The 57,671-nt window shown below is 60.8% G+C and carries 43 protein-coding genes, 1 tRNA gene and 1 pseudogene (1 of these 45 running past the window's edge); 28 read left to right on the forward strand and 17 right to left on the reverse strand.

Annotated elements, in window-relative coordinates:
* The 3 genes and pseudogenes from G6034_RS19905 to G6034_RS14640 form a co-directional block, all read left to right on the forward strand.
* Nucleotides 1-271, forward strand: a pseudogene (locus G6034_RS19905) (hypothetical protein); the annotation flags it as partial.
* Nucleotides 272-429: 158 nt separating this feature from the next.
* Nucleotides 430-1,821, forward strand: a complete 1,392-nt coding sequence (locus G6034_RS14635; RefSeq protein ID WP_176635847.1) for an FAD-binding oxidoreductase — start codon at nucleotides 430-432, stop codon at nucleotides 1,819-1,821.
* Between the two features lie 93 nt (nucleotides 1,822-1,914).
* Nucleotides 1,915-2,664 carry a hypothetical protein gene (locus G6034_RS14640; protein ID WP_176635848.1) on the forward strand — a complete coding sequence of 250 codons (750 nt, stop codon included), beginning with the start codon at nucleotides 1,915-1,917 and terminating at the stop codon, nucleotides 2,662-2,664.
* 81 nt (nucleotides 2,665-2,745) lie between these two features.
* On the opposite strand, the gene G6034_RS14645 is transcribed toward G6034_RS14640, so the two are convergent.
* The 4 genes from G6034_RS14645 to G6034_RS14660 all read right to left on the reverse strand — a co-directional run bounded on the left by G6034_RS14645 (nucleotide 2,746) and on the right by G6034_RS14660 (nucleotide 7,781).
* The gene (locus tag G6034_RS14645) at nucleotides 2,746-4,113 is read right to left on the reverse strand and encodes a DUF4032 domain-containing protein (protein ID WP_176635849.1); all 1,368 of its coding nucleotides are present in this window, start codon (nucleotides 4,111-4,113) and stop codon (nucleotides 2,746-2,748) included.
* A 105-nt stretch (nucleotides 4,114-4,218) separates the two neighbouring features.
* Entirely contained in the window at nucleotides 4,219-5,319 is a 1,101-nt protein-coding gene (locus G6034_RS14650; protein WP_176635850.1) for a sn-glycerol-3-phosphate ABC transporter ATP-binding protein UgpC, read from the reverse strand.
* A gap of 199 nt (nucleotides 5,320-5,518) precedes the next feature.
* Nucleotides 5,519-6,292: a trehalose-phosphatase gene (otsB, locus tag G6034_RS14655; RefSeq protein WP_343038078.1), complete on the reverse strand. Its 774-nt coding sequence runs from the start codon at nucleotides 6,290-6,292 to the stop codon at nucleotides 5,519-5,521.
* Nucleotides 6,279-7,781: an alpha,alpha-trehalose-phosphate synthase (UDP-forming) gene (locus tag G6034_RS14660; RefSeq protein ID WP_176635851.1), complete on the reverse strand. Its 1,503-nt coding sequence runs from the start codon at nucleotides 7,779-7,781 to the stop codon at nucleotides 6,279-6,281. The genes otsB and G6034_RS14660 overlap by 14 nt, the downstream gene beginning before the upstream one ends.
* Before the next feature lie 165 nt (nucleotides 7,782-7,946).
* Between G6034_RS14660 and G6034_RS14665 the strand changes: the two genes are divergently transcribed.
* Together G6034_RS14665 and G6034_RS14670 are read left to right on the forward strand one after the other, a co-directional pair.
* Nucleotides 7,947-8,828, forward strand: coding sequence for a DsbA family protein (locus G6034_RS14665; protein ID WP_246296000.1), 882 nt, complete (start codon nucleotides 7,947-7,949; stop codon nucleotides 8,826-8,828).
* 107 nt (nucleotides 8,829-8,935) lie between these two features.
* A tRNA-Thr gene (locus G6034_RS14670) sits at nucleotides 8,936-9,009 on the forward strand.
* Between the two features lie 181 nt (nucleotides 9,010-9,190).
* On the opposite strand, the gene G6034_RS14675 is transcribed toward G6034_RS14670, so the two are convergent.
* The 7 genes from G6034_RS14675 to G6034_RS14705 all read right to left on the reverse strand — a co-directional run bounded on the left by G6034_RS14675 (nucleotide 9,191) and on the right by G6034_RS14705 (nucleotide 14,703).
* Entirely contained in the window at nucleotides 9,191-10,378 is a 1,188-nt protein-coding gene (locus G6034_RS14675) for a site-specific integrase (RefSeq protein ID WP_218063944.1), read from the reverse strand.
* Between the two features lie 79 nt (nucleotides 10,379-10,457).
* Nucleotides 10,458-10,670: a helix-turn-helix domain-containing protein gene (locus tag G6034_RS14680; RefSeq protein ID WP_176635854.1), complete on the reverse strand. Its 213-nt coding sequence runs from the start codon at nucleotides 10,668-10,670 to the stop codon at nucleotides 10,458-10,460.
* An 87-nt stretch (nucleotides 10,671-10,757) separates the two neighbouring features.
* Nucleotides 10,758-11,816 carry a DUF4192 family protein gene (locus tag G6034_RS14685; RefSeq protein WP_176635855.1) on the reverse strand — a complete coding sequence of 353 codons (1,059 nt, stop codon included), beginning with the start codon at nucleotides 11,814-11,816 and terminating at the stop codon, nucleotides 10,758-10,760.
* A gap of 123 nt (nucleotides 11,817-11,939) precedes the next feature.
* Nucleotides 11,940-12,920, reverse strand: a complete 981-nt coding sequence (locus tag G6034_RS14690; protein ID WP_176635856.1) for an MAB_1171c family putative transporter — start codon at nucleotides 12,918-12,920, stop codon at nucleotides 11,940-11,942.
* A complete protein-coding gene (locus G6034_RS14695; protein ID WP_218063945.1) occupies nucleotides 12,920-13,405 on the reverse strand; it encodes a hypothetical protein in 486 nt (161 codons plus the stop codon). Before G6034_RS14695 ends, G6034_RS14690 begins: the two co-directional genes overlap by 1 nt.
* Entirely contained in the window at nucleotides 13,405-14,265 is an 861-nt protein-coding gene (locus tag G6034_RS14700) for an oxygenase MpaB family protein (RefSeq protein ID WP_218063946.1), read from the reverse strand. Before G6034_RS14700 ends, G6034_RS14695 begins: the two co-directional genes overlap by 1 nt.
* Before the next feature lie 213 nt (nucleotides 14,266-14,478).
* Entirely contained in the window at nucleotides 14,479-14,703 is a 225-nt protein-coding gene (locus tag G6034_RS14705) for an ArsR family transcriptional regulator (RefSeq protein ID WP_176635859.1), read from the reverse strand.
* A gap of 220 nt (nucleotides 14,704-14,923) precedes the next feature.
* Between G6034_RS14705 and G6034_RS14710 the strand changes: the two genes are divergently transcribed.
* A complete protein-coding gene (locus G6034_RS14710; RefSeq protein WP_176635860.1) occupies nucleotides 14,924-15,241 on the forward strand; it encodes a hypothetical protein in 318 nt (105 codons plus the stop codon).
* A gap of 51 nt (nucleotides 15,242-15,292) precedes the next feature.
* Nucleotides 15,293-15,799 carry a helix-turn-helix domain-containing protein gene (locus tag G6034_RS14715; RefSeq protein WP_176635861.1) on the forward strand — a complete coding sequence of 169 codons (507 nt, stop codon included), beginning with the start codon at nucleotides 15,293-15,295 and terminating at the stop codon, nucleotides 15,797-15,799.
* Here G6034_RS14715 and G6034_RS14720 read toward each other — a convergent pair.
* Nucleotides 15,753-16,076 (reverse strand): ArsR/SmtB family transcription factor, encoded by a 324-nt coding sequence (locus G6034_RS14720; RefSeq protein WP_176635862.1) that lies wholly within the window; start codon nucleotides 16,074-16,076, stop codon nucleotides 15,753-15,755. The genes G6034_RS14715 and G6034_RS14720 overlap by 47 nt on opposite strands.
* Nucleotides 16,077-16,310: 234 nt before the next feature.
* On the opposite strand from G6034_RS14720, the gene G6034_RS14725 reads away from it, so the two are divergent.
* The 5 genes from G6034_RS14725 (at nucleotide 16,311) to G6034_RS14745 (ending at nucleotide 21,222) form a co-directional block, all read left to right on the forward strand.
* Nucleotides 16,311-17,249, forward strand: a complete 939-nt coding sequence (locus G6034_RS14725) for an RNA polymerase sigma factor (RefSeq protein ID WP_176635863.1) — start codon at nucleotides 16,311-16,313, stop codon at nucleotides 17,247-17,249.
* Nucleotides 17,250-17,289: 40 nt separating this feature from the next.
* Nucleotides 17,290-18,003 carry a hypothetical protein gene (locus G6034_RS14730; protein WP_176635864.1) on the forward strand — a complete coding sequence of 238 codons (714 nt, stop codon included), beginning with the start codon at nucleotides 17,290-17,292 and terminating at the stop codon, nucleotides 18,001-18,003.
* Entirely contained in the window at nucleotides 18,003-19,130 is a 1,128-nt protein-coding gene (locus G6034_RS19910; protein WP_246296002.1) for a C40 family peptidase, read from the forward strand. Before G6034_RS14730 ends, G6034_RS19910 begins: the two co-directional genes overlap by 1 nt.
* Before the next feature lie 263 nt (nucleotides 19,131-19,393).
* Entirely contained in the window at nucleotides 19,394-20,488 is a 1,095-nt protein-coding gene (locus G6034_RS14740) for a hypothetical protein (protein ID WP_176635865.1), read from the forward strand.
* Nucleotides 20,489-20,931: 443 nt separating this feature from the next.
* Nucleotides 20,932-21,222, forward strand: a complete 291-nt coding sequence (locus tag G6034_RS14745) for a hypothetical protein (RefSeq protein ID WP_110502186.1) — start codon at nucleotides 20,932-20,934, stop codon at nucleotides 21,220-21,222.
* Here the strand turns inward: G6034_RS14745 and G6034_RS14750 are convergent.
* The gene (locus G6034_RS14750) at nucleotides 21,219-21,488 is read right to left on the reverse strand and encodes a hypothetical protein (protein WP_176635866.1); all 270 of its coding nucleotides are present in this window, start codon (nucleotides 21,486-21,488) and stop codon (nucleotides 21,219-21,221) included. The genes G6034_RS14745 and G6034_RS14750 overlap by 4 nt on opposite strands.
* Between G6034_RS14750 and G6034_RS14755 the strand changes: the two genes are divergently transcribed.
* The 8 genes from G6034_RS14755 (at nucleotide 21,463) to G6034_RS14790 (ending at nucleotide 30,936) form a co-directional block, all read left to right on the forward strand.
* Nucleotides 21,463-22,668, forward strand: coding sequence for a type IV secretion system protein (locus G6034_RS14755; RefSeq protein WP_176635867.1), 1,206 nt, complete (start codon nucleotides 21,463-21,465; stop codon nucleotides 22,666-22,668). The genes G6034_RS14750 and G6034_RS14755 overlap by 26 nt on opposite strands.
* Nucleotides 22,661-24,127 carry an SCO6880 family protein gene (locus G6034_RS14760; RefSeq protein ID WP_176635868.1) on the forward strand — a complete coding sequence of 489 codons (1,467 nt, stop codon included), beginning with the start codon at nucleotides 22,661-22,663 and terminating at the stop codon, nucleotides 24,125-24,127. Before G6034_RS14755 ends, G6034_RS14760 begins: the two co-directional genes overlap by 8 nt.
* 239 nt (nucleotides 24,128-24,366) lie before the next feature.
* Nucleotides 24,367-25,581, forward strand: a complete 1,215-nt coding sequence (locus tag G6034_RS14765) for an ATP-binding protein (protein ID WP_176635869.1) — start codon at nucleotides 24,367-24,369, stop codon at nucleotides 25,579-25,581.
* On the forward strand, nucleotides 25,581-27,389 hold the full coding sequence (locus tag G6034_RS14770) for a type IV secretory system conjugative DNA transfer family protein (protein WP_176635870.1): 1,809 nt from the start codon (nucleotides 25,581-25,583) through the stop codon (nucleotides 27,387-27,389). The genes G6034_RS14765 and G6034_RS14770 overlap by 1 nt, the downstream gene beginning before the upstream one ends.
* Before the next feature lie 12 nt (nucleotides 27,390-27,401).
* Nucleotides 27,402-27,893, forward strand: a complete 492-nt coding sequence (locus G6034_RS14775; RefSeq protein WP_176635871.1) for a hypothetical protein — start codon at nucleotides 27,402-27,404, stop codon at nucleotides 27,891-27,893.
* Nucleotides 27,894-27,979: 86 nt separating this feature from the next.
* Nucleotides 27,980-29,140, forward strand: a complete 1,161-nt coding sequence (locus tag G6034_RS14780) for an ArdC-like ssDNA-binding domain-containing protein (protein WP_176635872.1) — start codon at nucleotides 27,980-27,982, stop codon at nucleotides 29,138-29,140.
* 695 nt (nucleotides 29,141-29,835) lie between these two features.
* Complete coding sequence (locus G6034_RS14785) at nucleotides 29,836-30,471, forward strand: hypothetical protein (protein WP_176635873.1); 636 nt, start codon at nucleotides 29,836-29,838, stop codon at nucleotides 30,469-30,471.
* Nucleotides 30,472-30,507: 36 nt separating this feature from the next.
* Nucleotides 30,508-30,936: a hypothetical protein gene (locus G6034_RS14790; protein ID WP_176635874.1), complete on the forward strand. Its 429-nt coding sequence runs from the start codon at nucleotides 30,508-30,510 to the stop codon at nucleotides 30,934-30,936.
* Nucleotides 30,937-31,683: 747 nt separating this feature from the next.
* Here G6034_RS14790 and G6034_RS14795 read toward each other — a convergent pair.
* The 3 genes from G6034_RS14795 to G6034_RS14805 are packed head-to-tail and all read right to left on the reverse strand — an operon-like array spanning nucleotide 31,684 to nucleotide 36,199.
* Nucleotides 31,684-32,202, reverse strand: coding sequence for a hypothetical protein (locus tag G6034_RS14795; RefSeq protein ID WP_176635875.1), 519 nt, complete (start codon nucleotides 32,200-32,202; stop codon nucleotides 31,684-31,686).
* A gap of 32 nt (nucleotides 32,203-32,234) precedes the next feature.
* A complete protein-coding gene (mobF, locus tag G6034_RS14800; RefSeq protein WP_176635876.1) occupies nucleotides 32,235-35,783 on the reverse strand; it encodes a MobF family relaxase in 3,549 nt (1,182 codons plus the stop codon).
* Nucleotides 35,780-36,199 carry a hypothetical protein gene (locus G6034_RS14805; protein ID WP_176635877.1) on the reverse strand — a complete coding sequence of 140 codons (420 nt, stop codon included), beginning with the start codon at nucleotides 36,197-36,199 and terminating at the stop codon, nucleotides 35,780-35,782. The genes mobF and G6034_RS14805 overlap by 4 nt, the downstream gene beginning before the upstream one ends.
* Nucleotides 36,200-36,796: 597 nt before the next feature.
* Between G6034_RS14805 and G6034_RS14810 the strand changes: the two genes are divergently transcribed.
* Complete coding sequence (locus G6034_RS14810) at nucleotides 36,797-38,965, forward strand: McrB family protein (RefSeq protein WP_176635878.1); 2,169 nt, start codon at nucleotides 36,797-36,799, stop codon at nucleotides 38,963-38,965.
* Nucleotides 38,966-38,991: 26 nt separating this feature from the next.
* Nucleotides 38,992-40,077 carry a 5-methylcytosine restriction system specificity protein McrC gene (locus G6034_RS14815; RefSeq protein WP_176635879.1) on the forward strand — a complete coding sequence of 362 codons (1,086 nt, stop codon included), beginning with the start codon at nucleotides 38,992-38,994 and terminating at the stop codon, nucleotides 40,075-40,077.
* Nucleotides 40,078-40,114: 37 nt separating this feature from the next.
* Here G6034_RS14815 and G6034_RS14820 read toward each other — a convergent pair whose 3' ends face one another.
* Nucleotides 40,115-40,990, reverse strand: coding sequence for a BRCT domain-containing protein (locus G6034_RS14820; protein WP_218063947.1), 876 nt, complete (start codon nucleotides 40,988-40,990; stop codon nucleotides 40,115-40,117).
* A gap of 193 nt (nucleotides 40,991-41,183) precedes the next feature.
* Between G6034_RS14820 and pglW the strand changes: the two genes are divergently transcribed.
* The 6 genes in view from pglW to G6034_RS14850 are tightly spaced (each overlapping or abutting the next) and all read left to right on the forward strand, a layout consistent with a single transcriptional unit that may run on beyond the window.
* A complete protein-coding gene (pglW, locus tag G6034_RS14825; protein ID WP_176635881.1) occupies nucleotides 41,184-45,407 on the forward strand; it encodes a BREX system serine/threonine kinase PglW in 4,224 nt (1,407 codons plus the stop codon).
* Nucleotides 45,404-48,961, forward strand: a complete 3,558-nt coding sequence (gene pglX / locus G6034_RS14830; RefSeq protein WP_176635882.1) for a BREX-2 system adenine-specific DNA-methyltransferase PglX — start codon at nucleotides 45,404-45,406, stop codon at nucleotides 48,959-48,961. Before pglW ends, pglX begins: the two co-directional genes overlap by 4 nt.
* On the forward strand, nucleotides 48,958-52,743 hold the full coding sequence (locus tag G6034_RS14835) for a BREX-2 system ATPase PglY family protein (RefSeq protein WP_176635883.1): 3,786 nt from the start codon (nucleotides 48,958-48,960) through the stop codon (nucleotides 52,741-52,743). The genes pglX and G6034_RS14835 overlap by 4 nt, the downstream gene beginning before the upstream one ends.
* Nucleotides 52,740-55,496 (forward strand): BREX-2 system phosphatase PglZ, encoded by a 2,757-nt coding sequence (pglZ, locus tag G6034_RS14840; protein ID WP_176635884.1) that lies wholly within the window; start codon nucleotides 52,740-52,742, stop codon nucleotides 55,494-55,496. The genes G6034_RS14835 and pglZ overlap by 4 nt, the downstream gene beginning before the upstream one ends.
* Nucleotides 55,489-56,838 carry a BREX system ATP-binding protein BrxD gene (brxD, locus tag G6034_RS14845; RefSeq protein ID WP_176635885.1) on the forward strand — a complete coding sequence of 450 codons (1,350 nt, stop codon included), beginning with the start codon at nucleotides 55,489-55,491 and terminating at the stop codon, nucleotides 56,836-56,838. Before pglZ ends, brxD begins: the two co-directional genes overlap by 8 nt.
* On the forward strand, nucleotides 56,835-57,671 hold the start of the coding sequence (locus tag G6034_RS14850; protein WP_176635886.1) for a DEAD/DEAH box helicase. It continues 1,302 nt past the right edge of the window; the window shows 837 of its 2,139 coding nt (coding positions 1-837); its start codon is at nucleotides 56,835-56,837; its stop codon lies beyond the right edge, outside the window. Before brxD ends, G6034_RS14850 begins: the two co-directional genes overlap by 4 nt.

Here is a 57,671-nt window from a genome sequence, read left to right on the forward strand (position 1 = left end):
CCGTCTGCGCCGCCCCCTGCCCCCCGCAGGCCCCCCGCCCCCCCGCGTGCGCGGTCCCGTGGCCGGCAGCCGGCACGGCCTGATCATGGTCCCTCTCGGTGGAGCCTCCCACGCCGAGATCTTCCCCGGCGTCATCCTGCGCCTGGTCGCACCCATCCTCGCGGTGGTGGGGCCGTTGGCGCCAATGGGATTCTCCAGCGGGTCTTTGACCGCCCCATCTGCCATGAATGGTTCACGAAGGCCCCGGCTGAGCGTGGAGTCGCCCGGGTGATTGATGTTCCGGTGGTCGAGCTTGTCGAGGCCTGGATTTCGACGGGCTCAATCAGCGGCGACAAGCTGAATCAGCGGCGACAAGCTCAACCAGCGACGGACATGCTCATAGACTGGACTGTGTCCGCGGGAAGCGGCAAAAGAGAGGTGCACGCGACCATGGAAGACACGGCACGGCTCACGCCCCACGAATTTGAACGGGAACTGCGGGAATCGCTGGGCGAGGGCCAAGTCAGCACCGGCGGTTCGGACTTACGCCGGTTCGCCACCGACCAGGGACCCGTGACGAACTATCAGGAGCCGGACGCCGTGGTCTGGGCCGAGACCGTGGAGGATGTGCAGTCCGTCATGCGGCTGGCGTCACGCCACGGCGTGCCGGTGGTGCCGCGCGGCGCGGGGACGGGCGTGTCCGGCGGCGCGCACGCCACGACCGGTTGCCTGGTCCTGTGCCTGGACCGCATGGACAGGATCCTGGAATTAAACCCGGAGGACGAGGTGGCGCGTGTGGAGCCCGGGGTGGTCAATGCGGACCTCAACGCCGCGGCCGCCGCGCACGGGCTCATGTACGCACCGGATCCCGCCAGCTACAGGATCTCCACCATCGGCGGCAACGTCGCCACTAATGCCGGCGGCCTGCGGTGCGCCAAGTACGGGGTGACGCGCGACGCCGTCCTGGCCCTGGACGTGGTGCTGGCCGACGGGACGCTCATCCACACCGGGCACCGGACCCTCAAGGGGGTGGCCGGCTACGACCTCACGAGCCTCTTTGTGGGCTCGGAGGGGACGCTGGGGATCGTGGTCGGTGCCACCGTGCGGCTGAAGTACCTCCCCACGGACATCCGGACCCTCGCCGTCTTTTTCCCCGACATGGCCGCGGCCACGGCCGGCGTGCTGGCCCTGGGCGCGGCACGGGTGCAGCCCTCCATCCTTGAGCTCATGGACGGACCGTCGCTGGAGGAGCTGGACATGCGCAACGGCAGCAGCCTGGCCCGGCGTGGGACGGCGCTCCTGCTGGCCCAATTCGACGGCCTGGCCGCGGCACAGGAGGCGGCCGTTGCCACGACGGCGCTTGCAGCCTTGGGCGGCAACGCCACTCTGGAAGATCCCGGCGAGGCCGAACGGCTTGTAGACCTGCGCCGGCACAACCGCGGCATGGACGTTGACTCCGAAACGACCGTTGGCGAGGACGTTGCCGTGCCGCGGTCCCAGCTGGTCCACTATGTTGCGGCACTGCAGGCGATGGCTGAACGCCACGGCGTGGGTGTGCGCATCATTGCCCACGCCGGAGACGGAAACCTGCATCCCACCTTCTGGGTGGCGGACGCGGACGCGGCCAAGGTTGCCGCCCTGAACGCGGCCCTGGATGAATCGATCGACACGGCGCTGGAACTCGGGGGCACCATCACGGGCGAACACGGGATCGGCCAGTACAAGCTGAGGTGGCTGCCACTGGAGCAGGCGGAGGAGGTGCGCAGCCTGCAAAGCCGCATCAAGGACCTCTTCGACCCGCAGGGCATCCTCAATCCCGGGAAGGCCATCGTGCGTGCGTGACCCCTGACGGGCGGCCTGCCATCAGGCATCGTACTGTGGGTGGGCTGAACGGTTGGCAGGCTAGCCCGTAACACACAAATCCGGATGTACTTCATGCTGAAAAGTTCTCTGCCGTTCCTGGCGGCATTGCGCCGGAAGGCGTTCGCCACTGCCGCGGCCGGTGCCGTGGCAGGTCTCCTGGTCCTGGCTGCGCCCTTGCTCCTGGCCGGCTCCGCGCAGGCCGCCTGGAGTCCTTCCTTCCTGCTCGGTTCGGGGGCGGCGGACACCGTCCTGCCTGCCAACCTGCTGCCGGCCCCAACTGCCACGGACACCAATTCCCGGTTGCAAATCGACACCAGTCCCACGCCGTCGCCAGCGCCCGCGCCCACCAAGCCGCCCGTCGTCGTGCATCGGCCGGCACCCGCGGCTGTGCCGACCACTGCGGCGCCGACCACCAAGGCTGCCGTTCCTGCGACCGTCCGCGCACCGGCGCCGACCCGCGCGCCGGCGCCCGCGCCCGCGCCGGCGCCCGCAGCGGCCCTGCCGCCGCCCAGCACCTCCGCCGCGGGCCAGCCGACGACGGCGGCCACGATCCCCGAGTCGCCGTGGCCCACCTTCGTCAACACCGAAACAGCCTCAGCCCTTGAACCCGCCGGCGCGGGCGGCGGCACCGACGCGGGCAACCCTGGGCCGTCCGCGGAGGCCCAACTGTCGCTGGCCGGCAGCGGAGGCGTCGGCCACGGCATGGTGTGGGGGCTCCTGATGGTTCTCGGGTTGACCGTGGTCTGCGGACTGGTGGTGGGCAGCTACGCGAAGTCGAAGCTCGGCAGCCGCAGCGGAGGCGCCCACCGCCAGGCAGGGTAGCCGGACCGCGCAGGCGCCGCCACGCAGGCGCCGCCCCACAGACAGGGAGCAACCGCCTGATCCGGGCGTCAAGCTGGGGGATCAGTCGTCGTACGCGCTTTCCGGCAGGACGCCGCCCTCGAGCAGCTTGATGGTGGCCGTGTCCGTGCTGAGCATGATGGCGTCCTCGTCGCGGCGGTAGCGCAGGATGTTGTCCACATAGGACTGCACGGCCTCGGCCAGCGGCACATTGCGTTCCTCCTGCTGCGACATGTACCAGCGGTGTTCCAGGACCTCGTGCACCACCTCGGCCGGTTCAAGCTTGCCGCCCAGTTCCCGCGGGATGGAGCGGACAATCGGTTCAAAGATGGTGCTGACCCAGTTGTGGGCGCTGATTTCCTCGTCCATGCCCGGCATGGCGTCGGCCCGGAAGGAGTCCATGTCGTTGAGCAGGCGCCGCGCCTGGTTTTCCTGCGCGTCGATGCCGGTGAGGCGGAGCAGGCGGCGCTGGTGGTGGCCGGCGTCGACAACCTTGGGCTGGAGTTGGATGGTGGAGCCGTCCGGGGTGGTCTTGATGGCGTACTCCTCGACGTCGAAGCCCAGCTCGTTCAGGCGGCGGATGCGGGCACCCACGCGCCAGCGGTCCTCCAGCTCGAAGGATTCCTTGCCGGTGAGTTCGGCCCAGAGGCGCCGGTAGCTTTCCATGATCAGTTCGCTCGTGGCCACGGGGTCCACCTTGTCCTCGATGAGCCCGCCTTCGAGCAGGTCCATGAGTTCCCCGGCGATGTTGACCCGGGCAATTTCAAGGTCGTATTCGCGCTGGCCCGTGGACAGGTCCGGATAGAGCTCGCCGGTTTCGGCGTCGACCAGGTAGGCGGCGAAGGCGCCGGCGTCGCGGCGGAACAGCGTGTTGGAAAGGGAGACGTCCCCCCAGTAAAAGCCCACCAGGTGCAGGCGGACCAGCAGCAGCGCCTGCGCGTCAATCAGGCGGGTGAGGGTGTCCCGGCGCAGCTTCTGCGAGAACAGCGCGCGGTAGGGCAGGGAGAACTTCAGGTGCCGTGTGACCAGCACCGGGTCCAGCGGTGCGCCGGCCGGGGTGGTGCGGCCGGTGATGACGGCAACGGGTTCCACGCAGGGCACGTCAAGGCGCGCCAGCTTGCGCAGCATGTGGTACTCGTGGCGGGCCACGTGCTCCGAGGTTTCCTTGATGGCGATGACGGAGCCGTCAAGGTGGGCGAAGCGGACCACGTGCCGCGAGATGCCACGCGGGAGGGCGGCCAGGTTTGCGGACGGCCATTCCTCCAGCCTGGTGTGCCAGGGCAGGTCCAGCAGGCCTGGATCGGCCGTGGCTGCGGTGATGTTCAGCGAGCCCATGACCTGCGCCGGCGGGGCTGGCTGCCGCGGCAGCTTTCCGACCTGGTCAAAGTCTGTGGGTTCGTGGTTCCACTGGGCGCCGGGTGCATCTGTCATGGGCCAATTCTCTCTTAAAAGGGGAGGGCCGGCGGCCCGCGGTCCCGGTCTCGACAAGCTCGACCATCGGACCGGCAGGCCGCCGGCACCTCATTGACGTATCCGTCAGTTGCTGATGACGCTTTCGTTGCCCAAACGCAGGCCCGAGGTGGCGTCGAACAGGTGGACGTGGCCGACCTGCGGGCGGACGTGGATGGTGTCGCCCTTCAGCGGTGGGCGGCGGCCGTCGACACGGACCACCATGTCGCGCTCGGCGCCGTCGATCGTGGTGTGGCCGTAGACGTACGCGTCGGCACCCAGCTCCTCAACGACGTCGGCCTCCACGGCCAGGCCTTCGCCCGCGCCGACGATCTCGAGGTCTTCGGGACGCACACCAACGGTGACGGTCTTGCCCGCGGCCGCGCCGAGGACGTCGGAGGTGACCGGGTACACGGACCCGCCGAACTTCACGCCGCCGTCGACAACGGGCAGTTCCAGCAGGTTCATGGCGGGGGAGCCGATGAAGCCGGCAACGAACACGTTGTCCGGGTGGTCGTAGAGCTTGCGGGGGGTGTCAACCTGCATGAGCAGGCCGTCCTTGAGCACGGCGACGCGGTCGCCCATGGTCATGGCCTCGACCTGGTCGTGCGTCACGTAGACGGTGGTGACGCCCAGGCGGCGGGTCAGGGACGCGATCTGGGTGCGGGTCTGCACGCGCAGCTTGGCATCCAGGTTGGACAGCGGCTCATCCATGAGGAACACCTGCGGGTTGCGCACGATGGCACGGCCCATGGCGACGCGCTGGCGCTGGCCGCCGGAGAGTGCCTTCGGCTTGCGGTCCAGGTAGGCCTCGAGGTCGAGCAGCTTCGCGGCTTCCTTGACGCGCTTGGCGCGCTCTTCCTTGGAAACGCCGGCAATCTTCAGGGCAAAGCCCATGTTGTCCGCCACGGACATGTGCGGGTACAGCGCGTAGTTCTGGAAGACCATGGCGATGTCACGGTCCTTCGGCGGAACGTCGGTGACGTCGCGGTCGCCAATGAGGATCCGGCCCGAGTTGACGTCCTCGAGACCGGCCAGCATGCGCAGCGAGGTGGACTTTCCGCAACCGGAGGGGCCGACCAAAACGAGGAATTCGCCGTCGGCGATGTCAATGTTGAGCTTGTCAACAGCGGGCTTGGTGGTGCCCGGGTACAAACGCGTAGCGTTGTCAAAAGTTACTGTAGCCACAGTATTAAATCCCTTCATCGGCAGGTACGTGCCGAACGATCCGTTGTGAATGGTTTTAGTATTCAGTTTTGGCGGTGCTTAAAGGCAGGGCCCACTCCGCGCAAGGCGAAATCGGCTCTGATGTATGAAGTATGCCACATTCTTTGCCCTCACGGCGGCGGCCATGTCACTATGCGGTCACAAACGGCGCCGCAGGTGTTCAGGCACGCGTGGACAGGATGAGCTCCAGGACGGGGGGAACCTGTTCGGGGGAGCCGATCCGGACCGCGGCTGCGGTGTCGCCGGGGCCCACCTTGATCCCCAGGTCCCCGGGCTGCAGCGCCGCAAAGCCGTGCTCGTCCGTCACGTCATCGCCCACGAACACGACGGCGGTGGCGCCGGTTGTGCTGCGCAGCATGGCGAGGCTTTCCCCCTTGTCCGCCTTGACGACGGAAATTTCCAGCACCATCTTGCCCTCGCTGAGGAACAGGCCCGGCCGCCCGGTGAGCCCCTCGCGGACTTCCTGGACGGCAGCCTGGCCGTCCCGCTCGGACGCCAGCCGATAGTGGAGGACGACGCCGGCCGGCTTCTGCTCGGCGACCGTGCCGGGGTAGTTGTCAACTGCCGATTGGACGGCGGCCCGGGCGAGCTCAAGCGCCTGGGCCTGTGTGGGTGAGAGGGACAGGGCGGGGGAGCCCGGCCCCAGCCAGACTTCGGCGCCGTGGCTTCCCACTAGCAGGGTCCGCGCCGGGGGCGAGGCGACCGCACGCAAACTGGCCAGTGCGCGCCCGGAGACGAGTGCCGTCGTCGTGCCTTCCAGCGCCGTCAGCGCAGCGAAGGCCGCGGCCGCCGCCGGGAGGGGGCGGGCGTCCCCGGCGCGGGAAACCAGCGGCGACATGGTGCCGTCAAAGTCCATGGCGACCAGCAGCCGGGCTGTTTGGGCGACGCGGACGACGGCGTCCCTCACCTCCGCGGGCAGCTCACCTGTCGTCACGGACGGCCTCGTCCTGAAGGGTGGACAGGAAATCCTCGCTCCAGCGCTGGACGTCGTGGGAGAGGACCTGCTTGCGCATGGAACGCATCCGGCGGCTGGATTCCGCCTTGGGCAGGTTGATGGCGCGCACCATGATGGCCTTGAGCCCGTCGATGTCGTGCGGGTTGACCAGGAGCGCCTGCTTGAGCTGGTCGGCGGCGCCGGTGAATTCGCTCAGGACCAAGGCGCCGCTGTTGTCGCTGCGCGCGGCCACGTATTCCTTGGCGACCAGGTTCATGCCGTCCCGCAGCGAGGTGACGAGCATGACGTCGGAGGCCAGGTAGAGCGCCACCATCTCCTCCACGGGGTAGCTGTGGTGCAGGTAGCGGACCGCGGTGTTTTGGATGGAGTCGAACTGGCCGTTGAGCCGGCCCACCATGCCCTCCACCTCCTCGCGGAGCAGGCGGTAGGACTCGACGCGCTCGCGGCTGGGGCTGGCGACCTGGATGAGGGCTGCGTCCTCCACCTTGATGACCTGGTCCTTGAGCAGTTCCCCGTAGGCCTTGAGGCGGTGCGTGATGCCCTTCGTGTAGTCCAGCCGGTCCACCCCGAGCAGGATGGTCTTCGGGTTGCCCAGGTCCTCGCGGATCTGCTTGGACCGGGCAATGATGTCCGGCCGGGCCGCGAGCGCCTGGATTTGGGCGGCGTCGATGGAGATCGGGAAGGGCTCGGCGCGCGCAATGTGGCTGATGCCCCCGTCCGCCTCCTTGACGTGCACCTGCTGGGCCTTGACGCTGGCGCCCAGGAACCGCCGGGCCGAGCGCAGGAAGTTGGCGGTGTCATTGGGGCGCTGGAACCCGATGAGGTCCGCGCCGAGGAGGCCGTCAATGATGGGCTGGCGCCACGGAAGCTGGGCGAAGATTTCCGGCGGCGGGAACGGGATGTGGTTGAAGAAGCCGATGCGCAGGTCCGGGCGGATCTGGCGCAGGTAGCGGGGCACCATCTGGAGCTGGTAGTCCTGCACCCAGACGGTGGCGTTCCTGGCCGCGGAATTCGCCGCGGCCTCGGCGAAGCGCTTGTTGACCTTCCGGTAGGCGTCCCACCACGTGCGGTGGAACTCGGGAGGGGCAATGACGTCGTGGTAGAGGGGCCACAGCGTGGAGTTGGAGAAGCCCTCATAATACAGTTCAACTTCATCGGTGGACAAAGGGACCGGGATCAGGTCCATGTGGTCGTGGTGGAACGGCTCCAGGGTCTCGTCGGGGGCGCCGTGCCAGCCCACCCAGGCGCCGTCGCGGGTGGCCATGACGGGAGCCAGCGCGGTGACGAGGCCGCCGGGCGAACGCCGCCAGCCGTCGTCGGACTCCTCCACGGGGACGCGGTCAACGGGCAGTCGGTTGGAAACCACCACGAAGTCCGAGTGGCCGTGGAGAGGTTCGGGGGCGCGGCTCGCCTGATTCGTGGACTGTGATTTCTCCGGCAAGGGGGCTCCAATTGTTTGACGGCTCATCTGGTGCCAGCTTAGCTGTTGGGGAACGGGCCGCGAAGGTCCGGGTGGCCGGCGGGGAGGATTCTCCAAGCTTTGCCGCCTAGGATTGGTGTTTAGTTGCCGATGCGCGACCCTTTGTTGCGCCCACACACCTGAGGAATTATGAGCCCCACGAATGAACCACGGATGACCAAGGCAGAACGCACCGCGCAGGCGCGGGAAAAGGCGCGGCTTATTCGCGAGGCGCAACTGAAGAAGGAAAAGCGCAACAGCTGGCTGATCCGCGGCGGCGTGCTGGCCGCGGCGGTGGCCATTGTGGTCATCATTGCGCTGGTGGTCATCCAGACGCAGAAGGGAAACGAGCCCATCGCCTCCTCCGGGCCGGTGCCGGCCAATGCGAACGCGTACGGCGGCGTCACGGTGGGCAAGAACGGGGCGGTGGTTCCGCCCGCCACCACGGAGAAGACCGTGGACACCAGCAAAGTCCCGGCGCAGCCGACGGCGGCCGCCACGGCCGTGGCGGATCCCGCCACGATCGGCATCAAGGCGTCCGCGTCCGGCAAGCCCGCGCAGGTGGTGATGTACCTGGACTTCATGTGCCCGGCGTGCAACAACTTTGAAAAGACCTTTGGGGCGGGCCTGGACACGCTGCGCAATGAAGGCAAGATCACCGTGGAGTACCGGCCGCTGCCGTTCCTGGACAGGTTCTCCTCCGGCACCAACTACTCCTCGCGTTCGGCCGCGGCGGCCGCCTGCGTGGTGGACCAGTCCCCGGACAAGTTCAAGGCCTACCTGGACTCCCTGTACGCCAACCAGCCGGCGGAAAACAGCAAGGGGCTGGACAACGCGACGCTTGAGAAGCTGGCCACGGAGGCCGGCGCGGCCAGCATCACCAGCTGTGTTGACGCGAAGACGTACCGCCCGTTTGTGGCCTATACCGGCGCCCTCGGCGCGGCCGCTGGCATCAACGCCACGCCCACGCTGTTCGTTGACGGCAAGCAGTGGGACCCGAAAAAGGTGCAGGACTTCTCAACGTTCATCAACGGGATCCTGGCCGCCAGGAAGTAGCCGGATTTGATGGGGCCGGCCCGGCTGCTTTGAGTGTTTGGCGCCGGGGCCGGTTTTCATTTTCTTCGGCCTCCTACGGTAGCCTTGTCTAGCGCTTGAGTGCGCCTGCCTCCTTAGCTCAGCTGGCCAGAGCACCGCTCTTGTAAAGCGGGGGTCGTCGGTTCGAATCCGACAGGGGGCCCAGAAAGCCCGGAATCTAGCGGTTCATGGATGTGTGAATGGCCCCGAATCGGGGCCGTTTTCGACTTAACTCATTAAAAACTCATTAAATATGGTCCTCCTGAAGCTGTTGAGGGCCCGTCGAATGCGGCTATTTGCCATCCTTCGTTGAGGGTCTGGGGGGAAGCCGACGTCAGAAGGATTCAGCAGTCATCCTCTTCTTCGGGGGCTTCCGCCTTGTCTGGTGACGGGGGCGTTACCGCATCGCCGTCTGGCAATGTGACGAAGCCATCGAGAACCGCGCGAGTGTCTAGGGCTTCCTTGTACTCCTCGATGTAGTGCTCCTGTGTCATGGCAATTTTGGAGTGCCCGAGCTGGTACGCGGCTGCCTCGGCGCCCATCGTTCGGGCGACGACCGTTGCGTTTGACTTCCTAAGGGTCCTGAAGGTTACCCAGTTGTAGCCGATGCTGTCCGCAGCCTTGCGCCAGACCTTGCCCACGTTGTTTGCGTCGCAGATGGTGCCGGTGGATGAGGGAAAGACTAGGTTCGTTGGATTCGGCGAACTGGCAGTTTCCTGGTGTTGGCGCCTCTTGCGAAGTTCGACAACCAGGAAGGCGGGGAGCGTCAGGCGGCGGACGCCGTGTCTGGATTTCGGATGGTCCTGGATCCGCACGCCGCCGCGGGTGGTCCTGATGATGGTGGCATTGATTGACGCCGTAGGCGGCTCAGATTCCAAATCGATTTCTTTCCAGTGGAGCGCGAGGAGTTCGCCGGGACGGAGCCCCGTGCCAACGAGGAAGTCTGCGATTTCATGGAGTTCCTGGGTGCGTGGCCTGCCGAGGGTAGGTGCCTGCTCCCAAGCAATGAGCTTGGCGCGGAGATCCCGGTACTGCTCCATGTTGAGCGCCTTGGGTTTTGCTGTCGAGTTCTTGGGGATTGAAACGCCGACGACGGGATTGACGGTGACTGCATCGTGGCGGAGCGCAACCTTGAACATCCACGACAGCACGGCACCACAAGACCTGGCGGTGGAAGAGCCAACGTCCGAGACGAGGGTGCGGATGAAATGGTCAACGACTCCGGAGGTGACTTCGCTGATGCGAACCGACCCGAGGGCAGGTTTGATGTATTTCTTCACGCAGTATGAGTATTTGTCTTTCGTGCGGTCCGCCTTGTCGGAGGCTTCCATCTCAACCAGGAACACGTCAATGAGCGTGTTGATCCTGTCCTTCGCCGTCACGATCCCGTACCGGGGCGTTTGGCGTTCCTTCAACTTCACTTGGATGTTGCGCTGGGCTGCCGCCGAAGATGGGCCGCGTGCTTCGACCAGCCTCAGCACGCCGTCCATGTCGCGGTAGTAGGCGCGGGCGCGCCAAGAATGGGGTGTCATCCGTTTCGTTCGAATAACACCCCAGTTCCCCAAGGGGATGGGCGGTCTGGCCATGCTGATTCCGCCGGTTCTGAAGGATTTACGGATCCGACCGGAGCGAGAGCCAGGCCTCGAAGTCTGCGCGGCTGATGCGGAGATGCCGGCCGATTCGGTAGGCATGTGGACCGACGCCCTTGGCCCGCCACTGATAGAAGGTTTGCTCGGGAATTTGCAGCAGAGTGCAGATCTCTTTGGGTGTCAGCCACTCGTCGACGTATTCGACGTGGATGGTGGGGTTAAGCTGCTGAGTCATTGGACTCCCCTTACTTGCGCTAGGTATCAGTTCATGGTGTTCTGCGGTCGGCACAGCATGGCTGGCGGGATTCCTTTTCGATCCGGGCTACTCCATGCCTAGGCCCTCGATTCGGGGACTGCGGTTCATGGGTGGCTGGTAGGCGGCGTTGCGATCCATGGCCCACGGGGCGACGATGCCGGCGTCCAGCATTTGGTCGCTCAGTTGTGCGAGTCGATAGTCAGGGTCTGCTTCAAGAGCGCGTTGGAAGCACTCGTGAGCGCGGGATCCACGGCCTTCCCACCATTGGATGACTCCCAAACTCGTGAGAACAGGCGCGGCGTCAGTCTTGTCAGCGCGGCTGTACAGGTGCAACAGAAGGTCGGTTGCGCGGTCCACGCGGTGCCAGTGCGGCGCCCGATTGGTTTGGGCCAAGAGCAGGTCGCCCAACTTTTCGTTGAGACCTGGTATGTCCCCGATGAGCCGGTCCCGGACGGAGACGAACTTGAAGTCGGCGAGCAGTTCGGCTGCCTCGTCATCGCTGGGCAATTCGGTGCTGTCGAGAAGGCTGCCCCAAAGTGTCCGTGCCTTGACTATGGCGGCGGACGGGCTCATGGCCTCGATCCGCCCGCAATGCTTGATGATTTCCTCGTGGATGTCGCGTTGGGCGAGAACGGGGACGTGGAAGCCGGGGTCAGCCGCAATGCTGGATCCACGGAAGACGAGCTCGGCGTTGAGCTGACTGCCAGCGATTCCGTCCAGAGGATATGTCGTGACGGGGTCTGTGGTCATCCGCAGGTAGTTGGTGAAGGTGTCCTCACCTACGAGCCATCCGTCGCGCAGGATGACTTCCTGTTGGGACAGCTCGCCTGTGAGGCGTTCCATGACCGCCTCGTAGGGGCGGGGATCCCCGGGGTTCCATGGCGCGTGCGTGAAAATGCCGAAGACGACGCCGGTCGCCTCCCTGTCATTCGCTATGTAGCGGACAATGCGGTCGACATAGCGCGCGGTGTCGACCTGCTCTGAGGGGAGGTTGACCCGTAACGTCCCCCCGATTCGGCGGCCATCCAGCGCGACGCAAACCAAGCTTTCCTTGGGCCAGTATCCGAGGCTGTGCCCCATCAGACTGATGAAGTCGCCCGGCGTCTTGATTCTGAGCCGTTCCACAATTCCTCCGACCAAAACGAGTCATGAGCCGCAGCTCCTTGACTGTTCATGGTTTGAAATACGTCAAACGACGTGAGTGGATGGCAGCCCAGGCTCTTTTGTAGGTGGGGAGGGCCAGCGGCGTCAGCGCCTGCTGAGAAGTGCCTCGGCGCGGTCGAGCAGGGCGTTGTCCGTTGCCAACCCGACGGCGGACTGGCCGGAGCGCATTTCACCGTCTCTGATTTCGATGAACCTTCGGTGAAGGTGCAATCGTGCATTCGGCCTGAGTGGCGTGAGGACCTCAAACGGTGACGGGCGGAGGATGACTTCTTGGTGGGCGGCAGTGGCGCGTTTCCATGCTGGCCTGAGTTTGATGAGCAACGCCCTGGCTTCCACATTCTGGTGGAAGGCATTAACTGGGCGCCTCAATGAAGGAAAAATCAAGCCGAAGCCGATGCACAGGACTGCCAATGCCTCGAAGGTCCAGTAGATGGAATCAAGGAATCTCGTGAAGCCTGTCGCCGGGTGAAGGCCGTGGCTGATGGATCCATAAAGTACGCGGTCAGTAATGGCAAGGGTTGAGGCGGCGCACCCGACTGCGATCAGCAGAAACCCGACGCGGAAAGAGGTGGACCGCAAATGACGCAGCGATCGCAGGCAGGTGACCATGAGGTCCATGCATGCCCAGACGAGGAACGCGGACCCCGAAAGGAGAAACAACTTCATCCCAGGCTCGCCGGCATAGGCGGGCTGGAGATTGGCATTGGTCACCCCTGGATTGCTGGCCAGGAACCCCACGACTGCGGTTGCACCGGTCGTCGCCATGACCCAGCGGCCGATGGCTACCTTCCGCCGGCAACTGCGCGGATCGGTGGAGACAGCCACCAGGATCGAGGTCCGGAATTGCCAGAATCCAAGCATCACGGCGATCAGGGTGGCAAGCTTCGTTAAATTGTGGCCGCCGAGCACGGCGTCGACAGCGGAGTAGACGGCGGGGATGTACAAAGTGCAGGCCACTGCAGCAAAAAAGACGGCCCAGAAAACATGGCGGCTGTGAATGTCCTTGGCCTTCGGCAGCTTGAAGATTGCAAGGGTCCAAAGGATGACCGCCGCGAGGTACTGCATCAGCCGAAAACCTCACCGAACGCAAGGTGTTCAGGCGCCAAGGTGTGCCCGGACTTCATGATTCGTACAGCAAGTCGGTCGGCGAACAATTCGGCCGCCAGCTCCGACTCCACGGAGAAGCTCGTCCTCAGAAATACCCGGCACATTGTCGTCAGGCCCATGCCGGAGATCAACCCCGGACTGGGTTCCACGGGGATTGCCGTGAGGTCGTGTTTGAGGATCATGTGGCCGAATTCGTGGAGGACAATGTGTTCGCGGTGCAAGGGCGAACGGGTTGGGGCGTGCAGGATGACGTCCCTGTCCTCCTTCGGAAGCCACATGCCACACACGTCGGCGCCGGACAGCCCGACCAGTTCGTCGATGACGATCTCGCGGTTCCGCTCAGCGGACAGGTAGTCCCGGAGCGATTCCACGGTGAGATGTCGAGGCAGTTTGATTCCTTGTTCAGCCGCCTGGACCGCCACATAGGCTTCGCGGGTGCCCATTAGTGGCCGTGATCCGAAGGATGCATGACATTGACGGGGCCGACGTCGGCAAGGATATAGCCGTTGGGATAAATCGAGCTCACGGGCCGTCCCGGCGAGAACCGCGGCTCGTCTGCAAGTGGCTTTCCCCGGACCAGCAGGTTCCGCAAGGCCAATGCCCTGTTGAGCAGGATGCGGGACCAACGGCGCCGGCGCGGCAGGCCAAGCGCATCCGTGAGCCTGTCGTCGTCGAACATGGCGCTGAGCACTGTCCGTGTGAACGGCCGTACCGGTCGTGGCAGCGTGTCTTCGAGGACTTGCATGGTTGAGTCCATTAGCTTGAGGCCGTCCGGGCTTGGCCTGACGTGTGCTGACTCGTAATCATCCAGGATGGCGGCGGCCTCGTCGAAGGTCTCGGGAAGCTGGACAATGTGCATCCGCTGGCCGAGCTCTGCGAAAAAGCGGGTCGCGGCAGTCTCTTCGGCATGGGTTGGTGGACGCCAGCCATGGGCCCTGGCCCAGCGGATGGGGACTACCAGCAGCGTCAGTAGAACGTAGCGATAGTCCTCCGGCGTGCCTGGGACGTATCTGTGCACCCGGTTGAGGAGTGCGATCATTTCCTGCCCGCGGGGCGTGTCAAGGCCGTTGGCGATGAGCTCGTAAATGACAATTGCGGTGTCGTAGGAACGCTTCATGGGGCGCTCGACGATTTCCCCATTTCCAACCAAGGTTTCAGCGAGATGGGGTATTGCGAAGTTTCGATAGTAGGAGAGGAAGTTGCCGAGCTCCATGTCCTTTGCAAGGTCGAACATGACCATTCGCCGGAACGTAAGCTCCCAGTCCTCGAGCGATGCACTTTGCTGGGCGCGCAAACTCTCCATGCGACTCGAATGCACCGGCCACCTCCAAAATTGAGACCAATGGCCGGCCGGCGTTCGCCGCCCGGACCCTGTTTTGGGAGCTGCTTCCAATCGTAAGTCCGTTTGGAAGGCTTCATGCCTACATTTCGGGGAGTTGTTCATAAAGGTCATCAGAGTGGCTGGATCAGCGATGTCGTCGTTCGAAGTTGCCTCGGCGCCGAGTGATGGCGGACACTACTCCGGGGTCACGCCGAAGTCGACCAGTAGTTCGGACAGCCCCATGTTGACTTGGCGAGCATTAACCGCATATTTCGGTCGAGTTCCAAGCGCCGGCGTACAGGCAATGGCGACGAATCCGCCGCGGCTTAGGGCCTTGAGCTGGTGCCGAACGTGGGACGGACTGAGATTGAGGCCCTGGCAGATGGCAGGAACGTCCTGCGGCCCGTTGGCAGCCAGCATGTGAAGCAGCCTCGCACTGGCGGATGTGAACAATATTCTCGACATGATGGGAGCCACCCTTCCCTGCGCCCTCAGCCGTAAACGACGTGGACATGTCCAATGGCTCAATGTACGCCCATATCACTCACGTTGGAAGAGCTGCGACGAACTATGTACTGGTAAGGGGCCGGCTGCGAGAACTTCGACGGCTGGTACGCGGTCACTCTGGAGGGAACCTGCCATGGACGAGCATCCTCAGGTCAAAGCATTTCGCCGGGCGGCCGCGATGATGAGTATGGAGCGGTACTGGCGCCGCAGTGACGAAGATGAGATCCAATTTCTTCGGGCTCTTGCCGAAGTCACCAGGGAGGTTTCCTATCACCTTGATGCTGCGCGGGCCCTGGACATCGACGGTCTGGCTGCCTATGTCTGCGCCGCCGGACTGAGACCGTGGGCCGGCAGCGTCAACGCCGAGCTGGTGCTGATGACCGCCGTAGACGATGCACTCGAGCGGCGTATTGCGATGGCTTCGGCCTCACGGAATACTGGGGTGCAGTAAGGGCGCGCCCATCCAGCGGCGGCGCCGGGCCGTCACCGTGGGGAGCCGGAATTGCCAGACAACGAGAACGGGGCGGAATCCACCCCGTCCGCCCAGCAAATTCTAGCTCGGCGTCTCAACCTCCTGCTCGACGTCGCTGCTGAAGAGCGTGGTGCGCCGCTGACCTTTCTGGAACTAAAAAAGGAACTGGCCGATCGCGGGGTGGGTCTTTCCCGGGCCCGCTGGTCATACATGAAGGACGGCACCGGCCGGCTGGTGTCGGATCCCCAGCTGTTGGCGGCGATCAGCGAGGTCTTTGGCGTGGATCCGGACTACTTGCTGGGAAACCAGGGACCGGAACTGCCCGAACTCATAGACTCTCGCCTTGAATTCCTCAAGGCATTGAGGGCTGCCAAGGTAAAGTCATTCGCCGCCCGTGCACTGGGGGAGGTGTCGCCCGAAACACTTCGGGTGATTACGGAATACCTCAACAAGGACATCAGTGGCCATCCTGCCGGGGAACAGCAAACGGCTACAAGTCAAGAAGATAGCGGCGGTGGGCTGCCATCAGCTCCCTGATGCGCGCCTTGTTGGTTGAGTAGCGAGGCGCCCTTCCGTGCCTGTGACCGGGCTCGACGTCTGCCTTGATCACCCCGGCTTCCTCCAGAACCAGGAGGTGCTTGGCAACGCTGGGCGCTTCCGAGCTCACGGCTGCCACGATATCGCCACGCGTTGCAGGCCCATGGTGCGCCAAGTAGCGCAGGATCTCATTGCGCGCCCTGTTGCCGAAGGTGGTGACAGCGGCCTCGATCTCCGCGGACCACTCGGCGTCTTCCGGCTGCGTGATATGTGGCATGGCACCATTCTGCACCATAGTTGTCCACAATAGGACGCGACTATCTTGACAATAATTTAGTTCGCTCTAACACTGGAAGCATAACAACATGCCGAGGCAGCCGACCAGATTCCCTGGGGGTTCGCTTCAGAGCTGGGGGACACCGGCTCGCTTCCGCCGGGGACATATTGCGATGGGCGGAAGCTCCCACAACGGCGCCAGGAGCGACGCCGCTCGTCGATAATCACCACAGGCATGAAATCGGTGAACATGATGGGCCTCAAGTCCAAAGAAACAGACCACACAAACCACCTCAGCATCGATTCGACGCTGGAACGTCGTCCGGCACCCGACATCCCGATCGACCAGCTCATGAGCGCCGTCGAAAACACCCGCCCCTACGTACGGGCCAGGCTGCTTCGGCTTAGCCGGCTCGACGACATCGAGGACGTCATGCAGGACGTCCGGGTTGCCGCGTGGGAAGGACTGGTCAAGCAGCAGTACCGGCTTTTGCCCGAAACCACCTTTGGCGGATGGGTCCAGGGAATTGCGGTGCACCTGTGCGCAGACCACATTCGCCGGGTGCTGGCCCACCCCTGGTTGCCCCTGATCTCAGATCCGGACGGGTCCATGGTGTCGCCCGTTGATTTTGCGGCAACCGAAAGCATGGAGCAGGTTGCTGAACACGAGTGGGCTGAGGAGATCATCGCAGCGGTTCGGAAGCATGTTTCCGCCAAGAAGTGGAACTGGGCCGTCGAGTGCCTGACGGCGCCAAGGCAACGGCACGAAGCCCACTCCACGGGCTGGGACGAGCGCAAGCGCTGGGAAGCGGTGAGCATTGTGCGTCAAATGGCTTTCACTGTGAAGGCTGCGCTCGAAGTTGAACCCAGCACGCTTTGTGATTCACCGACCACGATCGCGACGGCCGTGTGTTGCCTGCCCAGCCCACTCCTACAAGTTGTTGCCGAGAGGCTCGTTCTCACTGGCGTTTGTGAAGGTGAGAGGACAGATGCACTCATGGGCTTGGCGGAAGAAACCGGCGCCAGCTGGAGGTACCTCGAAAGCAGGATCGGGCCCGCCCGCAGGATGTATTTCGCCGCCCTGGAAATTCTCGAACGTGCTGCGGCCGGCCACACCAAGGAAAAGGTCGAGTGCGAAGCGTTCGTGTTCGGGAGCAGCGCGCTCACGTCGTAATGGCCCGGGGAAACCATGAACAGGGTGAAAGGGGTTACCTATGTACGTGATTGTCGGCCTGCTCCGCGGTTTGGCGCGACGCCGCCGTCTCTGGCTGGCCTTGCTGGCGGGGATCGCCGTGTCAGTCGCAGTAGCAGCCGTCCTGGCAGCGCGGCCGCCCGTGCACCCGCAGTCGGGTCCGTCGGCCTCGATGACCTCAACCTCGGCGACGCCACAGGCCACTGACGCAGCCGCCGTCGTTCCTCCTCCTCCCCAGCCGGCGCCCGTTCTGGCACCGGGGGAACCAAAGACCTCAAACTACGGCACGTTGGCGGAGGCTGCAGCGCGGGCCATCTATACATGGGATGCGCGCTCGCAGACTTACTCCGAGGTATATGAGCGGCTGCGTTCATGGTGGTCTGTGCTTCCCGACGGGTCGAATCCGCTGACCGTCATGGCCCAGGAATTCCAGGCCACAGGCGTTACGGCTGCCTCATTTTCTTCGCTGTCGGGCACGCACGCGTATCGCACGGCGTCCGTTTCCAAGGCAGCCTGCGACGGGCAGCTGGCCCAAGTGCAGCAGAACCCTGCGCCGTGGGACGGCCTGCATGTCTGCACGTTCACGCTTAAAGTGGCCGAGCATCAGACTGGCGGGACCAATTCCTACACCACGCCGGTCAGTGTCATGGTCAACTGTCCGCCGGCCGCCACTGCTCCTGTGGATCGCTGCGCCATGGTCGGCTTCTACGCCTCGGCCAGCAGGATCGTGTACTAATGGCCGTCCCGGCGCTGCTGCTCGCGGTGGCCAAGCGCCGGGCGTTGCTGCGCCTGGTGACCAGCGTTGCCTGCTTCGTGGTGCCTGTGCTGGTTATGGCCATGTGCGGCGGACTGGCGCTGGCGGCAACGACTTCCGCGCAGGGAAGTACGACGGCGTGCCTCACCACCGCGTCGACGGTTGCGGACACCGCTATGCCAGCTGGGACCGGGTTGTCGGTAGTAAAGGCATCGGACCCGCCCACTGTCCTCAGTGCGGCCCAGGTTGCGGTGGCACGCTTGTACATCGGGGTCGGCAAGAACATGGGCGCTCCGGATGCTGCCCTGGAGATTGCTCTCATGATGTCCCTGCAGGAATCAGGCCTGAGAGTGCTCGCCAATGCATCCGTCCCGGCCTCCCTGGGGTATCCACATGATGGTGTTGGCGCCGACCACGACTCGTTGGGTACCGCCCAGCAGCGGCCGTCGGCAGGCTGGGGCAGTGTGGCCGAATTGATGGATGGCCGATACGACGCCGAAGCATTTTATGGCGGACGCTCTGGACCGAATCACGGTTCGCCGCCCGGACTGCTCGACATTCCCGGCTGGGAATCCATGCCCAAGGGAAACGCCGCTCAGGCCGTCCAAGGGGCGGCCTTTCCAGAGCTCTATGCGCAGTGGGAACCAGAGGCGCACGCCATCTTGACCGCGCTCAAGAGCAGTTCAGAATTGCAGACGTGCCCGGACGGCACCGGCGCTAAGGAGGCGGTGACTCTCCCGGTCAATTTGAGTCAGCTGCGCCGCGAAATCATCAACTATGCCGAAGAGGGCGTCGGTGGGACTTACGTCTGGGGCGGGACGGCCTTCAAGGCATGGGACTGCTCCGGATACGTTCAATGGGTCTACGAGCAGGTCGGCATTCACCTGCCGCGAACGGAGCAGTGGGCCGCTGGCAGACCCACGTCCAAGCCGCTTCCCGGCGATCTTGTTGTGCAGAATCCGGACGGACCGAACCACTGGGGTCACGTGGGGATCTACGCGGGCAACGGCATGATGTTCAGCGCTTTGAACCCGGCCGTGGGGACGATCCTGCATCCTGTGGCGTGGAATTCCGGAACCAAATACTTCGATCTGATTGGCCATGAGTAGCTGAGCATTGAGCGGAATGTCGGATGAGTTGATCGAGGTGCGTCTGCTATGTTGCATTTGAACGCAGCAGGACATTCCGCCTTCCGTTCGCGAGCCATGGGCGTCAGCTATGGCCCGGCCCACTCTGGACGCGTTCAGCAGACTCCCGTGGTTTGGGGGGTCGAACAATCGTGAATTTGAGCAAACGGCACATAGCACCCCTCGTTCCGTTGCAAACGTTGACGAGGCAAGCTGCCGCAGGGCTAGGCATCGTGAACTAAGTCATGATCGGCGAGTCAACGATCTCTGCCAAGATGCGCGGTGCACACTTAGGTATGGATGCTAGCGACGCTGAGGAAAAGGCCGCGACAGATACGTCAGGGTCAAGCGGCGGCGGACTCTCGGCCTTTATTGTCCGTGTCTTGGAGCAGCTGAGCATGAGCGCCTGGCTTCCGGCAGGCCTTCTGGCCGCTTCGGTCACCCTACTTGTCTGGTTTCGTTCGCATGGCCGCGTAGATTTAGCGGCGGCAGTTAGCGGAATCGCTGCAGACCGCTGGGGATTTCTGGTGCTGGTGATCCCGCTGCTGCTGGTCGCCACAATGATCACGCAGGCCTTTTCGTTCATTGCCATCCGTGCCCTAGAAGGATACTGGCGGGGGAGCGGCCTGGTGGCTCTTTGCCGTGAACTGCTCATAAGACGACATTTGCGCAGGCAGACCAACCTCAGTCGACGTCGTCGGCAGGAAACCGAAAGGGCCTTTGGTATCGCTCGGCCGAGAATGTTGGAAGCTGGCTGGTCCAGATTCGTTGTCGTAAGGTTCGAGCAGGATGCCCTCGGAATCGAGGCCGGCCTTGGAAGCGAACCGGACGTCCAAGGTGAGAAGCTCTCGAGCAAAGACCAAAAGATCTTGAAATTCGCTAGCTGGCGTACTTTCTGTGATCCTTGGCGACTCGCAAAGATTGACTTATTGATCAAGGAAGAGCAGCGCTATCCGGAACCGCGTCGAATGATGCCGACAAAACTGGGAAATATTCTACGGTCAACGGAGGACACGTTGGACACCGCCGACGGCGATCTCGAGGGCTTAGTCGTGCGGAGAAAGCATCTATTGCCGGGCCGACTGCAGCGTGATCACGACCACTACAGAACCCGACTCGACATGTACGCGATGTTCGTCTTTATTGGCGGATTCCTCGCTGTCCTTACGCCACTGATGCTTATTGGAAAGGTTTCGGATTGGTGGGCTATCGCGATCACATCGGGGATCTTCGTCGTGTTAGGACTAGCCGGCTATCAAGCTGCAATTGCCAGTGCGGAGGCATACTGCGGCATACTCAGGGAGATTGACAGGAGAACTAGGCAGTCATACGGATGCTAAACCGCAGCGGCGGGCAGCATTTTGACGCGGTCCCTTGGACATAGCGGTGCTTGGCCTTCTGCCGATGCCCGGAGGGCACAAATAGGGCATTCAAAAGTTTGCAGGACTGGTTCATCCTGACCCGGAACTCGATCGTCACCCATAAACGCCACTGTCCCCCCTTCTCTCAGGTTCGTCAAGAGAATATGTCATAGTCCAGCGGTCGGGGGTCTAGGTCCGGGCGTCCGATCCGTGCTGCAATTCGGGCCTTCAACATCCACATGTCGCACAGATCCGGCGCCTGCCTCGGGACCGCTATCCGCAAGCCTGGTCGGTGTCTCATAGTCAACAAGGCCGAAGCCAATGGCTCCTCCTCGTGCTTCCTCACGTCGTATAACTCTCTCGGAACCATGAACAGGTGAACCCTTCCCGCAAATGTGGGCAGGTCTTGATAGGAGTTCACCATGTTCCTGGCCGCGCCGGTCGATCCCGGCATCACACCCAATACAAGTTTTCCCTTCCTTGAGTCGCTGAAGGAGATCGGCGGCGGAATTCTGGTCGGCGCCTTCATCATCATCGCCATTGTGGCCATACTCGGTGCCGCCATGCTGTTGGCAGGCAAGCTGAGCCAGTCCTCGCGATTGGCATCGGGCGGCGGCATGATCCTTCTCTGGACTGGCCCGGTTGCTGCCATACTTGGCGGCATCAACGGCTACATCCTCTGGTCGCAGACAGCCTTTCACCTCGGCTTCTAGGCCACCGCGATGCTGCCCATGGTCAAATGCTCTGCCGGTGGGTGGTGGCCGCCCGGGTGTGGACTGATATCGCAGACGCAGGATACGGTCACACAGACGATCACTGACATGTTTGCCAGCATCCTGGCCAACATGGCGTCTTGGATGTGGTCGTTCATCTCCGGGGCGTTCGGCGTTTCTGACATCGGCCCCTCGGATTGGACAATCGTCAGCGGGATGACGAATTGGTGGATCGTCGTGATGATGACGCCGCTGGTGGTGGCCATGATCCTCCAACTGCTCGGCGGCATGATCAGCCAGCAACCGCGCCGCATTGGCCGAGCACTGATCGCCGGTGGCATTGCCGTGCCTGTGGTCTTCGGGGCCGTCAGATTGATGCAAAAGCTGACGCAGTTCACAGATTCGGCGTCGAGTGCATTGTTGGCAACCCTGGGCTCCGATCCGTACCTCGTGTTCATGCGCCTTTTCGGCTTTGAACGCGCCCCAGCAGGTTCCGGCCGGCAGTGGGACCTGGTGTCCATGGTGAGTCCCGGCGACGCCGGTGTGGCCGGCCCCGTGATCGTGACGGTCGTCGCGGTGGCGGTTGTTTGGGCCATGGCCTTCATCTTGATGTGTTCGATGATCTTCAGGTCCTTCGCGCTGCTCATCCTGGCGGCCACGGCGCCGGTTGCCATCATGTTGATTCCATGGGAGCGGACCAAGTCGTGGACGCGGCGCTGGTGCGAGACCGTCGTCGCGCTTCTCATCGCCAAACCTCTCGCTGCCACCGTCCTGGCGGTTGCGGTCAAGCTGTTTGCCAATTCGACGTCGTTTGCCGGGCTGGCTTCCGGCGCCGTTGGCATGGCACTGGCCTGCGCCGCGCCTCTGATGGCATTGCGCCTGGTCAGCTTCGCCGGCGGCGAACTTGCCGCCGCCGCCCAGGTGGCTGGCGGCGGGCACATCCTGACGCGCAGCAGCGGTTTCGCGGCCCGGCAGGTCGGCAGGCAGATGGGCGGCGGGCTGTCGCTGGCCAGCATCGGATCCAAGGGGCCGGCTCCGATCCAGTCGTCACCCGAGCCGAGGGTCAATGTCCCCGTGGAGAGCGAGCCGGGCCGGCAGACCGTGAAGCACGAAGCCGGCCAGTCTGCTTCCAGCGCGTCGAACCAAATGCCGGGGTCCGAAACCAAGACGTACGGCCAGCCGTACGTCAAGCGGGCGGGGACGCCGCACCGCGACCCGGGCGCACCGCCGTCGAACGTTGGCAACAGGCAACCGGGCCCCGGCTCGTCCGGCGCGCCAACAGACCCCGGGCAACGGCTGCGACCGCATGAACCCGGGCCTGGAGCACAGCAGCAGGTTCCCACGAAGGCGCCTCCTCCCGCGCCGGCGCCTCCGCCACCCATGCCACAGCCCCCGCCAGTTCCACGGCAGCAGAATATGAACCCGGAAAGGGATAAAGATGTCTGAAAATACGCGCAGCCTGCAGCCGGTGAAGTTTCCCCGGTATGAACGGCATGGCTTGTTCATGGGTTTGCGGTGGTACCAGCTGACACTGGTGGCGGGAGGTGTACTCGCCGCGACGGTTGCTTCAGCCGTTGGAGGGCCGCCGGCGCTCATCGTCACGTCGCCGCTGTGGCTTGGGCTGGTCCTGTTCGGCGTCCTCCAATACTCGAGGATCCCGTATCCTCTGTGGGCCTACGCCGCCACCGTGTTTCTGTGGCGCCAGCAGACGGGGCAGACCAAATACCTGGTCAAGCCGGAGCAACCGAGGGCTGCGGGTCAACTGGCGCTGCCGGGCGGACTCGGGACCTTGGAACTGCGCCAGACGCGGGACGGCGCTGCATACGTCGTCGACCAGCAAGGCCACGAGGCCGTGGCCATCCTGCGCTGCAGCACTACGTCCTTCGCACTGCTGGATGATGACGACAAGGCCTACGCTGTCCAGGCGTGGTCGAGGGTGCAGACGGCGATGGCACAGCGCCCTGCCGTAGCCAGGATTGCCGTGCAGGACTACACGGTTCCCTATCCCTCCACGGCGCTACGCGACTTCTACGACAGAACCAAGTCTCCAGCACGCATTGACGAGGTCAACTGGGGCGACAAGTCGTACCTGGACCTGATCGCGGCGGCCGGGGCGGCCATGAGCCACGAACTGCTCGTCTGCCTGGTCATCGACACGGCCAAGGCCCGGCGGCGGATCCGCGACGCAGGCGGCGCGGCAGCCGGACTGGAACACGTGGTCCGATCGGAAGTCGACGCAATCACGACTGGGCTGAAGACCCATGGCGTCGCCGTGGACGAGTGGCTTGCCGAGAACAAGCTCATCGCTGTCATACGCGGCGCCTTCGACCCGGAAGCCGTCCCTCGGCTGGCCGCCGTCTGCGCTGGCAGGCAGCAGGCGGTGACCATTAACGGCGGGCCCATGGCCGTGGAGGAACATTGGACATACCTGCGCACCGACTCCGGGTTTCACCAGACATTCTGGATCGCCGAGTGGCCGCGGCAGAAGGTGTTCCCCGGTTTCATGCACCCGCTGGTGTACGTGGGCGACTTCCGGCACACAGTCACGGAAGTCATCCGTGCCATTCCCACCGACCAGGCCCTGCGGGACATCCGATCCGCCCACGAAGCCCACGACACCCGCAGGCGAGTCAATGCCCGGTTCGACAGGCCCCTGACCCGGGAGCAGCGGGCCGAGGAAGAGGAAGTGGCCCAGCGCGAGGATGAGATCGTCGCCGGCCACGGTGACGTCCGCCCAGCCGCCTACGTCACCATCACCGCGGAGACCCTGGACGGCCTGGCCCGGTACAGGCAAGAACTGGAATCAGCAGCCGCCGGCGCCTTCGTCGAGCTCCGGCTCCTCGCCGGCCAGCAATGGCCCGCGTTCGTCGCGGGAGCCCTGCCCCTCGGAAGGGGACTGAAATGAGCAAGCACGCAGACCGCGTCAGCTTGACACCGTCAGGGGAGTCGCGTTTTGACCGGGATGCACGACGCCGGAGCGAACGTTCCGAGGCCGCCTCGCCCAAGCGCGCACCCTGGGACAGGCGTGCCCATCCTTCAGAGAATGAATCGCCATCGCGCTCGCAGGGGGACTGGGGAAGTCGCGAGACCGCATCCTTGAGAGGGCCGCACCGGCTCCGGCCGGCACCGCACCGGGCCTCGACCATGACCTTCGCCGCCGCCTACCCTTTCTTGACGGAATCCGGCCTTGGCCATGAGGGAACCTACATCGGCACCGACGTGTTCGGCGCCGGCGCGTTCTCCTACGATCCGTGGATTCTCTATGACAAGGGCGTGATCAGCGGCCCGTCCATTGTGGTCATCGGAACGGTGGGTACGGGCAAATCCATGTGCGGGAAGTCGCTGGTCGCCCGGTCGGTCACACTGGGACGCAAGGCCGCAGTGGCGTCCGACCCCAAGGGAGAGTGGGTCCCCGTCGCCAAGGCACTGGGTGGCAAGGTCATTTCAGTCGGGCCGGGCAAACCGGCAAGGGTGAACCCCCTCGATGCCGGCCCCCGTTCCAGGTCAGTTTCCGACGAGCAATGGGCGGCGGTCGTCCGGCAACGGCGGCGGCACTTATTGGTGGCATTGGTTTCCCTGATGCGCCAGGGACAGCCCATGAGCCCCGTGGAACACACAGCCCTTGACATGGCGCTCACGGACGCCGTGGCCGCCAACAGCACACCAACACTCCCCATGGTGCTGGACCACCTGCTCAATCCCAGCCACGAGACCGTGGCGCTGGTCGGACGGGACGGGGGAACCGGCGTCGGGCATTCACTGCGCCGCACCGTGGCGGGAGACCTCGAAGGAATGTTTGATGCACCGTCGACTGTGGCCTTTGACGCCGATGCCCCGATCATGGTCATGGACACCTCAGCCCTGATCGGGGCATCCGAGCAGGCATTGTCGCTGGCGGCCGCCTGCGGGGCAACCTGGCTCGAAGCCGCCGTGACCAACCCCGACGGCGCCAAGCGGATCGTGGTGTACGACGAAGGCTGGCGCATGCTCGCCGACCCGTACATGCTGGCCAAGATGAGCGAGCAGTGGCGGCTTGCGCGGACCTACGGGATCGCCAACCTGCTCATCATGCACAAGGTGGCGGACCTCAACGAGATCGGGGACGGCACCAGTGGGCTTCGGCAGAAAGCGCTGGGCCTGCTCACGGAGGCCGACACCCGCATCATCTACCGGCAAAAGCATGACGCCATGCGGTTGACGAAGGAAGCGCTGGGGCTGACCGAAGCCGAGTGCGAGCACGTTGAGAACCTGCCCAAGGGCATGGGGCTGTGGAAGGTGGGCAACAGGTCCTTCATTGTCGCGAACCGGATCACCACCGACGAGCTGTCGGTATTCGGCACCGATGAAGGGATGCGCTGATGCCCCGCCGATTGGATGACGGCAACCCGATGCTCAACGCAGCTCTCATTGCCGTCGCGTTGTATCTGGGATTCTGTCTTCTCGTCCAGGTGGCGGCGGCCACAGTTGTGCAGTGGGGCTGTCACGCCGCTGCACCCTGGACGTTCAGCCCGGCCGCCGGCATCGGGCTGTTCACCGGGCACATGAACTGGATAATTGCCGCGCCGCCTTCCTGCAGGGCGGGAACCGGTAACGTTTGGCTGCTCATCGGGCCCGTGCTCGCAGGTTTGGCGGTGATCGGGGCAGCCGGCTACTTCGCGTGGCGGATTTGGCGGCAGTCGGGTTCGTGGCTGCGCAAGGACATCCTGAGTCGCGAAGGTGTGGCTCGGCGCGCGGAGATCGTCCGGGACTTTGGATCCCGGGCCGCGGTCCGGCGAGGCAAGTTCACTCGGCCAGGGCTCGACAAGCCGCGGGTGGAGGAAGTCTCATGGACCGTTGGCAGGTCACGCGGGGTCACCGTCCACGTGTCAACGGAAGAATCCATGGTCATCCAGGGAGCCCCGCGATCCGGCAAGGGACTGTACCTGATCATCAACGCCATCCTCGACGCGCCCGGGGCTGTTGTCACGACGTCGACCCGGGCGGACAACTTGGTCGTAACGATGAAGGCACGGGCGTCCGGCGGCCGGCCTGTGACGGTGTTTGATCCCCAAGGGATGTCGGGGCTGCCCACAACTCTCCGGTGGTCGCCGGTTCGCGGCTGCGAGGATGCTGACATTGCTACACGGCGGGCTCTTGTCATCACGGCAGATACAGAGTTCAAAGGCGAGAACGCGGCATGGCAGAAACGCGCCGTCATCGTCCTCCAATGCCTTCTCCATGCCGCGGCTCTCTCGGGTGACGGCGTGCGCGGGTTCCGGCGCTGGTCGTCCAGCCCGGTACTGGCAAAGGAGGCGCTGGAAATCCTTGGCAGACCCGAGGCGGCACTCGGGTGGCAGGCGGACCTGATAGGCATCATCGACGACGACCCACGCAACACCTCCAATTCGTGGATCGGCGTCAGTGCAGCCGTCGCACCTCTTACGTCGCCGACCGTTTTGGCCGCCCTGGATCCTCGCGGCGAAGCTGAACAATTTGATCCCAAGGCCTTCATACGCCAGCGTGGCACGTTGTATTTGATCGGCACGAAGTCCGGTGCAGCCGCCGCCGGTCCGTACCTTTCCGCCTTGATCGACGACATCGACCACGCAGCCCGGGAGATGGCCTTCGTGGCGCCCGGGGGCCGTCTTGATCCGCCTTTGTCGCTGATCCTGGACGAGATCGCGAACCTCTCCCCGTGGCCCGGGCTACCGGTTGTGCTGTCCGACGGCGGCGGGATCGGCATCTCCACCATCGTCGTCCTGCAGTCCCTGTCCCAGGCGCGGTCCGGCTGGTCGATCGACGAGGCCGCCACCATCTGGGACGCAGCGATCGTCAAGGTGATCTTCGGCGGCGGCTCCGACGAACGCGACCTCCGAGCCCTGGCAGGACTCATTGGCGAGCGCAGCACCACGGTCAACACCCGGTCCTGGTCTTCGCAGGGCAGCCAACACGGCGAGCAGGTCCGCGAGACGCCGGTAATTCCCTTGCACGAGATCCGCAGGCTGCCCGTGGGAACTGCCATCATGCTGGGACGGCGGACCCGGCCCATCCTGCTTGACCTGCGCGAGTGGCACAAACGCAAGGATGCAGGCCAGCTGGGCCTGTCCAAGGCAGAGACCGAAATGGAACTCGCCACGGGCCACCGGATACGCCAGGAAGCCAATATCAGGACCCAACCGGAAGAGTGACAGGAAAACGCAATGGACGAGGAAGACTCATTTGAATACACGGTCGGCGGGGGAGCGGAAGACGAATTTGCCGCGATGCTGTTTGGCTCCGCCGAGGGCAAGCGGTCCAAACGGATACCGATGACCTACCGCTGGCGGGACATGGACCCCCGAACGGCGGAGACCGTCTGGAAGCATCTCGGAGAGTGGGTCCAGTGGCTCGTGGACACGTACCACCTACCAACCTCCGTGATTCCCGACTGTTGGTGGAAACACAGCGACATGGTCGCCGAACTGTATGGGCTCCAGCGTGCCGAGCAGGCTTCCTACACGGAAGACGACGGCGGTTTTGGTCCCATTACGTTTCACGAACGGATGACGTCGAGCATCGAGCGGATGCGCGACCACACCCGCACCGCCGGCTGCGTCGGGCTGCAGGCGCACAGGGCCACTGTGCGCCGTGTCCTCCCTCCCGGCGGCCCGGGATCTTCGAGCATGGGGCATGATCCAGGCGCACCGGCGTAATTCACGCTGTACAGGACCGCGGGAACCATGAACAGGTATGCGGAGCGAACAGCTCGTGAACACAGAACATGGCGGAGGTGGCGGCAATGAGTGCCGATTCGTTGGAATACGACACGGTCTCCGAGTCCGGCCCGGTAGAACGGCAGCCAGCGCCGCCGCCAAGCCACCCTGCACCCGAAGAGCGCGTTGCCGCCCTGACGCGAGGACTCGTTGATCTGCTGGAGGATGCTGTCAACGAGCCTTGGCGATGGCAGAAACTACTCGACAACTCGGCCACCCTTTGGCGATACTCCGGCGGCAACGCCGCAATGCTGATGGTCCAGATGCAGGAACGCGGCAAGGAGCCACCAACGCTGGTGGCCGGCTACAAGGAATGGGAACGCCATGGGCGCTACGTGCTCAAGGGCGAACACGCACTCTGGGTGATTGCGCCAAGGACAGCCAGGGCCGAGCCGGAAATTGTCGATCCCAAGAACCCGCTGGCGGTTGCCGTTGCTGTCGAGGCCGACGACGCCAAGCGATCCCGAATAATCGGCTGGCGCGGCCAGGCTGTCTTTGACGTTTCCCAAACAGAGGGCGAGCCTCTATTGGTGCCTCGCCAAGACAACGTGCTGGCCACTATGTCGGCTGCGGCGTGTGAGGACTTGTGGGCATCGTTGGTGCTGCTCGCTGAGCGCCGCGGATTCAATGTCGACGTCTCCTCGAATCAGCATTCGCTGGCCAGTGGCTACACGAACTTCGGCAACCGTATTATTAGCATCGGTGAATGGCTCGATGCCGAGGAACGACTTGCTGTCCTTGCCCACGAGCTCGGACACGCCATGCTCCATGGGCCCGATGATGCGCTGGGCATGCTTTACGGAAGCAGTGCAGAGCATCGAGGTCTCGCCGAAGTGGAAGCGGAATCGATCGCCTACACCGTTATGAGGGCTCACGGGATTGACCGAGGTCCACAATCATCCAGCTACCTGGCCGGTTGGGCAGATGCCGTTCTGGTTGCCGAGGCGGATTCAATCCTTCAATCCGCAGCGGGTTGTAAGCTTCTGTCCCGTTCCGACATCGCCAAATCAGTTCTTGCCAGGGTGACGTCGGCGTCCAAGTGCATTCTGGACGTCACAGGTCAGGCAGAGTCGGGTGGAAGACTCTCCCCGCAGTCAGCGTCGATGGCTTCGTACGGGACATCAGGTAATGAATTGAGAATGCCAACACGTCGATCGACGGCAACACAGGCACGGGCGATCGACTGACTTGAAGTTTGTCTGGTCATCGACTATCGGCAGACACAAATCTGCTGCCTGGTCATCTGACGCGAACTGCACGCAGCTGACCGTCCCCTCTACGCATGACGCAGCGTTGCCGACTGGAGCCGAATAGAACCACCGCTCCCGGGCATCCGGCTTGCTACAAATTCATAGGTTCCTGGCTACGACAAGCAACCTAGGTTGGAGCCTTGGCTCTGTGGACATGGATCTGCGCAACGTCGCAATCGATGGACCAAGTATGCGCGCCATAGTCATGGCGCTTAAGTCATCAATGCGGAGGTACCACTCTGAGGCTACACGGCTACCGTACTTCTCGGCTGACATCTGCATGTGCTCAAAAGGACACCGGCTCTCAATCATGAACCGTCCCGGTGCGCGTTGCAGGGGAGGCGCCGAGACTCTACAGGAAGCTGGCCGAGTGGATGGTTCGGTTCACGGTCACCAACGTCAAGAAGGTTCAAACGGGGTCTTGACCCAACGTAGCCAGCGGTATAACTTGAATAAAAGATATGGATTTCCAGAAAAAATTCCACATAAATATCAAGTCCGGCTACGAAGGGCGTCAGGCAAGTAAACGGTGAGAGGAAGACCGGTCGGCGAAGATTAGATCGCTTCAATCTTGCTAGATTTGATAAAGTTCAATGTGTTCGAAAATTTATTAGTTATTCACGGGGATTCAAATGAATCAAAATGTTGGATCGTATGGAAACGAGACGAGCTCAGGTCGACTGCTGTCTTTTGAAAATGGCGAATATTTTCAAGTTGAAGTGGACCTTGGCGTAGCGTCGATCCTTTGGTCCTCTCAGAAGGCTATAAACGAGATAGTTGACTTGCTGCCTTTGCGACGTCTTCCAATCGATAATGAGTCATTAATCAAAATTCGTGATATTGAAATCGAGAATCCTGATGGATATGAAGAAGAAGAAGGAACTGGTACAGCTGTTGAAGTTTTAAACTTTATAAGTGTCGAGTCAAGGAAGGATAATTTATCCGGAAAATCGATTGCCTATGTCAGAATTCCATTCAAGGATTTTACGTTTGTATGGCGAAGAGACGCAAGGAAGTTTGCTAGACCAACCCGAGCATTCCCTGAGATATCACTTATTTATCCAAGCCCAGTTCGGGATACTCAATTCAAAATCGAATTCTTAGAGGCTTCGGCGTCGTCAAATTTGTGTAAACTTAGGAGCGAAATTCTCGAAAACTTCTTTCATGTCAGACCAGAGGTAGCTTGGAAATACAGAAACGCTAGGCTGGCCTACAGTTCGGACGTGGTAGATGCCGAATTACCCGCTACGGAGTGGTATCCTCGTTGATAGCCATTTGTGGATCAGAATTTGAGGAGCAATATTGTGATTTTGAATAAACGCAAAGTTAAGCTCATTATTCGAGATCTTCCGGACGTTAGAGTTGAGATATGGTTTGAAAAATCCTCCACTGGCGGTGCTTCGGAGCGAATTCATAGCATCTCTATTAGAAATGATATGAGTGTTCGTCTTAAGGTCGACCTTACTTCTTCGCTTAGCCCGCCAAATCATGTTGCATATCTGTCGTCGCAGGACAACGCAAAATGGCGATTAGATTGCATCTTGACGTGCATGAGTTCGACGCGCCCACCCTTCTCGAGCGGTTTGGAGTTGAATCCCAATGAAGTCCATAATTTTGCGGGATGCGACAATGCTTTTATTGAGGCTGATTTCTGTGAATTTTCGGCGTTAAATGGATCCATGGTGCGCGCGTCACGTCTGTATCATGGTGAAGACAGCTTTGCGATTCAATAGGGGTCGCATCAAATGACGCTTAATTGGATCCCGGCTGTTGCTCTGACGCCAAGCATGATAATTCTGATGGTAGGATCTTTTCTCCAGTCCGGAATATCTTTGAAACAAGCGCAATACTTCGAGAGTGAAGCTAGTAAAGAGAGGCGCCCCGGAACTGAGTCCATCCACTTGAAACGAGATGAAATAATTAGGCGAACTACCCGAGACAGTGATCGCGTGCGGTTGCCGATAGCTCTGCTATCAGCATGGCCAGCTCTATTGATATTCGTTCAACACTATTCCGCAACTACGAATGCGCTTCTGACACTGATATTCTTCTGTTTGGTACTGATTTCCTACGTATGGCTCGGTAGATTAACGCCTGGCCAGTATCATAAATTCAATATTTGCAATATTAGCCTCGCCTCTTGGATATCGTTTTTACTAATATTAATATGCTTTTTTATATTTTTATTCTCGCCAACTTCTACGATAGGCGTCTAGGCAGCGTTTGGATCGTGTTGTCTTATTGCTATAAGACTACTGTCCCGCTGTTCGGGTCGGACCGCTTAATCTGGGACTTGTAGTATTAATCAAAAGTCTTCCAGTGAGTTTTTCTTGGTGTTTCTTGGGAATGCGAAAATGTGCCCCTATGACTTCGGTTACCCAAGTGCTATGTCGCCTGATATAAAGATGGGTGCAACTGTGAGAGCATCGGCTGCTGTCGCCACGTTTGTACTGGCGTTCTTGGTTTCACATTGAATTCTCTCATCGTCTAGCCGACGGAGCCACAGCCCGGCAGTCGCCTTCTGCGATCCGATAAGTCGGAGGCCAGGGCTGGCCGATGTGGACCTGGTTCGGATCGGGCGAAATAAGCAAGACGGATTCAGGCCAATACGTCCCGCCGGCGCCTTCAATCCATGCTGGCTGGCGGTATCCGAATTGGTCCCAGTTGATGGTGACCCAGGCGCCTGTCGGCTGCACTTCCTCGACGCTGAGAACCGTCACTTCCGTCGTCGTCGCGCCCGTGTGGCGGGCCGCTTCAAAAGCCTGCCAAAGGCGTTGCGCATTCTCGGTCCAACGCCGGGCCCGGCGGACTTTGGCAGACCAGCGTAGGACCAGCAGTGCCGTAATGATGAGCAAGGCTACGGCCGTGGCAACCATCCACGCAGGTGCGGGCCAGTTCGCGATGGTTGCCGGAATGAGAAAGAGCGTGCAGGGGAAAGCCAGGATGCTCCACCCGAGGAGTGGTGCCGAGACGATTGCAGGTTTGATCATGGGGTTCATGACCACCACCACCCTTCCTTTCGAGACTTAGTTTAGAGCGAGGGCCCGACATCGATAAGGGGCTTGTGCACAATCGACGCGGGTATCGCCGCCTGACTCTCCTCGGCGGAGAGCGCGGCGGACTGCAGCATGGACTGGATCTGAAGCTGCAGTTCGTCACGGTCCCGCGTTTGTTCCCAGTCATAGCTGGCAGGAACCGGACCCAACGGATCAGCGCGCCCCTCGATGCCCCACCGGTCCCGGTAGGCGGCAATTTCGCCGACGACGGCGACCCAGCGTTGAGCGTCGACCTCGGGTCCCGCCATGGCCTGCAACGCCTGCACCCATGAGGGTTTGGACGTCAGGGCCCTCTTGGCGACGTCATCGCGGCGCGTGACGGTCCGGGACCTGACTTGTTCGATCATCTCTCGCAGGTCCGCGCGCTCGGTGCTGAGAACCTCGGACAGAGCATTCCCCGATTGGTGAATGCCGTTTCCGGCGACCCGGCGCAGGCGTGCGTGAATGACCGCCATGTGGTCCTGTGCGTCGCCGGGGTGGCGCAAGGCGCAGCTCAGCACGTGGTGCGCGGCGCCCGGATCGGTGAAAAGTGCGCGCCGCCAGACGGCTACGCCGGCACCCCAGGAGGGTGACTCATGAAGGTGCGAAACGGCGTCGGGCATCACCTTGGCAATGGCCGTGGACAGGTGCTCGGATGCGGCGAGCTGGGCCAGGTAGTCATATTCGGCGGCGAGCCGCTCGAGGGTGTCAGCCTTGGCAATTTCGGCGGCGCGGACTTCATGGGCGGTTCGTTCGGCTCCTGCGGACGCCAAGACCTCGCCCAGGATTGAGCACCAGCTGGCGGTCGCACCAGTCATGGAAGGTTCGTTCGCGGCAGGCTTGGATTCGCATACGTATGCGGTGTTGCTGGCACGGCCGCGGGTCATCCCGACATAGAAAAGTTCGCGGGTCAGGCGGCCCTGGGTGAGGACGGTGTGGCTGGTGTCCACGGTGATGCCCTGGGATCGGTGGGCGGTGGTGGCGTATCCGAGTTCGGCCGATTCGATGAGGTATCGCGGATCGAGTCGAACCGTGGCGCCGGTGTCCAAGCGCTGCGCGGCCACCGAACCGTCGCGGTGTGGGCGTTTTGTGATCCGCAAGAGAGTGCCGTTGCGCAGGTAGTCGCCGTTGCTGTCGGTCAGGCGGCGGTTGTTCTTGCGGGCGATGATGGTGTCGCCGCGGCCGGCTGTCAGGCTGTCGCTGAGTGCCACCGTGTGCTCTGCATCGACGTGTCCGGAGGCGACCAGGTCGGCATGGGCGCGCTCGTTCAGCGTGGTGACGGTGTCGTTGTCCGGGGCGATGAGGATGGAGGACTTGCCGTTGTGTTGGTCCGCGGCCCAGTGCTGGTAGGCGTCTTCGACCATGGCGGTGAACTCGCCGTGCTCGATGCGGCCGTTGGCTGTGTACTGGTCGACGGCGTCAATGTTGCCGTCGCGGAGTTGAAGCGAGGCGGGACCTTCCCAGTCGTGGGTGAAGCGGTGGATGCTGGTCAGCTCTACTGCCTTGCCCTCGCGGTGGAGCCAGCCGAGAATGCCGCCGGCGTCGATGGCGTCGAGTTGGGCCGGGTCGCCCACCAGCAGCAGTTTCGCCCCTGCTTGTGCTGCCTGGTGGACGAGCCCTGTGAGCTGGATGGTGGAGACCATGGAGGCTTCGTCGATGATGATGAGCTGGTTCTTCCTGAGCTGCCATTGGGCCTGTTGGAGGGAGAGGCTGGCCAAGTACTTGTTCGCCAGGCTTCTCGATCGTGGGGGCGACTGTTCCAGTCCGCGGAAGCGTTCGGCGCGTTGATAGGCGCCTTGCCCTACGCTTTCGTAGAGCCATTTGGCGACGTTTTCAGCAGTAATGCCGAGCTCTCTGGCTAGGACCTCGGCGCTGGCTGCTGCGGGCGCAAGTCCGACGACGCTTCCCTCGCCGTGGGTGCGTTCCCAGGCGGCCTTGATGGCTGCCATCGTTGTGGTCTTGCCGGATCCGGCGGGGCCGACAACGGCGTCCAGCCGGTTGCCGCTTGTCAGGACGGTCTCTGCTGCGGTGCGCTGGTCTGGGGCGAGTTCGCAGCTGGCGCGGCGCCCGTACTCGGCGAGGTGGCTGGAAGCTTCGGTTACAGCGATGGCCGGGCCGCCGCCGTCGTTCCTTGCGTGCATGATGAAGCGTTCGTTGGCGAGCGTGCCGGCGTCGGTGTACAGGCGCGCCCCAGGGAAGTCGAAGACGCTGTGGCCGGCGAACGCGAGGTCCTCGCGGGCGTCGAGGGGGAGCCGGTAACGGGCGTTGTTGAGCGGGACCGACTTGTTTTCGACGGCGCTGGTGACGGCGTCGACCATGGCGCGGCGGTCGGCTGGGGAATGGCAGCGGATGTCGGCGCAGGTGCGTTCCGCTTCGGCGAGGAGGTTCCACCGGTTCCAGGTGGCCCGGCGCCGGGCGACGCCGTCACGGGTGACTGTTGCGGCGGCATCGATCCATTCGGGGGAGACGTCTGACGCCCGGATGGCCCGCCGCAGGGAGCGGTGAATGGTGGCATCGAGAACGGCTTTTGGTGTCTGGCCCAGGTCCCGGGCGCGGTTTTGCCACCCGGCACGGAGTTCGTTGAGTGGCCTAGCGGTCTCGCTTTTCGCCTGGCGGGTGGCAAGTGTGGCGATCTGGCGGAGTTTGATGACGGTCGTGGCGGAGGGGTGTTTGCCATGCTCCTGTGCCCAAGCCCGGATCAGTCTGCCGGCCTCGACGTCGATGAGCCTGCTGCGGTTGGAGAATTCCCTTAGCAGTTGATCGTTGATGCCGATGAGTTCGTGACTGGGGTTTCGTTGCGCCGTGGTGGGAGTGCGGAAGTCCGCTTCGGCGCCAAGGATGCGCTGGAGTTCGTCGAACAGGAGACCGTTGTAGTGTTCGCTGGCCGCCACGATGGACTTGTACAGGGTGCGGGAGTCGATGGTTGCCCAGGCGCTGTCGCTGGCGCGTTGGACGCGGTTGGCGATGACCAGGTGGGTGTGGAGCTGGGGGTCGCCGGCGCGGGATTCCCAGTGGTCGAAGGCTGCGGCTATGGCTCCCTCGGTGCCGACGCGGGCGACGCCGTTGCGTCCGGTCCGTGTGTGGATCGCCTGGTCCTCAAGCCATTCGAGGACGATGTTGACGGCGCGGTGGTGGGCGTCGAGAACTTGTTGTTGAACGTCTTTGTCAGCGATGGCCCAGAGCACGGAGACAGATTTGGGGACGCTGAAGGTGAGGTCGAACCCGGCGACGGCGTGGCGCTGTTGCTCCTCACCGTTGCGGGAAGCGATGGTGGTCTGGCCGTGGGGTCGCCCGAGGATGGCCTGCGTGTCGGGATTCTGGGCGTGGGAGAAGACGGATTTGGCGTCCGGGACCGTGACGGGTCCGTGTGGCTGGCGGTTGATGCCGGAGAGCCCGTGGCCGAGCCAGCGGCCTTGTGGGGTTCCGGCCTTGACGTAGTAGCTGGTGGCGTCCGCCACGGGCACGAGGAGGTCGTCCTGCATGGTGGTCTTGAGCAGGTAATTCAAACCGGTGCTGGCGGTGAGCCGTGAGAGGGAGACTGTCATTGATCGGGGACGAGCGTGTTGGTCCGCCAGCCGCGGCGGGCGAAGATTTCCCTGGTTGCCCTGTCGAGGGGGAGGCCGAGCCTGGTTGACAGCTCGAAAAGCCGGCCGGCAATTTGCATGAGTTCGCGGGTGTCCGCGCTCTGGCCATGGAACAAGCGTGCGTTCTCGAGCTGGAGCTCGGTGACCTGTGCCTTCAGCTCGGGTATTTCGCAGGCGATGTCGACATTGATCGTTGCCAAATCTCGGAGCCTGGTACGGAGGTCTTCCGTTTCACGCTCATGGCGGGCGGCTTGGATTTCGATTTCTCTCCTTGCTTTCGCTTCCGCCGCGGACAGCTGGCGGCGACACTTCTCCTTGGCGGCCTCCAGCCGGGCGCGGCCTTCGGCGGCAGTGTCCGCCAGTTGTGACCGCAGCATTCTTTGGGAGCTTGCCCGATGGCGCATATGCCATGCGCGGTCTCGACGGCGTCGCGAACACTTGGGGGAGCAGTACAGCTGGGTGGCTCGCGCCGGGTCAAAGGAGGACCCACACTCAGGGCAAACATTCGTATCCATACCAGTTCATGGTGACGGAGCGGCTTTACCGCGTGAGTGGCCGTCGGGTCCGGAATCGACGGGGAGGGCCTTGGATGCCAGACGTGTGACGGAATTTTGACGGAATTTTTGAACCACTTCTTTGGCTCCGGGGAATGGCTGTAGGCGGGGCAAGGCCAGCGGCCGGAAGTACTGTATCTTCTCGCCATAGCGATTTGGTGTAGTCGATTGGCCGTGGCTGCTTCATCGACATATTTGAATCTGGTTGGTCAACGCGGTTGAGGGCGGCGTCTCGATGGTCTGGTGCGACATGGTCAACGGAGGCAGAATTGATCGCTGGCCAATTCAATCAGATTCGTAGCTCGACTGGCGCAGCCTGCTGGACAGTTGGTGCCTTGGGAACTTTGTGGGTCAGGCGTGATTCAATGATCTTGACACCGCAGGTGCGGTTATGGGAACTCGGTGAGGGAATGACTAGACATGGTTGATGTGGGTTCGCAGGTACAGGGAAACTATTGGTTTGTTGGTGCTTATTTCAATGACAGAAATCCTCAAGATCAAACCGAGCGGTTCCTGGCTGACGGGGTCTGGGAAAACGGGTTTGATGACCAGCTCCTCGACACCGTCAAGTCAATGCAGGCCGGAGATAAGATTGCGATCAAATCCACCTACGTCCGCAAACGCGATCTGCCCTTTGACAATCACGAAAATTTGGTCTCGACAATGGCCATCAAGGCAGTAGGAACCGTCACTCGTAACCACGGGGACGGGCACTTCGTGGATGTCGACTGGGAGCCGCTCGATGCTCCTCGAGAGTGGTATTTCTACACTGGCAGGTCAACCATTTGGCAGGTGAAGCCAAAAAACTGGCTAAGCGAAGGCCTAATCCGGTTCGCTTTCCAGAATGAACCTCAGCACCTAGACAGATTTAGAAATGACCCTGCGTGGTCAGCACGATTTGGTGATGCCGATTTGACGTTGAAGTATGACTTCGCGTGGACCACTTTTTATGAAGAATTCGCTACTGAACTCTTGAAGTTTAAGGACAATCGAACCGCGCTTCTCGAGATCTTGAGTGACCTCCAGCAGAAGCATGGCGTACTGAGTTACTTGACGGATAAAAATTCCGAAGGCGCTTCACAGTCGCTGACCGATATCTGTCCTTTCACTGTCCTTGCAACGTTTAACCGAGGGATCACTTCACTCAAGAGGACTGCACTAGCTGGCGACTGGGCCAAAGCATTGGGAGTATCAACGCCAGCGCCGGTTAGTTTTGATGGAATTCCCCTCGTTAACAACATGAATTCCTGGTTCTTCCAGTATTCAAGTGATCAAGGCCGCGACGACATTGAGACGCTGTGGAATGTTTTCGAGGCCGCGCTGGATTTGGCTAAAAATCCCGACGAGCATGAGCGAATTAAATTTGTGGAGGCGTATGACGCTGCACGAGTCCTGCCTCAAGTAAAGACGAAGCTCAGCATGGGCTTGTTCTGGAGCCGCCCGTGGCATTTCCTTCCCTTGGACGGGCAATCGCGCAGCTATTTGAAGTCTGAGCTGATGTTGGATGGAAATCTGCAGAATGCTGACGGACCCAAGTATCTGGCAACTATTGACTTGCTGTCAGCCAAGTTCGACGACGCTGAGTATGCGGTGCATTCATTTCCTGAGCTATCTTGGACAGCTTTCCTTACTCCGGGCGCTTCACCGGCAGAGTCGACAACTGGCTCCCTGGATGAGGAAATTGTGGAGCAGGCATCGGTCGTTCCCTTGGCTACCTACAATGTTGATGACATTGTGGAAGATGGGTGCTTCCTCCTGCCTACAGAGCTTCAAGAGATGCTGGATCGTTGGCGCAACAAGAAGAACCTGATCTTGCAGGGCCCGCCCGGAACGGGAAAGACTTGGCTGGCCCGCCGACTTGCTCATGCCCTGATCGGAACCAAAGACTTGCGCTCGGCAATCCGTGCCGTTCAATTCCACCCGAATGCCTCCTATGAAGATTTCGTCCGAGGTTGGCGTCCTGGCCCAGAGGGGCAGCTTGCCCTCGTCGATGGGCCCTTCCTTGAAATGGTTGAACGGGCCAACGCCGCTCCGGATGTCCCGCATGTCCTTCTCATTGAGGAAATTAACCGGGGAAATCCTGTCCAAATATTTGGCGAGCTTCTGACACTGATTGAAGCTGGGAAGCGATCTCCGCGTGAGGCTCTGCATCTGGCTTACCCGCGTTCGTCGGATGAAACAGTCCATGTCCCGTCTAACTTGTATATCATTGGCACGATGAATCTCGCCGACCGTTCACTGGCGATTATGGATCTGGCTTTCCGCAGACGGTTCGGGTTCGTTTCCTTGGAGCCGGCTGTCAATGACCGTTGGGCAGATTGGGTTCATTCCAATTTCAACGTCTCAATGTCGGAGTTGAAAGATATTCAGCTCCGGTTCGCGTCCCTCAACCAAACCATCTCGGATGATCCGAACTTGGGTACCCAGTTCATGCTCGGACACAGCTTCATCACGCCGACGTCGGAGATTAATTCATTTAGGAATTGGTTCGAGGCGGTGGTAGCGACTGAGATCGGGCCAACGCTGGATGAATACTGGTTTGACAATCCCGAGAAGGCTCATTCCTTGTGCCAGGAACTGCTCAGTTGATACCAAACGAGACCGCTTCAGGAACCATGGTGGTCATTTCGGGGAAAACCGAGATTCCCATAGGAAACCTGTGGCTGCTGATGCTATACGCGTCGAAGTTCTATGAAGCCGGGGCAGAGTCTCTCGACGGAGTCGAACAATACCCCGAGCTTCTGCCTGACTTGTTGGCGGAAATCCTGGTGGCCAGCGTCGGTGATCGAATCCGGAGGCCACTCACACCTATTTTCTCCATGACAGCCCGAGACTTGCGCCGCGTTCGGGGTCGGATCGATGTCCTGCGAACAGCTTCCCACCAACTCCTCCGGCAGGGGCAGATTGCATGCCGCTTTGATGAGCTCACCATAGATTCCCCCCGTAACAGGATGGTCTTGACTGCACTGAAGGTTTTGTCCCCGTTGGTGGCTTCGAAGCAACTGGCGTCCGAATGCCGCGGTCAGTCTCGAGCATTGGAGCGGATGGGTGTCTCCTCTAGTTACTCGGTCCGGGACGCCAAAGCTCTCCATATCCGACTGACGCGCAATGACAGCCAAGATCGACGCATGATCCAGGCCGCCCGGCTGGCATTGACCCTGGACCTCCCCGCAGACACAGCTGCGCCACAGGGGAATACACGGAGGTTCTTGAAAATCCACGAGTTCCGGGCATTGTTCGAGGCAGCTGTTGGCGGACTTTACGCCGCCACGTTGGGCCGAGAAGGTTGGCGTGTATCTCGAGGGCGCCAGCTGGCGTGGGATGCGGCAGATGCCACGGACGGTGCACTGGCCCTAATGCCTCGGATGAAAACGGACATCATTCTTGAAAATGCAAAGGACAACCGACGGATTGTCATTGACACGAAATTTACATCGATCCTTGCCGAAGGAAAATACGGCAAGGAGACATTCAAAAGCGGTCATCTCTACCAGCTTTACACCTACGTTCGGACGCAGGAGAGTGAGTCGGACCTGTTCTCGGCATTGTCCGAAGGGATGCTCATATACCCCGCAACAGGGGAATCGATCCGGGAATCCTTTCAGCTGTCTGACCATAAGATGACGCTCGCTACCGTCGATCTGACACGCCCAGCGGTTGAAGTGCGCCAACAACTGTTGGATATCGTCCTGACGCTGTAGGTGTTCCTGCTCGCGGCTTGTTCCGGTAACGGCATTCCTAAGTAACAGACTCAAAGTTCGGCGCAAATACCAGCGTCACGCCCTGGCTCGTGCAGAGCCCGGACCAATGGAAAGACTTCAGTGGGCGTTTCTCGAGAACCAGATATAGTCGCGGGCTGAAGCCCCGGCTGCGGAGGCGGTGGCCGTAGTCGAGTACTTGGCCTAGCCCATGACGAACCTGAGAAATCTCGTTGGCCAGAGTTAGACTTTTGATTTCAGCAACGCTGGATGAGTCGTCTTGAGAATTCCAAGCCAAATCAAAATTGCAATCCGAGTCGAACGGTGAGAGTGGCATGCATCCGATTGACTTGAGGTGCTGGGCGAGTGCATCTTGCGTGGCCGAGTGGGCCCGCAGCCCCCTGTCTACAGCATCTGGATCCCTGGAGAATTCGCCCAACAATTGCACAGGATTGGCGAATTGACCGGACCTGTACGGTGCGCCGAGTACTCCGCCTTGCGAAGCCGGCTGGCGAGCCGTGATCTTGGGAATGTGTGGTTGAATCGTTGGTGCTGGAAAGCAGCTCCGAAGACCAAGGAACCCTGCCGCGTCAACGATTACGATGCGATGCCCAGTTCGTTGCATCCGGGCAACTTGGGCTTCTCTAGTGCCATAGTTGCCATACTTCCACTGTGTGCTGACTCCACGAACAAGTAGATCGGTATTGTTTCCGACGTCGGGTTTTACGGTTGCTCCCAGACGATTCGCTATTGAGACGAGTTCAGGCCGGATATAGTCGTCGATCTTGCCTGTGAAGACAATCTCCTTGCCCTGCAGGTCGAAGACCCAATCATCTAGCATGGCGACCTTTCTGAAGGCTGGTGAGCACAAGGCTAACAGCGGTCCGTGGAAGCCAATGTCATCATCCCTGGCCACGCCAGAGCCAGAGATCGTGGGTCCAATTTCGCGTTATGGAGTCTGGAGGGACCAGAAATCTTGATTGAGTAGACTCACAAACGAATGAGTCCATTGAATGAAGCCCTCGCGTCCATTCAACCGCCCCCAAAGTTGGTAATGTTGACTGGAAGTGTCCTGATCTGTGGGCGCATGTCTTGGTAGGGGAGCTGGTGTGGAACAAGACCGTTGGATCGATGTCAGTGATTCACAATTTCCGCATGAAGTAGAGGGCCTCAACTACCTCAAAGGCAAGATCCCGGATCAGAGCCCGTACCGTGTTTGGAGTAACTTCGAGTTCCGCGACGGACGTGGCGGGTGGCACGAGGTTGATGCACTCCTACTCGGCCGGGGGGGTCTCCACCTTCTGGAACTCAAATACTATTCTGGACGCCTCGCTGGAAGCGATACCCAGTGGCTGCGCGACGGCAAGCGTGCCGAAGCATCGCCGCTGCTGCTTGCGCGCCGTAAGGCCCAATACTTGGCCTCAAAACTCAAAGATGCCCTAAGAGATTGGGCATCCGAAAAAGGCGTCACCGTTGACGAACGGAGCATCGTTCCGTTCGTTAACCAGGCCGTTTTCCTGCATCATCCGAACTTCATCTGCGACTTGCCAGCTTCTGCTGCCCTGGGACTTTACGGACTCGACGAGGCTGAAACTACGAGCCATCTTCCGGGCATCAGCGACCTAATTGCCGAAGAGCCGCGCGTGGATCGGGCGATTGGCCAAAACCAGGAAGCAATCCTAGTTCAGCTGATGGCTCGCATCGGTCTGGTTCAACGTCGCGAACGGGAAGCAGGGTCCTGGGTCATAGAGGACGGTGCGGTAGACGAGGGGCCGGGTTGGCAAGACTGGCGTGGTTACCACAAGGTCGCGAAGCAGGAAGCTGTCCGGATCCGCTTCCAAACCACCCCTCCGGGCACCGCGCAGTCAACAGCCAGCCGCAACTACAACATTGCTGAGCATGAGTTCCGCCTCATGAGCCGGCTCTCCCACGATGGACTTCTTCGCCCTCGGGACCTCATAGATTCCGAGCTCGGTGTTGGACTGGTCTATGACTACCCTGACGGCATGCAGCGGCTGGATCTGTGGCTCGCGGAGCAGTCCAACGGAGTTCCCTTGGAGCAGCGGGTGTCCATCATTCGTCAGCTTGCGGAGGCGCTCGACTATGCCCACCGCAACCAAGTCGCCCACCGGGGATTGGGCCCGAAGGCTGTGTGGGTCAAGACTGTCCATGGCCAGCCCAAGGTACTAATCGGTGATTGGCAAAGCGCCGGATTGGCCACAAATCAGGCTCTTACCGGATTGTCCGGCGATGGAGTCACGTCACTTCTGGACATTCGGCCAGACCCGAATCAAGCGGACGCTTGGCTAACGGAAGCTTTCGAGGCGCCGGAGGGGCGTTGGAAAGCTGGCACGGCGGACCGCATCGGTGTCGATGTCTTCGCGCTGGGCGCACTTTCCTACTACATCCTCTCGTCCCAACGGCCAGCTGGCTCTGCTGCGGCTCTGCGGGAGCGGCTGCGCAATCAGCACGGACTGGACCTGTCGCTTGATCTGCCAGAGGTCTCTCCCAGTATTCGCAACGCGGTGCTGACGGCGACCAAACCGGCCCCCAGCGAACGCTTTGATGACGTTGGCAAGTTCCTTGACGCGCTATTGGCAACCGCGGGTGCTGGCGCGGACGTTGCTGAGGAACTGGATCCAGTAGACGCGGTCCCGGGTGCCGCGCTCGCCGACGGACGCTTCACTGTTGTGCGCAGGCTTGGGCGCGGGTCCACCGCCATTGGGCTGCTTGTTACTGACACGCACGACGGCGGCGCCCAGCGAGTGCTCAAAGTTGCCTTGGACGGAAAAGCCGGACACCGGCTCCAAGACGAGGCTGCGGTGCTTCATGCAGTATCTGGGTCACGGCTAGTTAAGATCGTTGAGGGTCCTATCAGTGTTGGTGAGCGGTCGGCACTCGTACTTGAAAGTGCAGGGGATGAGACTCTCAGCCAACTATTGAGGGAGCGGAAACGTCTTTCCCTGGATCTGTTGGAGCGGCTGGGATTGGACCTGCTGGATGCGCTTGTCCAATTGGATAAAGCAGGTGTTGATCACAGGGACATTAAGCCTGGCAATTTGGGGGTTAGGGCTGAACGCTCTGGCAAACACTTGGTGCTGTTCGACTTTTCCCTTTCAAGGGCGGCAGCTTCGGATCTGACGGCGGGAACGCCGCCATACGTTGATCCATTCTTGGGCGGTGTAAGGAGTCGGTTCGATTCAGCCGCGGAACGATACTCGGCCGCCGTGGTCCTATTCGAAATGGCAGCCGGTCACACGCCATACTATGGTGATCCCTTAGCTGATCCCAGTGCCGTGAATGATGACTTGACCATCAATCCCGGAGATTTTGATCGAGCCGTTCAACAACGTCTGACCGCTTTCTTCCACACCGCGCTGGCACGTAACGCCAAGGACCGTTACGACACCGCTGCAGACATGTTGACGCAGTGGCGTCTGGCCTTCCCCTCAGACGCAACTACTGCGCCGGAAAACGCTGAAGAGCTGGTTGAAAACGCCAAGCTTGATACGCCATTGGAAGTCTCAGGGCTTTCAGCAAGAGCCTTATCCGGTATTGAGCCGCTGCAGATTACCACGGTAGGCGAGCTCATGACGGTCGATCCCGTCAGGCTCAATGCGCTGCGAGGCGTTGCGCTGACGACCAAGCGTGAGCTGTCAAAACGGGCGCTGGCCTGGCGCACCAAATTTGCAAATTCAGAGTTGGAATCGGCATCTGGACTGACGCACTTGCCTTCGGTGCTGGCACTGTCAGAGGAACTAGTGGAAGCCTCCGGCGGGCGTAAGGCCGTCCAGTCGAGATCTGTTGCCGGTTTGATCCTCGGTACATTCGGTGAAGTTGACGCATTCGCAACGCAGGCCCAGCTTGGGGCGAACCTTCCTAATCCGGTTACCGCTGCCGGTGCCAATCAGCTTGTTGGAAAACTGCAGACCTCGTGGGCTGCGAACACTCAGGTGCTGGGCTATCTCTCTCACCTGTCTGAGGTAGTCAACCAGCGGATGACTGCACTGGGTGGTGTTGCGACTATTGCCGAGTTGACGGAGTCTGTACTCGCCGAGACGGCCGTTGCATCGCAACGTACCGAACGCATGGAACGTCTGGCCCGCGGGCTCCTTCGGATTATTGTTGACCGCCAGCGCGCGCTAAAGCGAGCAGATGCAGGCGGGGACCCGTTGGAACTTCGACGTCGAGACGGCAGCGCGGTACTTATTGCCCGCGAAACAGCTCTGCTGGATCTAGCTGAGCGCTTGGGGCGGGAGGCTGACACCCTCATTGGTGCGTCCGCAGCACAGCCAGTAGTGGTGCCCGCGGCCCGCGTTGAATCAAAATTGACGGCAATTGTTCGTGATGCCGGTATTGAGGATGTTCTGCTGCTGATGGAAAGGGCACGGCTGGCGTCCTTGGCCGCGGGCACGTCCCGCCGGGCTTCGGCCTCCGGTGCCGGCGAACTTCACACACGGGACTTAACCCAAGCGGAAGCTGTGGCGATTTGCTTGCGTGGTGTTGCCGGACCGCAACGGCTCACCGCCCGTGAAATCGTGGATCGGGTCAGTGTCCGTTTCCCCGCTGTTCCCACGCTGCCAACGTCTGGGCGTCTGCAGGAGCTTCTTCGTGAGGCAAACGTAGACCTTGTTCGTGATCCTGACTCCGGTACGTTTGGCGCACCTACGGTCGTGGACGCGAACTCATCGACAGCATCACGATTTGGTACAGCCACCCATCTCGGTGGGGGGATGCTTGCCGGCGCGGCTGCCGAGAGCAGGCTGCGCGAAAGCATCACTCAGCGTTCTTTTGTGGCTTTGGGGGTGCGTGCCGATCGCTCCGAGAATTTGGCCAGCCGACTGGAAATTGACTTCAACGCGCATCGCATAGATGTGACGGCACTTCTACTGGATGAACTACAATCATTGGCACAAAAGGACGGCTTCCCGTCATGGGATGCGTTGGTGCGAGCCGATGCGCTACCGGACAACGACAGGGCGACACGGGGTGTCGCTGCAGCCATTAACCTGGCAATGCCTGCTGTCGAGTCAGCCATTGCCAGCGCTATCACGTACGACCATGGCGACGAATCTAGGCCCGTGATAATTGTCGAGGCTTCCCCACTGGCAAGATACGGACACATAGACCTCATCAGGAAATGGAGTGATCTTGCCACCAGTCGCAACCAAGCCGTTTGGGTACTTGTTCCTCAACTTGGGGCAAACCAGGGCCCGCTAGTGGACGGCATATCAGTCCAAACATCTCCCAACCAGTACTTTCGCATCGACACTACCTGGATCGATGAGCACATAGAATTTGACCCAGCATCCGTTGAAGGAGCCACCGCATGACCATTGGCAAGGAACTCACCCCGAAGTTGCAGAAGCTGGTGCTCAGGGTCGAGGACGACCTTCGAACTAGGCTTGAGGATGACTCGGAACGCAAAGCTCGCTGGCAGGCAGAACACGCAGCCGCGCTAAAAGCTGACCGAACCTCTTCAGCGTGGGTCGCGTGGCGCGATGATCGGGTCACGCAGGCTGCCGTGGGATGGGTCCTAACCACAGTTTTTCTTCGCTTCTGCGAGGACAATGCGCTGTTGTCCAAAGTTTGGATTTCCGGGCCAGGTAAGCGGCGCCAAGAAGCGTTAGACGCCGAAAACGCTTACTTTCGTTCAAACCCGGAAAACACATGGCGAGAATGGATTGTGGAAGGAGTCAATCACCTCGATTCGTTCCCTGCCACCAGGGGGTTGGTGGACAAACACGCAGCGCTGTGGCAGGTGTCGCCGTCTGGTGTGATGGCCAAGGAGATCCTCGATTTTTGGCGTGCCACGGATGAATCTGGAGTTCCGGCGTATGACTTCCAGGACGAAGAGCTTTCCACACGCTTTCTTGGGGACCTTTATCAAGACCTCTCCGAGTATGCAAAGAAGACCTTCGCGCTCCTCCAAACTCCCGAGTTCGTTGAGGAGTTCATCCTCGACCAAACCCTTTCCCCCGCGTTGGCGGAACGTCCTCTTGAGGGGTTCAAGCTAATTGACCCTACTTGTGGTTCGGGCCACTTCCTACTTGGTGGGTTCCAGCGTCTTTTGGATGCTTGGAGTATCAAAGCCCCGAATCTAGAAATTCGGCAGCGAGTGCAAAAATCTCTCGACGGCATTCACGGGGTGGATCTAAACCCATTTGCGGTAGCCGTTGCACGTTTTCGATTGACAATCGCAGCTTTGCAGGCCACTGGCGAGCTCGACCTCGAACGAGCCCCTGACTTCAGTTTCCATTTGGCCGCCGGTGACTCGCTCCTACATGGCCATGCCCAGCGTGAGTTTCAGTTCGAAGGCTTTGACGCCGATGCTGAGATTTCAGGTTTCGCCTACGCCACAGAGGATCTTGAGCAACTCAAACGCATTTTACGGCCTGGCCAGTATGACCTTGTCGTCGGAAACCCGCCCTACATCACCGTGAAAGACAAGACTCTCAAGAAGCGGTACCGTGAGCTCTACCGATCTATTGGTGGCCAGTTAATGCTGACCGTACCTTTTATGGAACGCTTTTTCGGTCTGGCTCTATCGGAATCAAACTTGAGACCAGCTGGGTGGGTTGGCCAGATTACTTCGAACTCTTTCATGAAACGTGAATCGGGTTCAAAACTGATTGAAGAGTTTCTGCCAACGGTTGATCTCACTCATGTTATCGATTCAGAAGGTGCATGGATTCCCGGACACAATTCTGATGGCACGCCAACCGTAATACTCATTGGTCGAAATCAGCGGCCTGTAAGGTCTCAAGTTCGCGCTGTTCTAAGTAAGGGGCGTCGCGAGCAAAGATCGGATGCGAGTGAAGGTTTAGGTCCATATTGGATTTCAATTGCTGACCATGTTTCTGATTTGGGATTTGAGAATGATTGGATATCAATAGCTGACTTGCCGCGCGAACTCTTATCCAAGCATCCCTGGTCGCTAAGCGGGGGAGGTATCGGAGAACTCCTGGATGTTCTTATGAAGGCATCTATCACCAGCGTAGGAAAGATATCAAAAAGGGTGGGATTATTCGGTGATTCCCACGCCGATGAGGTGTTTTTTATGCCGCATAATTTCGCACGGAGGATAGGTCTCCCCGCTGAAAATCTCTCAAATGCAACTCGCGGCGCCACCGTTCGGGACTGGTTGGCGGACTATTCAGAAACGGCATTCATACCGAGTTCTTCGGTAGGATCGATGGATGAATCAAGCGTGCTTGGGTTGGCAATTAAGACATTTTGGCCACTGAGAACATCACTGTGGAGCCGTTCAGTCTTCGGTGGTGACACCTACCGAATGGCAGGCAGGTCTTGGCTTGCGTGGCATCAGCTTCCGGAGGATAAAGGAACAAGTCATATGGCCATAACTTTTGCTGAGGTGGCCACTCATAATCACTTTGTTTTGAGCCGCGGCGGAGAGGTCTTCAACCGCACTGCCCCCATCATCAAGCTGCCTGACACATCCAATGAGACTGATCAGCTTGCCCTACTTGGCCTTCTTAACTCCTCCACAACGTGTTTTTGGCTCAAGCAAAAATGTCAGCCGAAAGGTGGAGCCGCTGGCATATCCTGGATGCGTACTTACCAGTTTAATGGCGCGAATGTCAAGGACATCCCTGTGCCCGCGGTCCTGCCTCTAGCAAGAGCTGTGAAGATTGAGTCATTGGCTCGTGCTGCGAAATCACTCATGCCTAGTTCTGTCGTTTCCTCCCAGGAGCCAACAGCCACATTGCTTGAGACTGCCAGGCGTGAGTATGAGTCGATAGTTCGGCAAATGCTTTCGGAGCAGGAAGAACTGGACTGGGAAGTTTATGCGAGCTTTGGGCTAGTTGATGACGGGCTGGTCTATACGGGCGACGACCTACCGGCGCTTAATCTAGGTCAACGTGCATTCGAAATGGACCTAGCTCTCAAGATGGCAGAGGGGCAGCCTGATTCCGAATGGTTTTCTAGGAATGGCTCAATGCCAATAACTGAGTTGCCAGGTGGATGGCCGGATGAATACCGAAACCTCGTCCAACGCCGGAAAGGCGAGATTGCTAGGAACGCGAACATGCGCTTACTAGAGAGCCCCAATTACAAGCGGCGATGGGCGGGCGAATCTTGGGAAGTACTGCAGAAACGGGCCTTAGAGAGCTGGCTGTTGGACAAGTTGGGAGACCAAGCGTTCTGGTTCGATGCGCATGGTCGCCCTCTGGCTCGAAGCGTTTCTCAACTCGCCGACGCTGTCTCCCGCACCCCGGACTTGGTTAGTGTTCTGGCGCTATGGGAGAGCACTTTGGATGTAGACGTGACTAGGGCATTGACGAGGCTGTTGGAAGTTGAGGCAGTACCTTACCTGGGGGCCCAGCGGCTGACCGAGCAGGGATTACGAAAGCATGAAGCGTGGGTCGAGATCTGGGCGCTGCAGGAAAAGGAGGACGACGGTGAAGATGTGGGACGGACGACAGCACCACCTCCCTATGAGCCTTCGGATTTCCAAAGGTCGTCTTGGTGGCAGGCCCGGGGAAAACTTGATTTGCAGAAGGAACGGTTTATCTCTTACTTGGATGCGGGCCGATCCACTGACCCGACATTGTTACTCGGTTGGGCCGGTTGGGACCATGCCCAACAATTTCTGGTGCTGGCGACGCTCATGGATGAGCGCATTGGGGAGGGCATCGACGATGCAATGCTTACTCCGCTTGTCGCGGGTATGGCGGAACTCTTACCTTGGGTCAAGCAATGGAATTCAGACATGGATCCTGCATTCGGCATGAGCATGGCAGATTTTTGTGCCGCCCAGCTTGAGGAACGTATGACCCAGTTGAACCTTTCGACTGATGATTTGAAGGCCTGGAGGCCTACTGTATCTACGCGCGGCCGCCGCGTGCTCAAGGAGAAAGCATGACCATCTTGCTTCGTGACATTTTCAATATCCCCGAACGCGCTGGAGTCGAAGACTATGTTCTCCGGTTGACCGACGCAGTGAGCGGGGATGGCGCCCGGCACGCCTTGGACGACTACGTCGTTACGCCATCGTTGGTGGAAGCTTTTGACTCGGCGTTGGGTCTGGTGTCCAACGCGCTCAGCACGGGGATTAATCGTGGAGCGTTCCTGACGGGTTCGTTCGGATCAGGTAAGTCTCACTTCATGGCTGTTCTGCATGCGGTCTTGCGACATGATCCCAGGGCGCGTTCTGTCGCCGAGCTACAGGAAACCGTCGCACGTCACGACGGTGTCTTGGGTGGCGCGAATATTCTGCCGCTGGCCTTCCATTTCTTGGACGGCAAGTCCATGGAACAAGTCATCTTTGACGCCTATGTGCGCTACATTCAAGCAGCCCACCCGGACGCCGTCCTCCCGGCGCTATTTACGTCAGATGCCTTGCTTGCTGATGCTGAGAATCTCCGCGAACAGGTAGGGAACGCGCTATTCCTTAAGGGCCTGGGCGGTGACGATGGTGCTGACGAGGATGATGAATTCGCTGGCTTGCTTGGCTCCAGCGGCTGGAGTCTGGAGCGCTACCACGCGGCACGCTCTGCTCCGGCGCAGAGCACTGACCGCCAGTCGCTGGTCAGCGCCCTGGCCAGTAGCTTTTTCAAATCGCTGGTTAGATCCGGTGACTATGTGGATCTGGACACCGGATTGAAAGCTATGTCAGCCCATGCGAAATCTTTGGGGTATGACGCAGTTGTGCTGTTCCTTGATGAGCTGGTTCTTTGGTTGGCGTTCGGCATGCATGAGCCCGAATTTTTTCGCAGGGAATCCCAAAAACTCACCAAGTTGGTTGAGGGGTCCTATGGGAGCTTGGACGCGCCGTTGGTGTCCTTCGTGGCTCGTCAGATGGACCTGCGAAAGTGGTTCGCTGATGCCGGTGCCAACGGTGTCCAGCAAGAAGCATTGGAGTCTGCCTTCCGTCACCAAGAAGGGCGTTTTGCCCGGATTGAGCTGGGTGATGACAACCTGCCATTCGTTGCCAGCAGGCGTCTCCTGCAACCAGTCAATGATTCAGCCAAACAGGCAGTCGACGATGCGTTCACCCGTCTAGACCGCAACCCCAAGGTGTGGGACGTCCTGCTAGACGGTGTGAACTCTGATGACCAGCACAGAGGATCGGATGAGAAAGCGTTCCGACTGACCTATCCGTTTGCGCCTGCATTGGTCTCGACCCTGCGCTCGCTATCCAGTGTCATGCAGCGTGACCGCACTGCCCTGAAAGTAATGCAGCAGATGTTGGTGGACCGGCGAAGCCTCATGTCCATTGATGAGGTGATCCCGGTGGGCGACAGCTTTGACTACATCGTCAAGGGACAGGCCGGGGCAGCCCTTGACGCCCAGGCAGCCGCACTGTTCAGGTCTGCAAGCCAGCTGTATCAGGAAAAACTGCTACCCAAGATACTTGCCACCCACAATCTTGCTGCACAAGATTTGCAAGGTAATTCTCGTTCGACAGCGGCTTTCCGTGCCGACGACCGGCTCGCGAAGACGCTGTTGCTTTCAGCCGTCGCTCCGAATGTTCCGTCGCTCAAAGCATTGACAGCGGCACGGCTCGCCTCGCTCAACCATGGTTCCATTGCCTCCCCGCTTCCTGGTGGAGAAGCAAATATTGTACTGGCCAAGGTCAAGGCGTGGGCCAGAGAAGTCCCAGAGATCCATGTGGGTTCCGAACCGCTCAACCCGATCATTCGGGTCCAGCTGTCCAACGTGGACTATGAATCAATTGTCGAAAAGGCCAAGGGGGAGGACAATCCTGGCCGACAGCGCGAGTTGGTCCGTAAACTTGTTGCGGATGGATTGGGCCTCGAGCTGGGAGAGCCGGACGCCTGGAATGTGTATCGTCACTCGGTTGTCTGGCGTGGATCCAGACGCGAAGTTGAGCTGGTATTCGGCAATGTTCGTGATCCCGGGTGGCTTAGCGAAGATCATTTCCGTGCCGGACCTGGCTCTTGGCGGTTCGTCATTGACCATCCCTTTGATGAACAACAGCACACGGCAGCAGAAGACATTGAACGGATTGAAAACCTGCGAGCCCGCAACTTTACATCACGAACAGTTGTGTGGCTGCCCCGGTTTTTGTCTACCGATTCCATGCGAGACCTCCGTCGTCTGGTGGTCCTCGACTGGTTGCTCGCTACCGGTGACCGGTGGAATAGCCACGCCAACCACCTAAGCGAAGTCGATCGGCAACAAGCACGCGGTATTCTCGAATCCCAACAAGCAGCCCTGCATGAGGGCCTATTACGCATCACCCAGCAGGCCTATGGTGCGGCGACGCCCGCACAGGGTGCCCTGTTGGAAGACGCTGCACATGCTGAGGTGCTTTACTCCCTCGATCCTGAATACGTGCCGCAGCCTCCTGTTGGTGCAACACTCGGGGCCGGCTTCAAGCAACTGGTCAGCAGGGCCTTTGAATCCTCCTATCCGGGACACCCACGCTTTGAACCCGAAGACACCGAAGTGCGGATCTCCGATCTGAAGGCGGTCGCGGCCGCGTTGGAAGCGGCAGCAACCGATCCTGAGGGCAGGGCTGCATATCCTGGTGACTCACGCCCCGTGCGCCGCATCGCAAACCCACTCGAAGTGGGACTTGCGGGGGAAACCCATTTCCTCTTTGGCGACGCACGATTTGGTCCTTGGGGTGCCGTCCTAGAGCGGGGACTATCTCTGGCGGGTATTGACAACGAGAACCCGGTCAAGGTCTCGCAACTGCGCGAGATTATTGACGCGGCTGAGCCAACACACGGATTGCGCCATGAAGTTTCAGACCTGATCATCATCGCCTGGGGACTTCTGCGACAACGAGCATGGTTCAGGCACGGTGGCGCCATGTCCGTGGCTCCTGCGCCAGGTTCGCTGGATCCCAGCATGGAGCTACGGCCACAGCCAATGCCTTCTGAAACGGAATGGGAAAATGCGCGGGCCACTGCGGGCCGCATATTTGGCATCGAAGCCAGCAAATACCGCACTCCTGCGGCGGTGGCAAGCCTTTCCGAAGCTGTCTGTGCACTCGCAAAAAACAAGAATGGAGATGCGGAGCTACTGGTCCGGGAGATTGAAGCCGCTTCGAACCGACTGACACACGACGGCGGATCACGGTTGGAATTGGCACGGGGACTCGCCAAGTCTGTGGCTGTACTTCAACATCAAAACGGTGTCACCCTGATTCAATCGTTGGCGGCATTGGACCTTTCTGCAACACCAACGGAGGCCAGCGCATCATTGTCAAAAGCTGCTGAAGTTGCAGCCGCATTGAGGCGTTTCCAATGGTCAAGGCTGGACCCTGTGCGCACTGCTGCAGAGGGTCAAGGGTCAAGGGCGGAGTCTGCCCAGGCAATCTTGGATCGGCTTATCCGCGCGTTGCAGTCCCACGAGTACGCACACTCGTGTGCCGAGGCATTGCGGACGGCTGAAGATGAGATTTTTGGGTGGCTCGCGAGTACGCCATCTGCCTCACCAGTACCCGTTGCGCCGATGCCAGTTCCAGGCCCTTCGCCGGAGCTGAATCCCAATTCGGTCCCGCAGCACCCTGACGAAGTGCCTTTGTTCAAGGAAGTACCTACCGCCAGCGGCCCGGCCGGTGGCCATTGGCAAAGCGGTTCAAGCTCTGACGCAGCGGTCACTCAGCTGAAGGAGTTCATTGCGAACAATCCCGGCCGTAAGATCGAGGTCCAGTGGAGGATTGTCGAGTGAGTGCGCAAGTGAGCGTCGCGGGTACGGTTAGCACCGCCGTTGTCCGTTCGCTGATTGCCTCTGCACGCAAGCATGGCGAACAACGCGTGATAGGCATCCGGGCTGTGCCTGACCCGTCGGCAGAACGCAGATTTGCCGACTCCGGCGAGGCTGTTCACGTCCTCCCATGTATTTCGTCTCTTGCGGTTCGACAAGCACTGCTTGAGCGAGCTCCACAAGAGTGGCTGATAATTCTAACGGACCGGCCCACGGACGACCTAGGTGCGGGCATCCTGGCCCATTTTGTCAACCAGCGGTTGCAGGCACCTGGCGTATGGGATGCGCTTAATGAGAGGTTCGGCGCAGACCGGATTGATAGGCATTTGGCCACTCTCAAGAAGCGGTTGGAGGTGTCCCAAGGACTGTTGCGCATTACACCTGACGACGGTTGGCCCGCTGCTCCAGGGGCGGTGCTGACGATGGACCATGCATTTGGCACGGTTGCCCGGCGCCGGTTAAAGCTGGCCGATGGACCTGTGGATGCCTTCAGTGTTTTGGAGTGGACAACAAGGCCCGACACGGCTGAACGAGTTGCAGACTTGCGCGAATTTGGTGGTCCGGAATTAGCTGAGGCCACCTTGGAATGGTTGACGTTGCAAACAGGCCCGGCGCGGTTGCCGCTGCAGCGGTTGTTGGAACTGGGCCGTTTTGCTGAAGCGCTGCCGCTGGCATTTGCTCTGCATATTTTGACCAGCACGGTTGGCCGATCAGCACAGGAGAAAGCGCTCACAGAGCTGGCCTTGGCCCGGCTCGAATACTTGTGGACTGGTTCTGGCGAACAAGTAACCCACCCAATGCTGGTGTCTCTCGGTCACGCTGCGCGCAGCGTCATTGAAGCGCATCTGGATTCCCCTGCGAGGTGGCACGAAGCGCAAACCGCACTTCAAGCCGCGGACAAGGTGCTGTCAAAAATTCAGGCAGCCACTGTAGGCCATGAATCCATTCTGCTTCCCACCGGACTATCTGCAGCGCTACAACGACTGGCGAGTGCCTTGTCGGCATTTCCAGAGACCGGGATTGGCGCCGTTGAAGCGTTCTGGACTCCAGTCGAAGCCCATCGGCTGGCCTATCCGCCTCGAGGGAGTGAACCCGATCCGAGGGTTGCTCCATTCCATTCGGCGGTCCGCTTAGCACGATGGCTCGATGGTGAAGATGCCACCCCCACTACTTTTGCCGATGCCGTGCGCCTCCAATCGCGCGAGCATGCTTGGGTTGACATGGCCTACAACGATGCTGCAGCAGGGGTCAGTGACCAGCTGCTCGCCGAGAGCCTCGCGCATGTTTTGAAGCTCGTAGAACAAAAGCGCCAAGGCCATGATCGATCCTTCGCCAGGTTGCTGACCGCATCCATCTCTGCTGACGAGGGCCACACGACCGGTCGATTGGATGGTGAAGGCGACGGAGTTTGGCATCTGGAGCGTCTCCTGCCTTCAGTGGTGATGCCGTTGGCTCGCAAGACTAATGCGCTGCTGTTGGTTCTGGATGGCATGAGTGCCGCCTCTGCCGCGGAACTCTCTTCGACCGTTCTGCGGGGAAATGAAGGATGGGTAGAAGCCATCCCGGTGTCCAGCCAAAGGCGTGGAGCCGCCGTGGCTGTACTGCCCACGCTCACCACGCTGAGCCGCGCATCTTTGTTCAGCGGCGAACTGACCAGCGGTGGGCAATCGCGCGAGTTGGCTGGGCTTGCGGCAGCGGCAAAGTCGGGCGGCATCGCCCAATCAGTGCTGTTCCATAAGGCACCACTAGATTCGGCTCGACCGGGCCTGTCCCTCCATGATGACATTGCGACAGCGATTGCCGACAGTCAAACAGGGCTGGTGGCGTGTGTCCTGAATACCATTGATGACGCGTTGGACAAGAGCGACCCCGCCGGCACTACTTGGACACCGGAGGCTATTCGACACCTGCGTCCGCTCCTGTCACATGCCATGGCCGCCGGGCGGGTGGTTGTTTTGACCTCCGACCATGGGCATATTGTGGAGCGACGGCGCGGAGAGATGCGGAGCGTTGGCGGAGCCAGTAGCGCGCGATCAAGGTCCGTTGAAGGGGCTGCCAGTGACGACGAGATCCTTGTCCAGGGCCGTCGTGTAATGGCAGAAGGTGGGCAGGCTATTCTGGCCGTAGATGAGACTCTGCGCTACGGACCCATCAAAGCCGGCTACCACGGGGGGGCCTCACCGGCCGAAGTCGTGGTGCCGGTGGTGGTGCTGGCGCCAATGGATAAGGTGCCTGCAGGGTGGAAAGAAGCGCCTCTTCAGGAACCTCTTTGGTGGTCTGTGGCCGCCACCAGCGCGATGGCACCAACCCAGACAGGCAACGCAGGGCTTATTGCCACAGACAAGGGCAATACGGCTTCCCTTTTCGGTGAGCTCGATGCTCAACCTGTGCCCGAGACGCTGGCCCGGATTGGTGGCGGGATTATTGTATCGGCAACTTACAAGGCTCAAAAGAACATTGCCGGGCGACTTGCCGTGGCCGACGGACAGGTTGAGACTCTCCTGAACGCACTGGCCGCCGCGCCGGCGACCCGACTGACCAAGGAGGCTTCCGCCGTCGTGCTCCAAGTCCCGCCGACCCGAATGGGTGGGGCAATTGCCCAGCTGCAAAAGCTGCTCAATGTGGAAGGCTATGGTGTCCTTCGTGTGGATGGCGCACAGCTGGTGTTGGATGTTCCGATGCTGCGTGAACAATTTGGGGTGACAGATCATGGATGAAGTGTCCCCACGGAGGCGCAGGGAAGTCATTGATGCGCTCCGCCGAGGCACCGTCCCGGCCAACGGGCTTGACCTGCTTGCCGTTGGCCTGGATCGTTTTCAAGGCGCTGTCGAGGAAGAGCTGACAGCGGTATCCGGTGGTGGCGCTGTGGTGAAGGCTGTGCGCGGCGAGTATGGGACGGGAAAGACGTTCTATACCCGTCATCTTGCTGAGAATGCACTCAAGCGAGGGTTCGCGGCTGCCGAGGTCCAGATTTCCGAGACCGAAACACCGTTACACAAGCTTGAGACTGTTTACCGGAGGATCACTGAATCGCTCCGAACTGCGTCCGTGGCGCCGAGCGCCTTTCGCTCGGTTTTGGACGCGTGGCTATTCAACCTTGAGGATGACGCGATTGCTGCTGATCCTGGATTGGCAGACGGGCTGGCGGCGGACTTGGCCGCGGCCGTTGGTGATTTGCTTGATCGGCGACTGGCCGAAGTCAGTGCCAAGACGCCGGCGTTTGCCCAGGCATTACGTGGATACCACGCTGCGGTGGAGGCAGGTGATGCCGCATCGGCCGACGGGCTTGCCGCTTGGCTCGGCGGCCAGCCACACGTGGGAGCCTCCGCCAAGCGTGGCGCCGGCATCCGCGGGGACTTGGACCACTTTGGCGCGCTCGGATTTCTGCAAGGCCTGTTGTTAATCCTGCGCGATGCCGGGCACCCTGGGCTACTTGTGGTCTTGGACGAGGTTGAGACGCTACAGCGCATGCGCTCCGATGTCCGCGACAAAGCACTCAACGCGCTGAGGCAACTCATGGACGAGGTGGATTCTGGACGGTTCCCCGGACTGTACCTGGTGATGACTGGTACCCCAGCGTTCTTTGACGGTCCGTCTGGCGTGCCGAGGCTCGCGCCACTGGCTCAGAGGCTTGCCACGGACTTTGGTACTGATTCACGATTCGATAACCCACGGGCCGTCCAGATCCGACTGGCTGGATTTGACCGTGCTTCTTTGGAAATGCTGGGCGGAAAGGTCCGGAACTTGTATGCCGCGGGCGCAGCGGATTCTGAACGAATCCACCATCTTGTGGGCGATGACTATCTAGTGGAGCTGGCTGCTGCTGTCACAGGAGGACTGGGAGGGAAAGTCGGCATTGCGCCACGTATATTCCTCAAGAAGCTGGTGGGGGACGTGTTGGACCGTGTAGACCAATTTGCAGATTTCGATCCGCGTCAGCACTACGCGCTTACCTTGGCTAGGGAGGAACTGAGTCCCGAGGAACGCAATGCGGCGGGCGGCGCCGTCGAGCTTGTTGGTGCTGCCACATCGGTGGACGACGTTGATATAGAGCTATGACGAATGTTGGCGGTTTCGATGCGTTGAATCCCGTTGTTCAGCACCACGTTGCGAACACCCTGGGATGGCCCGGACTGAGGCCGCTCCAATCCGAGGCCATTGCTCCAGTTCTTCGAGGCGATGACTGTCTCATGCTGGCGCCCACGGCTGGTGGGAAAACGGAGGCTGCCATGTTTCCGTTGCTTACCCGCATGGCCGAGGAGGAATGGACAGGAACGTCAATCCTGTATGTGTGCCCCTTGCGGGCGCTGCTGAACAACTTGGAACCGCGCGTGGCCTCGTATGCGGGGTGGGTGGGACGAACTGCGTCCGTTCGCCATGGAGATACGACGGCGGGAGCACGCAAACGCCAAATACTCGACCGCCCGGATATTCTGTTGACCACGCCAGAATCCTTGGAGTCGATGCTGGTGTCCACGCTGGCAAATCCACGACAGATTTTTGCTGATGTTCGGGCGGTAGTCGTTGATGAAGTTCATGCCTTTGCGGGCGATGACCGCGGCTGGCATTTGCTCGCAGTCCTCGAACGGATCGCTCACCTGTCAGGGAATCCTCTGCAACGAATCGGGCTTTCTGCCACCGTGGGGAATGCGCCAGAACTGCTGGCTTGGCTTCAAGGAAGCAACCGTGTTCGGGGCATTCGTTCCACTGTGGTGGCGCCAGATAGCGGTCCTGCGGCCATACCTGATCTTCAGCTCGACTTTGTGGGAAGCGATGCGAATGCGGCCAAGGTTGTCGCGGCACTGCACCGCGGGGAAAAGCGCCTCGTGTTTGCGGATTCCCGCCGGACAGTGGAAAAAGTCTCCCTTGGGCTGCGCGATTTGGGAACAGAA

The organism is Arthrobacter wenxiniae (assembly GCF_013376105.1).
Taxonomy (GTDB): Bacteria; Actinomycetota; Actinomycetes; order Actinomycetales; family Micrococcaceae; genus Specibacter; species Specibacter wenxiniae.

Coding starts and splice junctions, on each gene's coding strand:
- G6034_RS14635 (WP_176635847.1), top strand. CDS start 430: ATGGAAGACACGGCACGGCTCACGCCCCACGAATTTGAACGGGAACTG.
- G6034_RS14640 (WP_176635848.1), top strand. CDS start 1,915: ATGCTGAAAAGTTCTCTGCCGTTCCTGGCGGCATTGCGCCGGAAGGCG.
- G6034_RS14645 (WP_176635849.1), bottom strand. CDS start 4,113: ATGACAGATGCACCCGGCGCCCAGTGGAACCACGAACCCACAGACTTT.
- G6034_RS14660 (WP_176635851.1), bottom strand. CDS start 7,781: ATGAGCCGTCAAACAATTGGAGCCCCCTTGCCGGAGAAATCACAGTCC.
- G6034_RS14665 (WP_246296000.1), top strand. CDS start 7,947: ATGACCAAGGCAGAACGCACCGCGCAGGCGCGGGAAAAGGCGCGGCTT.
- G6034_RS14675 (WP_218063944.1), bottom strand. CDS start 10,378: ATGACACCCCATTCTTGGCGCGCCCGCGCCTACTACCGCGACATGGAC.
- G6034_RS14680 (WP_176635854.1), bottom strand. CDS start 10,670: ATGACTCAGCAGCTTAACCCCACCATCCACGTCGAATACGTCGACGAG.
- G6034_RS14690 (WP_176635856.1), bottom strand. CDS start 12,920: ATGCAGTACCTCGCGGCGGTCATCCTTTGGACCCTTGCAATCTTCAAG.
- G6034_RS14695 (WP_218063945.1), bottom strand. CDS start 13,405: ATGGGCACCCGCGAAGCCTATGTGGCGGTCCAGGCGGCTGAACAAGGA.
- G6034_RS14700 (WP_218063946.1), bottom strand. CDS start 14,265: ATGGAGAGTTTGCGCGCCCAGCAAAGTGCATCGCTCGAGGACTGGGAG.
- G6034_RS14705 (WP_176635859.1), bottom strand. CDS start 14,703: ATGCTGGCTGCCAACGGGCCGCAGGACGTTCCTGCCATCTGCCAGGGC.
- G6034_RS14710 (WP_176635860.1), top strand. CDS start 14,924: ATGGACGAGCATCCTCAGGTCAAAGCATTTCGCCGGGCGGCCGCGATG.
- G6034_RS14720 (WP_176635862.1), bottom strand. CDS start 16,076: ATGCCACATATCACGCAGCCGGAAGACGCCGAGTGGTCCGCGGAGATC.
- G6034_RS14725 (WP_176635863.1), top strand. CDS start 16,311: ATGAAATCGGTGAACATGATGGGCCTCAAGTCCAAAGAAACAGACCAC.
- G6034_RS14730 (WP_176635864.1), top strand. CDS start 17,290: ATGTACGTGATTGTCGGCCTGCTCCGCGGTTTGGCGCGACGCCGCCGT.
- G6034_RS19910 (WP_246296002.1), top strand. CDS start 18,003: ATGGCCGTCCCGGCGCTGCTGCTCGCGGTGGCCAAGCGCCGGGCGTTG.
- G6034_RS14740 (WP_176635865.1), top strand. CDS start 19,394: ATGATCGGCGAGTCAACGATCTCTGCCAAGATGCGCGGTGCACACTTA.
- G6034_RS14745 (WP_110502186.1), top strand. CDS start 20,932: ATGTTCCTGGCCGCGCCGGTCGATCCCGGCATCACACCCAATACAAGT.
- G6034_RS14755 (WP_176635867.1), top strand. CDS start 21,463: ATGATGACGCCGCTGGTGGTGGCCATGATCCTCCAACTGCTCGGCGGC.
- G6034_RS14750 (WP_176635866.1), bottom strand. CDS start 21,488: ATGGCCACCACCAGCGGCGTCATCATCACGACGATCCACCAATTCGTC.
- G6034_RS14760 (WP_176635868.1), top strand. CDS start 22,661: ATGTCTGAAAATACGCGCAGCCTGCAGCCGGTGAAGTTTCCCCGGTAT.
- G6034_RS14765 (WP_176635869.1), top strand. CDS start 24,367: ATGACCTTCGCCGCCGCCTACCCTTTCTTGACGGAATCCGGCCTTGGC.
- G6034_RS14770 (WP_176635870.1), top strand. CDS start 25,581: ATGCCCCGCCGATTGGATGACGGCAACCCGATGCTCAACGCAGCTCTC.
- G6034_RS14775 (WP_176635871.1), top strand. CDS start 27,402: ATGGACGAGGAAGACTCATTTGAATACACGGTCGGCGGGGGAGCGGAA.
- G6034_RS14780 (WP_176635872.1), top strand. CDS start 27,980: ATGAGTGCCGATTCGTTGGAATACGACACGGTCTCCGAGTCCGGCCCG.
- G6034_RS14785 (WP_176635873.1), top strand. CDS start 29,836: ATGAATCAAAATGTTGGATCGTATGGAAACGAGACGAGCTCAGGTCGA.
- G6034_RS14795 (WP_176635875.1), bottom strand. CDS start 32,202: ATGAACCCCATGATCAAACCTGCAATCGTCTCGGCACCACTCCTCGGG.
- mobF (WP_176635876.1), bottom strand. CDS start 35,783: ATGACAGTCTCCCTCTCACGGCTCACCGCCAGCACCGGTTTGAATTAC.
- G6034_RS14805 (WP_176635877.1), bottom strand. CDS start 36,199: ATGCTGCGGTCACAACTGGCGGACACTGCCGCCGAAGGCCGCGCCCGG.
- G6034_RS14810 (WP_176635878.1), top strand. CDS start 36,797: ATGGTTGATGTGGGTTCGCAGGTACAGGGAAACTATTGGTTTGTTGGT.
- G6034_RS14815 (WP_176635879.1), top strand. CDS start 38,992: ATGGTGGTCATTTCGGGGAAAACCGAGATTCCCATAGGAAACCTGTGG.
- pglX (WP_176635882.1), top strand. CDS start 45,404: ATGACCATTGGCAAGGAACTCACCCCGAAGTTGCAGAAGCTGGTGCTC.
- G6034_RS14835 (WP_176635883.1), top strand. CDS start 48,958: ATGACCATCTTGCTTCGTGACATTTTCAATATCCCCGAACGCGCTGGA.
- brxD (WP_176635885.1), top strand. CDS start 55,489: ATGGATGAAGTGTCCCCACGGAGGCGCAGGGAAGTCATTGATGCGCTC.